At 72.9% G+C, this 56,211-nt stretch carries 54 protein-coding genes (2 of these 54 only partly in view); 21 read left to right on the top strand and 33 right to left on the bottom strand.

Translation table 11 applies throughout. From position 1 onward, the window contains the following. The 5 genes from AC3EN4_RS12100 to AC3EN4_RS12080 form a co-directional block, all read right to left on the bottom strand. Nucleotides 1–325, bottom strand: partial view of a DUF2975 domain-containing protein gene (locus AC3EN4_RS12100; RefSeq protein WP_435206006.1) — the 5' portion only. 134 nt of this gene lie to the left of the window's left edge; the window shows 325 of its 459 coding nt (coding positions 1–325); its start codon is at nt 323–325; its stop codon lies beyond the left edge, outside the window. 106 nt (nt 326–431) lie between these two features. Further along, entirely contained in the window at nt 432–1,169 is a 738-nt protein-coding gene (locus AC3EN4_RS12095) for a VOC family protein (RefSeq protein WP_435206005.1), read from the bottom strand. 58 nt (nt 1,170–1,227) lie between these two features. Next, on the bottom strand, nt 1,228–2,454 hold the full coding sequence (locus AC3EN4_RS12090; RefSeq protein ID WP_435206004.1) for a hypothetical protein: 1,227 nt from the start codon (nt 2,452–2,454) through the stop codon (nt 1,228–1,230). 54 nt (nt 2,455–2,508) lie between these two features. Further along, entirely contained in the window at nt 2,509–3,759 is a 1,251-nt protein-coding gene (locus AC3EN4_RS12085) for an HNH endonuclease signature motif containing protein (RefSeq protein WP_435206003.1), read from the bottom strand. 63 nt (nt 3,760–3,822) lie between these two features. Beyond that, nucleotides 3,823–4,068: a helix-turn-helix transcriptional regulator gene (locus AC3EN4_RS12080; RefSeq protein WP_435206002.1), complete on the bottom strand. Its 246-nt coding sequence runs from the start codon at nt 4,066–4,068 to the stop codon at nt 3,823–3,825. A gap of 10 nt (nt 4,069–4,078) precedes the next feature. Here AC3EN4_RS12080 and AC3EN4_RS12075 point away from each other — a divergent pair, with 10 nt between their 5' ends. Beyond that, the gene (locus AC3EN4_RS12075) at nt 4,079–4,387 is read left to right on the top strand and encodes a hypothetical protein (RefSeq protein WP_435206001.1); all 309 of its coding nucleotides are present in this window, start codon (nt 4,079–4,081) and stop codon (nt 4,385–4,387) included. Here AC3EN4_RS12075 and ligD read toward each other — a convergent pair. After that, nucleotides 4,384–5,403 (bottom strand): non-homologous end-joining DNA ligase, encoded by a 1,020-nt coding sequence (gene ligD / locus AC3EN4_RS12070; RefSeq protein ID WP_435206000.1) that lies wholly within the window; start codon nt 5,401–5,403, stop codon nt 4,384–4,386. The genes AC3EN4_RS12075 and ligD overlap by 4 nt on opposite strands. A 47-nt stretch (nt 5,404–5,450) precedes the next feature. Here ligD and msrB point away from each other — a divergent pair, with 47 nt between their 5' ends. Next, nucleotides 5,451–5,855 carry a peptide-methionine (R)-S-oxide reductase MsrB gene (gene msrB, locus AC3EN4_RS12065; protein ID WP_422738984.1) on the top strand — a complete coding sequence of 135 codons (405 nt, stop codon included), beginning with the start codon at nt 5,451–5,453 and terminating at the stop codon, nt 5,853–5,855. Here msrB and AC3EN4_RS12060 read toward each other — a convergent pair. The 3 genes from AC3EN4_RS12060 to AC3EN4_RS12050 all read right to left on the bottom strand — a co-directional run bounded on the left by AC3EN4_RS12060 (nt 5,821) and on the right by AC3EN4_RS12050 (nt 7,621). Beyond that, nucleotides 5,821–6,429, bottom strand: a complete 609-nt coding sequence (locus AC3EN4_RS12060) for a DUF305 domain-containing protein (RefSeq protein WP_435205999.1) — start codon at nt 6,427–6,429, stop codon at nt 5,821–5,823. The genes msrB and AC3EN4_RS12060 overlap by 35 nt on opposite strands. 60 nt (nt 6,430–6,489) lie before the next feature. Further along, nucleotides 6,490–7,236 carry a lytic polysaccharide monooxygenase gene (locus AC3EN4_RS12055; protein ID WP_435205998.1) on the bottom strand — a complete coding sequence of 249 codons (747 nt, stop codon included), beginning with the start codon at nt 7,234–7,236 and terminating at the stop codon, nt 6,490–6,492. Nucleotides 7,237–7,345: 109 nt separating this feature from the next. Beyond that, the gene (locus tag AC3EN4_RS12050; RefSeq protein ID WP_435205997.1) at nt 7,346–7,621 is read right to left on the bottom strand and encodes an isoamylase early set domain-containing protein; all 276 of its coding nucleotides are present in this window, start codon (nt 7,619–7,621) and stop codon (nt 7,346–7,348) included. A 155-nt stretch (nt 7,622–7,776) separates the two neighbouring features. Between AC3EN4_RS12050 and AC3EN4_RS12045 the strand changes: the two genes are divergently transcribed. From AC3EN4_RS12045 to AC3EN4_RS12025, 5 genes are all read left to right on the top strand, one after another. Continuing rightward, a complete protein-coding gene (locus tag AC3EN4_RS12045) occupies nt 7,777–8,037 on the top strand; it encodes a hypothetical protein (RefSeq protein WP_007456992.1) in 261 nt (86 codons plus the stop codon). A 207-nt stretch (nt 8,038–8,244) separates the two neighbouring features. Next, the gene (locus AC3EN4_RS12040) at nt 8,245–9,186 is read left to right on the top strand and encodes a DMT family transporter (RefSeq protein ID WP_435205996.1); all 942 of its coding nucleotides are present in this window, start codon (nt 8,245–8,247) and stop codon (nt 9,184–9,186) included. A 24-nt stretch (nt 9,187–9,210) separates the two neighbouring features. Continuing rightward, nucleotides 9,211–9,678 carry a GNAT family N-acetyltransferase gene (locus AC3EN4_RS12035; protein ID WP_435205995.1) on the top strand — a complete coding sequence of 156 codons (468 nt, stop codon included), beginning with the start codon at nt 9,211–9,213 and terminating at the stop codon, nt 9,676–9,678. 118 nt (nt 9,679–9,796) lie between these two features. Beyond that, nucleotides 9,797–10,927 (top strand): lytic polysaccharide monooxygenase auxiliary activity family 9 protein, encoded by a 1,131-nt coding sequence (locus tag AC3EN4_RS12030; RefSeq protein ID WP_435205994.1) that lies wholly within the window; start codon nt 9,797–9,799, stop codon nt 10,925–10,927. 92 nt (nt 10,928–11,019) lie between these two features. Next, nucleotides 11,020–11,526, top strand: coding sequence for a GNAT family N-acetyltransferase (locus tag AC3EN4_RS12025; protein ID WP_435205993.1), 507 nt, complete (start codon nt 11,020–11,022; stop codon nt 11,524–11,526). A 316-nt stretch (nt 11,527–11,842) separates the two neighbouring features. On the opposite strand, the gene hemQ is transcribed toward AC3EN4_RS12025, so the two are convergent. From hemQ to hemE, 3 genes are read right to left on the bottom strand one after another with little or no spacing between them, the layout of a single operon-like run. Then, nucleotides 11,843–12,544 carry a hydrogen peroxide-dependent heme synthase gene (hemQ, locus tag AC3EN4_RS12020; RefSeq protein ID WP_421475255.1) on the bottom strand — a complete coding sequence of 234 codons (702 nt, stop codon included), beginning with the start codon at nt 12,542–12,544 and terminating at the stop codon, nt 11,843–11,845. Then, nucleotides 12,541–13,950 carry a protoporphyrinogen oxidase gene (gene hemG / locus AC3EN4_RS12015; protein ID WP_435206039.1) on the bottom strand — a complete coding sequence of 470 codons (1,410 nt, stop codon included), beginning with the start codon at nt 13,948–13,950 and terminating at the stop codon, nt 12,541–12,543. Before hemG ends, hemQ begins: the two co-directional genes overlap by 4 nt. Before the next feature lie 7 nt (nt 13,951–13,957). Further along, nucleotides 13,958–15,055: a uroporphyrinogen decarboxylase gene (hemE, locus tag AC3EN4_RS12010; RefSeq protein ID WP_435205992.1), complete on the bottom strand. Its 1,098-nt coding sequence runs from the start codon at nt 15,053–15,055 to the stop codon at nt 13,958–13,960. A 137-nt stretch (nt 15,056–15,192) separates the two neighbouring features. On the opposite strand from hemE, the gene AC3EN4_RS12005 reads away from it, so the two are divergent. Further along, nucleotides 15,193–15,765: a DUF3000 domain-containing protein gene (locus tag AC3EN4_RS12005; protein WP_435205991.1), complete on the top strand. Its 573-nt coding sequence runs from the start codon at nt 15,193–15,195 to the stop codon at nt 15,763–15,765. A gap of 31 nt (nt 15,766–15,796) precedes the next feature. On the opposite strand, the gene AC3EN4_RS12000 is transcribed toward AC3EN4_RS12005, so the two are convergent. Beyond that, entirely contained in the window at nt 15,797–16,633 is an 837-nt protein-coding gene (locus tag AC3EN4_RS12000) for a hypothetical protein (RefSeq protein WP_435205990.1), read from the bottom strand. 144 nt (nt 16,634–16,777) lie between these two features. Next, complete coding sequence (locus AC3EN4_RS11995) at nt 16,778–17,983, bottom strand: S1C family serine protease (RefSeq protein ID WP_435206038.1); 1,206 nt, start codon at nt 17,981–17,983, stop codon at nt 16,778–16,780. Between the two features lie 211 nt (nt 17,984–18,194). On the opposite strand from AC3EN4_RS11995, the gene AC3EN4_RS11990 reads away from it, so the two are divergent. From AC3EN4_RS11990 to AC3EN4_RS11970, 5 genes are all read left to right on the top strand, one after another. After that, nucleotides 18,195–19,520 (top strand): ribonuclease D, encoded by a 1,326-nt coding sequence (locus AC3EN4_RS11990; protein WP_435205989.1) that lies wholly within the window; start codon nt 18,195–18,197, stop codon nt 19,518–19,520. A gap of 299 nt (nt 19,521–19,819) precedes the next feature. Then, entirely contained in the window at nt 19,820–21,016 is a 1,197-nt protein-coding gene (locus AC3EN4_RS11985; RefSeq protein WP_435205988.1) for a thiolase family protein, read from the top strand. Continuing rightward, the gene (locus AC3EN4_RS11980) at nt 21,013–23,073 is read left to right on the top strand and encodes a 3-hydroxyacyl-CoA dehydrogenase NAD-binding domain-containing protein (RefSeq protein WP_435205987.1); all 2,061 of its coding nucleotides are present in this window, start codon (nt 21,013–21,015) and stop codon (nt 23,071–23,073) included. Before AC3EN4_RS11985 ends, AC3EN4_RS11980 begins: the two co-directional genes overlap by 4 nt. Nucleotides 23,074–23,241: 168 nt before the next feature. Continuing rightward, nucleotides 23,242–24,129: a hypothetical protein gene (locus tag AC3EN4_RS11975; RefSeq protein ID WP_435205986.1), complete on the top strand. Its 888-nt coding sequence runs from the start codon at nt 23,242–23,244 to the stop codon at nt 24,127–24,129. 161 nt (nt 24,130–24,290) lie between these two features. Further along, the gene (locus AC3EN4_RS11970) at nt 24,291–26,270 is read left to right on the top strand and encodes a M36 family metallopeptidase (protein ID WP_435205985.1); all 1,980 of its coding nucleotides are present in this window, start codon (nt 24,291–24,293) and stop codon (nt 26,268–26,270) included. Nucleotides 26,271–26,328: 58 nt separating this feature from the next. Here the strand turns inward: AC3EN4_RS11970 and AC3EN4_RS11965 are convergent, their stop codons facing one another. The 6 genes from AC3EN4_RS11965 to AC3EN4_RS11940 form a co-directional block, all read right to left on the bottom strand. Continuing rightward, nucleotides 26,329–26,730 carry a VOC family protein gene (locus AC3EN4_RS11965; protein WP_435205984.1) on the bottom strand — a complete coding sequence of 134 codons (402 nt, stop codon included), beginning with the start codon at nt 26,728–26,730 and terminating at the stop codon, nt 26,329–26,331. Next, entirely contained in the window at nt 26,727–27,134 is a 408-nt protein-coding gene (locus AC3EN4_RS11960; protein WP_435205983.1) for a VOC family protein, read from the bottom strand. Before AC3EN4_RS11960 ends, AC3EN4_RS11965 begins: the two co-directional genes overlap by 4 nt. Before the next feature lie 171 nt (nt 27,135–27,305). Continuing rightward, a complete protein-coding gene (locus tag AC3EN4_RS11955; protein WP_435205982.1) occupies nt 27,306–28,490 on the bottom strand; it encodes a sensor histidine kinase in 1,185 nt (394 codons plus the stop codon). After that, complete coding sequence (locus tag AC3EN4_RS11950; protein WP_355053305.1) at nt 28,487–29,155, bottom strand: response regulator transcription factor; 669 nt, start codon at nt 29,153–29,155, stop codon at nt 28,487–28,489. The genes AC3EN4_RS11955 and AC3EN4_RS11950 overlap by 4 nt, the downstream gene beginning before the upstream one ends. Before the next feature lie 85 nt (nt 29,156–29,240). Further along, nucleotides 29,241–30,527 (bottom strand): outer membrane protein assembly factor BamB family protein, encoded by a 1,287-nt coding sequence (locus AC3EN4_RS11945; RefSeq protein ID WP_435205981.1) that lies wholly within the window; start codon nt 30,525–30,527, stop codon nt 29,241–29,243. Beyond that, nucleotides 30,524–31,804, bottom strand: coding sequence for an outer membrane protein assembly factor BamB family protein (locus tag AC3EN4_RS11940; protein WP_435205980.1), 1,281 nt, complete (start codon nt 31,802–31,804; stop codon nt 30,524–30,526). The genes AC3EN4_RS11945 and AC3EN4_RS11940 overlap by 4 nt, the downstream gene beginning before the upstream one ends. 147 nt (nt 31,805–31,951) lie before the next feature. On the opposite strand from AC3EN4_RS11940, the gene AC3EN4_RS11935 reads away from it, so the two are divergent. Then, nucleotides 31,952–33,778 carry a DUF6311 domain-containing protein gene (locus AC3EN4_RS11935; protein ID WP_435205978.1) on the top strand — a complete coding sequence of 609 codons (1,827 nt, stop codon included), beginning with the start codon at nt 31,952–31,954 and terminating at the stop codon, nt 33,776–33,778. A gap of 17 nt (nt 33,779–33,795) precedes the next feature. Here AC3EN4_RS11935 and AC3EN4_RS11930 read toward each other — a convergent pair whose 3' ends face one another. Together AC3EN4_RS11930 and AC3EN4_RS11925 are read right to left on the bottom strand one after the other, a co-directional pair. Then, nucleotides 33,796–35,586, bottom strand: coding sequence for a DUF6311 domain-containing protein (locus AC3EN4_RS11930; protein ID WP_435205977.1), 1,791 nt, complete (start codon nt 35,584–35,586; stop codon nt 33,796–33,798). Then, nucleotides 35,586–37,391 carry a DUF6311 domain-containing protein gene (locus AC3EN4_RS11925; protein WP_435206037.1) on the bottom strand — a complete coding sequence of 602 codons (1,806 nt, stop codon included), beginning with the start codon at nt 37,389–37,391 and terminating at the stop codon, nt 35,586–35,588. Before AC3EN4_RS11925 ends, AC3EN4_RS11930 begins: the two co-directional genes overlap by 1 nt. 422 nt (nt 37,392–37,813) lie before the next feature. Here AC3EN4_RS11925 and AC3EN4_RS11920 point away from each other — a divergent pair, with 422 nt between their 5' ends. Then, nucleotides 37,814–39,010 (top strand): hypothetical protein, encoded by a 1,197-nt coding sequence (locus tag AC3EN4_RS11920; RefSeq protein WP_435205976.1) that lies wholly within the window; start codon nt 37,814–37,816, stop codon nt 39,008–39,010. 259 nt (nt 39,011–39,269) lie between these two features. Here AC3EN4_RS11920 and dxs read toward each other — a convergent pair whose 3' ends face one another. From dxs to AC3EN4_RS11905, 3 genes are all read right to left on the bottom strand, one after another. Beyond that, entirely contained in the window at nt 39,270–41,219 is a 1,950-nt protein-coding gene (dxs, locus tag AC3EN4_RS11915; RefSeq protein ID WP_435205975.1) for a 1-deoxy-D-xylulose-5-phosphate synthase, read from the bottom strand. A 106-nt stretch (nt 41,220–41,325) separates the two neighbouring features. After that, nucleotides 41,326–42,522, bottom strand: coding sequence for a class I SAM-dependent RNA methyltransferase (locus AC3EN4_RS11910; protein ID WP_435206036.1), 1,197 nt, complete (start codon nt 42,520–42,522; stop codon nt 41,326–41,328). 94 nt (nt 42,523–42,616) lie between these two features. After that, complete coding sequence (locus AC3EN4_RS11905; RefSeq protein WP_435205974.1) at nt 42,617–44,686, bottom strand: APC family permease; 2,070 nt, start codon at nt 44,684–44,686, stop codon at nt 42,617–42,619. Nucleotides 44,687–44,847: 161 nt separating this feature from the next. Here AC3EN4_RS11905 and AC3EN4_RS11900 point away from each other — a divergent pair, with 161 nt between their 5' ends. Continuing rightward, nucleotides 44,848–45,513, top strand: a complete 666-nt coding sequence (locus tag AC3EN4_RS11900; RefSeq protein WP_422738957.1) for a potassium channel family protein — start codon at nt 44,848–44,850, stop codon at nt 45,511–45,513. Nucleotides 45,514–45,516: 3 nt separating this feature from the next. Next, on the top strand, nt 45,517–46,206 hold the full coding sequence (locus tag AC3EN4_RS11895; RefSeq protein WP_355053285.1) for a potassium channel family protein: 690 nt from the start codon (nt 45,517–45,519) through the stop codon (nt 46,204–46,206). Between the two features lie 28 nt (nt 46,207–46,234). Here AC3EN4_RS11895 and AC3EN4_RS11890 read toward each other — a convergent pair whose 3' ends face one another. From AC3EN4_RS11890 to dut, 4 genes are all read right to left on the bottom strand, one after another. Then, nucleotides 46,235–46,918: a DUF3159 domain-containing protein gene (locus AC3EN4_RS11890; RefSeq protein ID WP_435205973.1), complete on the bottom strand. Its 684-nt coding sequence runs from the start codon at nt 46,916–46,918 to the stop codon at nt 46,235–46,237. Between the two features lie 25 nt (nt 46,919–46,943). Further along, nucleotides 46,944–47,324, bottom strand: a complete 381-nt coding sequence (locus AC3EN4_RS11885) for an OB-fold nucleic acid binding domain-containing protein (RefSeq protein ID WP_422738955.1) — start codon at nt 47,322–47,324, stop codon at nt 46,944–46,946. A gap of 116 nt (nt 47,325–47,440) precedes the next feature. After that, nucleotides 47,441–48,091, bottom strand: a complete 651-nt coding sequence (locus AC3EN4_RS11880; RefSeq protein ID WP_422738954.1) for a DUF3710 domain-containing protein — start codon at nt 48,089–48,091, stop codon at nt 47,441–47,443. Between the two features lie 25 nt (nt 48,092–48,116). Next, a complete protein-coding gene (gene dut / locus AC3EN4_RS11875; protein ID WP_435205972.1) occupies nt 48,117–48,614 on the bottom strand; it encodes a dUTP diphosphatase in 498 nt (165 codons plus the stop codon). A gap of 91 nt (nt 48,615–48,705) precedes the next feature. Here dut and AC3EN4_RS11870 point away from each other — a divergent pair, with 91 nt between their 5' ends. Further along, entirely contained in the window at nt 48,706–49,233 is a 528-nt protein-coding gene (locus AC3EN4_RS11870) for a DUF3093 domain-containing protein (protein ID WP_422738952.1), read from the top strand. Nucleotides 49,234–49,251: 18 nt separating this feature from the next. On the opposite strand, the gene AC3EN4_RS11865 is transcribed toward AC3EN4_RS11870, so the two are convergent. Together AC3EN4_RS11865 and AC3EN4_RS11860 are read right to left on the bottom strand one after the other, a co-directional pair. Then, nucleotides 49,252–50,049, bottom strand: a complete 798-nt coding sequence (locus tag AC3EN4_RS11865) for a hypothetical protein (protein WP_435205970.1) — start codon at nt 50,047–50,049, stop codon at nt 49,252–49,254. 120 nt (nt 50,050–50,169) lie between these two features. Then, nucleotides 50,170–50,466, bottom strand: coding sequence for a DUF4193 domain-containing protein (locus AC3EN4_RS11860; protein WP_007075406.1), 297 nt, complete (start codon nt 50,464–50,466; stop codon nt 50,170–50,172). 435 nt (nt 50,467–50,901) lie between these two features. On the opposite strand from AC3EN4_RS11860, the gene AC3EN4_RS11855 reads away from it, so the two are divergent. Then, a complete protein-coding gene (locus AC3EN4_RS11855) occupies nt 50,902–51,420 on the top strand; it encodes a LytR C-terminal domain-containing protein (RefSeq protein ID WP_422740613.1) in 519 nt (172 codons plus the stop codon). Between the two features lie 28 nt (nt 51,421–51,448). On the opposite strand, the gene AC3EN4_RS11850 is transcribed toward AC3EN4_RS11855, so the two are convergent. After that, on the bottom strand, nt 51,449–52,270 hold the full coding sequence (locus tag AC3EN4_RS11850) for an inositol monophosphatase family protein (RefSeq protein ID WP_435205968.1): 822 nt from the start codon (nt 52,268–52,270) through the stop codon (nt 51,449–51,451). Between the two features lie 290 nt (nt 52,271–52,560). On the opposite strand from AC3EN4_RS11850, the gene AC3EN4_RS11845 reads away from it, so the two are divergent. Next, the gene (locus AC3EN4_RS11845; protein WP_435205967.1) at nt 52,561–54,186 is read left to right on the top strand and encodes an RNA polymerase sigma factor; all 1,626 of its coding nucleotides are present in this window, start codon (nt 52,561–52,563) and stop codon (nt 54,184–54,186) included. A gap of 245 nt (nt 54,187–54,431) precedes the next feature. Then, nucleotides 54,432–54,665, top strand: coding sequence for a DUF7455 domain-containing protein (locus tag AC3EN4_RS11840; protein ID WP_355234582.1), 234 nt, complete (start codon nt 54,432–54,434; stop codon nt 54,663–54,665). Between the two features lie 572 nt (nt 54,666–55,237). On the opposite strand, the gene AC3EN4_RS11835 is transcribed toward AC3EN4_RS11840, so the two are convergent. Beyond that, nucleotides 55,238–56,211, bottom strand: the 3' portion of a protein-coding gene (locus AC3EN4_RS11835) for a DEAD/DEAH box helicase (RefSeq protein WP_422738948.1). Its footprint extends 760 nt past the window's final position; only the last 974 of its 1,734 coding nucleotides appear in the window; its start codon lies off the right edge, out of view — the gene reads right to left on this strand; the stop codon is at nt 55,238–55,240.

The following is a 56,211-nucleotide window of genomic DNA, read 5'->3' as shown; positions in this document are numbered from 1 at the left end:
TCGCGTTGAACCCCACGTAGAGGAAGACGCCCACCAGCACCACCCACGCGGCGGCGATGGCCCAGACGATGGCGTCCACCCACTTCAGCGACGCTTCGGTGAAGATGCGGTCGTTCTTGACCAGGCTGAGGAGCTGCCACGTCGCGACGATCACCACCTGGACGCAGAGCACCCAGAAGATCGTCACGATCGTCGCCGGCCACCGGAGGTACGCGTCCTCCGGCGACTCCTGCGCCATGTGCGCGAACTGCCCTGGCAGCGAGAGGGTCTGGAAGAGGACCAGGACCCCGAACAGCACCACGAGGAACACTCGGAGAGCGGACACCGCTCGACGTTCAACAAACATACATCGAGTTTCGCTCGTTACCTATCGAAAGTCAATCGGTACGGCGATCCTCGTGTGGCGGTGGCGTGCGGCGGTGGCGTGCGGATCACCTCGGCGTCAGGAGACAGAACTCGTTGCCCTCCGGATCGGCGAAGACCTTCCACGGGATGCTGCTGTCGCCGAGGTCGATGTCGGTGGCGCCGAGAGCGCGCAGTCGCGCCGCCTCGGCCTCGAGGTCGTCATCCGGGTACGGGCGCAGGTCGAGGTGGACACGGTTCCACCCGGTCTTCACGTCGGGCGTGCGCAGGAACTGTAGATACGGACCCACGCCCCGGGACGACCGCAGGACCGCGCTGTCGTCGGTCACCCGGTGCACGGTCCAGTCCATCGCCTCGCCCCAGAAACGGGCCATGGCCCTCGGGTCCGCGCAGTCCACCACCACCGAGGCGATCGGGCCGGTGTCCTGGTCCGGGTCGTGCCAGTCCAGCACGCAGAACTCGTTGCCGTCCGGGTCGGCCAGGACGGTCCACGACACGTCCCCCTGGCCCACGTCGACGGGCGTCGCGCCGAGGTCCCGAAGGCGCGCGACGACCTCGGCCTTGTGCGCCGTCGAGGTGGTGGCCAGGTCGAGGTGCACGCCATTCTTGCCCGTCTTGGGCTCGTCGGTCACGACGATGTCGATGCAGACGGCGACGGGATCGGGATAGCTGAAGCCCTTCGGTTCGAGGTTGACCACGCCGGGCCCCTCCCTGGACATCTCCCAGTCGAGCACCTCGGCCCAGAACGCGCCGAGCGCCGCCTCGTCCCGAGCCTTCATGTTGATCTGCACCAGCCGCGTCGCCATGGCGGCGATGCTACCGATCTTGGCGCCCTGCGCCGCTCCATTTCGGCCGGTCGACGGGTCAGGTGCCGGAGACCCGACCCGGGTTGTTCATCTGGCGACGGAACGCGAGGTACGCGGTCAGGTTCGCCAGCAGCATCACGATCCCGATCGCCGAGGCCAGCAGCCCCACGTCGAGGCTCGGCAGCGCCACGAAGGTCAGCGCGGCGAGCACGATGGCGAAGATGTTGAGGAAGGTGAAGGCCAGGACCAGTTCGTTGAGCAGGCGGGACCGCCGGTCCTGGAGGCGGCCGACCAGTTGCTGGTGCAGCGTCCGGACGAAGTCGAGCCGCTCGTCCAGCGTGCTGAGCACCAGCTGGAATTTCCACTGCTGTTCCAGCGCGTTCCACACGGTGCCGCCGGCGGCGTCGAGGTGCGCCTCCACGGACGAGTAGCCGAGCCGGAACAGGCGGATGCGGTGGTAGCCACCGAGAATGCGCTTGGCCTGGTCTTCGAGAGCAGTCATCGACAGGCCGCCGCGCCCGGGATCGATCTGGGACAGCTCCGCCGAGAGCACCGCGTCGTAGCGCAGCGCCGCAGCCCAGCAGACGTGGTGCACCCCGGTCAGCCGCGCCAACAGCAGGGCTGGGCGCGACCCGAAATCACTGACCACGGCCGTGGTGTGCGAGCCGACCCGCAACACGCCATCGGAGATGCCGTCGGGCGTGCAGTCCACACCGTCCGGGGTGAACCGCTCGGCGATGGCGCGTCGGCGCGCCGGATCGCAGTCCGGGTCCACCCGTACGGCGAAGGTGGTGTTGGCCCAGAGGACGAACACCTCGTCCGCGCCGTCCGACGCCGGTAGGACAGCACGCAGGAGCCGCGTCGCCGCGGGCACCATCCGCTGCACCGGCGGGGCGACCTCGGCAACCACGTCGCCGGCGTCACTGACGATGCCGTCCGGCAGTTCGTACGTGACGCACAGCAGTCCACAGTCGACGTTCCAGAGGCTGATCCGGGCGGAGAGCACCTGCCACGCACCGGATTCCGTGGTGGGCACCAGCGCGGGATCGATTTCCTGCCCGTCGGCCCGCAGGATCTCCGCGCCACCGCTGATCTCCTGGGTCGGCCGTGGCATGCTGCCGAGCAGTTCGTCGAGGAGTCGTTGACCGTAGGGCTGCAACGCCAGATCGTCGAGGCCGTCGGTGACGCGCCAACCCGCAGACACGGCACCCTCGGCCCCGGTCGGCACGGAAAGCTGACACGGGAAGTAGGCGAGCACCCGTACCGACCTGACGTCCTCGAGCATCAGCCACCTCTCCCCCGACCAGACCTCGCAGGGTATCGACAATGTCAACTGTCCCTACGTCCGCCGGTGGAACTGGTTGCGGCGCGGAAGCTGGTCGGGGTCGAGCCAGGCCGGCGGCACGAACTCGGGGTGGCCGTCGTCGCCCAGTCGCACGAGCCAGTCGCTCTGATGAACGTGCCGATGATGGTGACCGCAGAGCAGGACGGCGTTGTCGAGGCTGGTCGCGCCGCCGTCGGCCCAGTGCCGGATGTGGTGGGCGGCGCACCAGCGCGGCGGCCGGTCGCAGCCCGGGAAGACGCAGCCCCGGTCGCGCAGCACGAGCGCCCGGCGCAGTGGCCCAGTGACGAGGCGGCGTTGCCGGCCGACGTCGAGGACCTGACCGGTGCCGCCGAGCACGGCCGGCAGAACGGCGGCGTCGCAGGCGACCCGACGCACGGCTTCGGGGGTCAGCCGCAGGCCGACGTCGAGCGCGCCCGCGCCCAACTGCCGGGTCAGACCGTCGTAGCTGGTGGTCACGACGAGCTGCGCGGGGTCGCCACCGGTCTCCGGCAGGTCGCCGGTGCGCAGCGCGAGCCGGCACACGTCCGCGAGGGCGTCGTGGCGGCGCTGCCCGGCGCAGCGGGTGTCGTCCGGCCCGGAGGGCGCGCTCAGCGGGTCGATGACGGCGCGCAGCAGCGTGGCGGTCTCGGCGTCGAGGATGCCGCTGAGCCGGAGCCGCCCGCCGGTCTGCGCGGAGACGGTGACGTGCCGGTCGCGGGCTTCCCGGGCGGCCTCGGCGGCCAGGGCTGCCGCGTCGGCGGCGTCGGCGAGATCGGGGGCGACGTGGTCGAGGATGCGGGTGCCCATCCGCCGCAGCAGCGTCGGGTCGAACTGCCCGGCCCACTCGACGAGCACGCCGACCGCCTTGTCGGCCACCTCCGTACCCGCCACGGCCGACACCGTGGCAACCGTGTCGGCGATGACCCGGGCCTGCTCCACGCTGACCGTGCCGCCCGCCAACGCCTCGCGCACACCTGTTGGCGCGACGTCGACCGAGGCCGCGAGGGCGACCAGCCGGCGCGCGGCCGAGACGTCGAGTCGCAGCCGCTCGCGCAGCCACACCGCCGTCGAGGACGCGCCCTGCGCCACCGCGACGCCGCGCCCGTCCAGCTCGCGTACCAGCGCCAACTGCGTCGCTGCCAGGCGCTGCGCCAGCCGGTGGCTGGCGTCGAGCGCCGCGATCAGGTCGTGGTCGGCGAGGGCCCAAACGGCGGTATCGGCGCACGCCGCCACCGCCCGGTCCGCCCGCGCCAACTCATCGATCACAGACAAATTCTAGAACAGGTGTACGACAGGAATCGGCCGCGCCGGAGCGCTGAACCGAGGCAATCAATCCTCGGCCAACTCCGGGCGGTGCTCCCGAATCCAGGCCCTCACGTCCGACTTGCGCCAGACCTTGCCCTGCACGAGATCAGCCACCGGCTCGGGGAAGTTTCGGTGGCTGGTGATCACGTAGACGCGCTGCTTGCTGATGCCACCAAGCATCGCGCGAATCTCCGCAGCGCCCACCAGATCCATATGGCGGACGGTAAACAGTTGACCTGACTCCTTGACCCGGGTCAACTTACCGGTCACCGTAAAGGGCATGACTACGTCGAGTGGTTCGCCAGCCCAGCACCACCAGCGGAGGGCGATCCGCCCGCACACTCCGATGCGCCCGCTGTGGCTGTGTCGCGTCTGTGCGGCGGCCTGGCCGTGCCCGCCGGCCCGGTTGCTGCTGACCATGCAGTACCGGCGGGATCGGGTGGGGTTGTCGGTCTACCTGGCGAGCCAGCTGTTCGAGGCGACGGCAGACCTGCTGAAGCTGAACCCGGACGCGGTACCGGACCCCCGGGAGCTGTTCGACAGGTTCGTGGCGTGGACGGCCCGGCCGCCCTCGGGCGAACGGAGCTAGGGGGTGCGCTTGGCGCGGCTGGGCTGCACGCGCTTGGGTTCGCCGGGCATCTTGGGGTGGTCCGGCGGGTACGGCAGGTCGCCCTGGCCGGCGGCGGCGTCGCGGTCGGCCCATTCCAGCAGGGGCGTGATGTCCCACGGGGTGTCGTCGATGCCGGCGTGCGGGTCACCGCCATCGGCGAGCCGGGCCGGCACGGTACGCAGGTCGAAGTCGTCCGGGTCGACGTCGGGCAGCTCGTCCCAGGCGACCGGGGTGGAGACGGTGGCCCGGGCGTTGGCGCGCAGCGAGTACGCGCAGGCGATCGTCCGGTCGCGGGCCATCTGGTTGTAGTCGACGAAGACCCGGCTGCCGCGCTCCTCCTTCCACCAGGCGGTGGTCACCAGGTCCGGGGTGCGACGCTCGACCTCCCGGGCCAGGGCGATGGTGGCGCGGCGCACCTCGGTGAACGTCCAGCGGGGTTGGATGCGCAGGTAGACGTGCACGCCGCGACCACCGGAGGTCTTCGGCCAGCCGGTCGCGCCCAGCTCGGCCAGGACCGCGCGCACCTCGGCGGCGGCCCGGGCCGCGTCGGCGAAGTCGGTGCCGGGCTGCGGGTCGAGGTCGATGCGCAGCTCGTCGGGGCGGTCGGTGTCGGCGGCGCGTACCGGCCACGGGTGGAACACGATCGTGCCCATCTGGGCCGCCCAGGCCACGTGCGCCAGGTCGGTCGGGCACAACTCGGCCGCGCCGCGACCGCTCGGGAAGGTGATGTCGGCGGTGGTGATCCAGGGCGGCACGCCCCGGGTGGGCACCCGCTTCTGGAAGAACGCCTCACCCTCGACGCCCTCGGGGAAGCGTTGCAGCGTGGTGGGCCGGTCCCGCAGGGCGCGCATGATCCCGTCGCCGACGGCCAGGTAGTAGTGGAAGACGTCGGCCTTGGTGAAGCCCCGCTCCGGGAAGATCACCCGGTCCGGGCTGCTGAGTCGTACGGTGTGCCCGGCCACCTCGACCTCGGCGACTGCCTTGGTGCCACCCATCCCGCGACCTTATGCCACGCCCCCGACGTTCGACGTACCGTTGACGGGTGAGTCTTGACGACAACAACCTGCCCACCACCGAGGACGAGTGGCGCGTCCGCCTGACCCCGGAGGAGTTCCACGTCCTGCGGGAGCACGGCACCGAGCGCCCGTGGACCGGCGAGTACGTGGACACCAAGACGCCGGGCGTCTACCACTGCCGGGCCTGCGGCCTGGAACTCTTCTCCAGCGACACGAAGTTCGACTCGCACTGCGGGTGGCCGAGCTTCGACGACGCCATCCCGGGTCGGGTCAAGGAGATCGAGGACCGCAGCCTCGGCATGGCCCGCACCGAGATCCGCTGTGCCCGCTGCGACAGCCACCTCGGGCATGTGTTCCACGGCGAGGGTTTCACGCCGAAGGACACCCGGCACTGCGTCAACTCGATCTCGGTGCGCCTGGAACCCCGCTGACCTGATCGTCGTACCCGCTGAGTAGCTGGACCTCGGCGGACCGGGACTTGTCGATCCGCCGGGCCAGGTCGCGGACCCGCTCGTCGCGGCCGACGCCGACCTGGGCCCGGGCCAGGTCGGCCGCGGCCCGCTGGTGGTCGGCGAGTACCTCGCGCAGCACCCGGTCGACGTCGGCGTCCGACGCGGCCCGCAGCCGGTCGAGCGCGGCGTCGTCGCCGTGCCCGGCGTGGTCGTGACCCGCGGCGGCGCTGGCGCCCGGCCCGCTCGTCGGCAGCCAGCCGCGCATCGCCGACAACTCGTCCGCCTCGGTCACCTCGATGGCGGCGGCCAGGGTGCGCAGCGCGTCGTCGCGCAGCCGGTCCCGGGCGAGCCGGACGATCTGCAGGGTGCGTTCGCTGTGCCCGACCATCGTGCTCAGGAACACCACGTCGATGCCGCTGAGGTCGGCGGCTGCCGGCGCGGAGTCGGCCACCACCGGGGACGCGGGGGTCGGTGGGCGCGGGGACGGCCCGGCGCAGCCGGCGGCGAGCAGCGACGCGGCGACCAGCCACGCCAGGTGGGTTGCGCGGGGCATGCCGGGCTCCGATCGGGTGGGGGCGGCGACACGGGTGCGGCCGGGGCCGCACCCGTGCGGTCAGACCTGCTGCCAGAGCGCCGGTACGTTCGGCGGCTCCCAGCCGGCGATCGCCGTGTGGGCCTGCCGGCAGCGGTAGGTCGCCCCGCCGTAGGTGACCTGGTCACCGACCTGGTACGCCCGGCCGGCCGTCCAGCTGCCACCCGCCGGGGGTGGGGTGGTCGGCGCGGCGGTCGGGCTGGTGGTCGGTCGGGGCGTGGGTGAGGTGGTCGGCGCGGGGGTGGGCGTCGACCCGCCGCCGCCGATCTGCACGTCGATGCAGGAGTAGAAGGCGTTCGCGGTGTCGGAGATGTTCCACACGGCGAGGATCTTCTGCCGTCCGGAGAAGCCACCCAGGTTGACGGTGTGCGAGACCGTCGCGCCGGGCTGCTGCCCGTTGCCGTTGACCACGCCGACGCGGGTGTTGCCGATCCAGTACTCCCAGTTGCTGGTGGCGTGCCGGGCGGTGTTCACCCAGGTGAAGGTCAGCGAGCTGCCGACCGACGTGGCCGGCCAGCCCCGGCTGTCGTCGTTGAGGACGGCGAACTGGGTGATGCCGGCGTTGCAGCTCTTGAGGCCCTTGGGACCTTCCACGCTCTGCGGCTCGTACTTGATCTGCCCGCAGTCGGGGACCTTGTTCTGCGCGCAGAGCGCCTGCCGGCTCGGCGGGGCGGAGACGTAGCCGTGCGCCTGGGCGGGCGCGGCGACGGTGAGGGTGGCGGCGACAGCGCCCGCCGCCACCAGCGGGACGGTGATTCTTCGACGCATGGGGGCAGCTCCTTCTGCAGGTGCGGTGAGGTGCCCCTAAGGTAATTTAAACTTTATTAACAGTAAAGAGCGCCATCGATAAATACATCGATGGTGACGACTTGACCTCTCAGAGTCGCAGCAGGCTGCCGCTGCCGTCGACCTCGTCCGCCGTCTCGTCGTCCAGCCAGACGCCACCGGTGGCGAGGTAGCGGAAGCGGTACTCCCCCGGACCGAGCCGCACGGTCACCGTCCGGGTGCCGTCGCGGCGGGCCACCAACTCGTGCCGACCGGGCTCCCAGTCGTTGAACGAACCCACGACGCTCACCGGACCGGGCGGCGCGTCCGGCGGGAGGCAGAAGGTCACCCGGGTCTGGCTGCCGAAGAGCTTGTTACGTTTGATCATGGCGATCCTCCGGGGGTCACGGCGGTTCACCTGGCCTAACGCCCGACACGCCGACGCCGACACGCCGCACAGCCCGGCCGACTGGCGGTAATTCGCCCGTCGCCGCCCGGCCCTGGGGCACTCTGGGGGCACATGTCCTGATACGGGGGGTTCCTATGGCAACCTGCGAGGTCTGCGGCAACGACTACTGGATGGCGTTCGAGGTCCACACGGTCAGCGGCGACGTGCACACCTTCGACTCCTTCGAGTGCGCGATCCACCGCATGGCACCCATCTGCGAACACTGCCAGATCAAGATCGTCGGACACGGCGTCGAGGTCAACGGCCGGTTCTTCTGCTGTGGGCACTGCGCCCGCGCGGTCGAGGGCGCCGAGGGCGCCGAGATCCGCGACGCCGTCGGCGCACGCCCGGCCTGACCGCGTCCGCCCGACCGTGGGCCGACCGGACCGCCACCCTGCGGTACGGTCGTCGCCATGCGGCCATTCCTGGGCGTCCTGCCCCCGCCGCGCTCCTGAGCGGAGCGCGCCTCTCGCCGACCGGGTGACCTGACCCCGCTCGGCCACTTGTCGTACGCGCTCCGTCGACGTCGTCCCCGTCAACGGCTCACCCTTCGGAGCGCTTCCGTGTCCACCACCCGTACCGCGGCGTCGGCCGCCTCGTCCGCCCGCAGCGGCACCCGCCGCGGCCTGATCCAGATCACCGTCACCGGAGTGCTGTGGGGCACCACCGGCGTGGCGGTGCAACTGCTGCGCGAGGACACCGGGCTCAGCCCGGTGAGCATCGGCTTCCACCGCCTCGCCATCGCCGCGCTCGTGCTGCTGGCGTGCGCCGCCGGCCGGCTCCGCGCGATCGCGGCCACCCTGCGCGCCGCACCCGTACCGCTGCTGCTCACCGGCGTCGGTCTCGGCCTGTACCAGGCGCTCTACTTCGCCGCCGTGGCCTGGGCCGGGGTCAGCGTGGCCACCATCGTCAGCCTGGGCCTGGCCCCGGTGCTTGCCGCGGCCTGGGAGTCGGTGCACGCCCGTCGGCTCCCCGGCCCGCTGCGACTCGGCACGCTCGTCGCGGCTGTGGCCGGCCTCGTCCTGATCACCGCCGCCACCGAGCAGCCCGGCGCGGCGGCCCCCGCCCCGCTGCTCGGCCTGCTCGCGGCGGCCGGCTCCGGCCTCGGGTACGCGGTGACCACCCTGATCAGCCGCCAGGTGTCGCAGCACACCGCGCCGATGGCACTCACCACCATCTCCACCGTGGTCGGTGCGCTGACCCTGGCGCCGATGGCCCTGGTCGCCGGGGTCGGCGTGCCGGTACGCCTCGACACCGTGGCGCTGCTGCTGCACCTCGGCGTGGTCACCACCGCCGTGGCGTACGCGTTGTTCTACGCCGGGCTGCGCACCACCCCGGGCAGCGTCGCGGCCGTGCTGACCCTGCTCGAACCGCTGACGGCGGCGGCGCTGGCCGTGGCGCTGCTGCACGAACCGCTCCCTGTGCCGGTGCTCGTCGGCGGAGTCCTGCTGCTCACCGCCGTGGCCGCCACCTACCTCGCACCCGAGCGGGCGCACACCAGGTGAACCAGCCCGACCTAGGATCGGTGCGTGCCCCAGCAGACCACCGAGATCCGGACCGCCCTCTTCGCCGACCTGGACGCCCGCACCCTCCACGACCTGCTCAAGCTGCGCATCGACGTGTTCGTGGTGGAGCAGAACTGCCCGTACCCGGAACTCGACGGGCGGGACGTCGAGCCGGGCACCCGGCACGTCTGGCTGACCGACGGCGACGCGCCCCTGGCGTACCTGCGGATCCTCGCCGACCCGGACGGCGTCGCCCGGATCGGCCGGGTGGTGGTGGCCCCGGCGGCCCGGGGTGGCGGGCACGCCGGCCGGCTGATGGCGGCGGCGCTGGATGTCATCGGCGACCGGCCCAGCGTGCTGGAGGCCCAGTCGCACCTGGTCGCGTTCTACGCCCGACACGGCTTCACGGTCAGCGGCCCGGAGTACGTCGAGGACGGCATCCCGCACACCCCGATGCGCCGCGACGCGCGACCGGCCGCCATTGACGTCTGACGATCAACCTGGCATCGTGCCGGATAGAGCTATCGCGGGAGCCAGCGAGTAGGCACGGGAGCGGGCAACTCCCGGGAGTCCGGGTGTCGTCGTCCGACCTCATCCCCCCGGGGGCTCCATGTCCACAATCGCCCGAACACCACGCGTGCTCCGGCCGCTCGCCGTCGCGGCAGCCGCCACGCTCCTGTTGACCACGGCGCTGAGCGTCTCGCTGGTCCCATCCGCCTCCGCGCACGGCTCGGTCGTCGACCCACCCTCGCGTAGCTACAGCTGCTGGCAGCGCTGGGGCGGTGACTTCCAGAACCCGCGCATGGCCACCGAGGACCCGATGTGCTGGCAGGCATGGCAGGCCGACCCGCAGGCCATGTGGAACTGGAACGGCCTGTTCCGGGAGGGCGTGGCCGGCAACCACCAGGGCGCCATCCCCAACGGTCAACTGTGCAGCGGCGGGCGGACCCAGAACGGCCGTTACAACGCCATGGACACGGTCGGCGCCTGGAAGACCACCTCGGTGGCGAACAACTTCCGGCTGCGCTTCTTCGACCAGGCCAGCCACGGCGCCGACTACATCCGGGTGTACGTGACGAAGCAGGGCTTCAACTCGACCACCCAGCCGCTGGGCTGGAGCGACCTCGAGTTGGCCGGCCAGATCGGCAACACCCCGGCGTCGCAGTGGACCAGGGAGGCCGATGGCGTCTCCATCCAGATCCCGGTCAGCGCGACGGGACGGACCGGACGGCACATCGTCTACACCATCTGGCAGGCAAGCCACCTGGACCAGTCGTACTACCTGTGCAGTGACGTGGACTTCGGTGGCGGCTCGACCCCGCCGCCGCCCACCACCCCGCCGCCGACGACGCCGCCGCCCACCACTCCCCCGCCCACGACCCCGCCGCCCACCACCCCGCCCCCGACGACTCCCCCGCCGAGCACCCCGCCGCCGGCCGGCGCCTGCACGGCGACGTACCAGGTCACGGGCCAGTGGACCGGAGGCTTCCAGGCCGAGGTGAAGGTCACCGCCGGTGGCTCACCCACCAAGGGCTGGTCGGTGAGCTGGAACTACAACAACGGCCAGCAGGTCGCCTCGGTGTGGAGCGCCACCGTCACCACCAACGGCACCCTGGTCACCGCGCGCAACGTCAACTACAACGGCACGCTCGCCGCCGGGCAGAGCACGACATTCGGTCTGCTCGGCTCGGGGAACGCCAGCGGCCAGGTTCCGCTGGTCTCCTGCACGGCGACCAGTTGACCTCCGGCCGGTGCCGCACCCGGGCGGGGGCGCGGCACCGGCCGGCAGGAATGCGGTGGTGCCCGGGCGATCCGTCCGGGCACCATCTCCGCATGATCGACATCTTGGTGCTCATCCCCGACGACTGGCCCATCTGGCGGGAGCTGCGGCTGGCCGCCCTCGCCGAGGCACCGGAAGCGTTCGGCTCACGGCTCGCCGACTGGCAGGGCGACGGCGATCGCGAGCAGCGCTGGCGCGACCGGTTGAGCATCCCCGACTCCCTCAACCTGGTGGCCGTACTGGCCGGGCGTGCGGTCGGGATGTCGAGCGGCGTACCCACGTCGGACCCGCTGACGCGGGAGCTGATCTCGATGTGGGTGCACCCCGACGCTCGCGGCAGCGGTGTCGGCGACCGCCTGGTGAACGAGGTGGCGCACTGGGCTCAGCAGCGCGGCGCCGAGCGGTTACGGCTCTCCGTCAGGGTGGACAACGCGCGCGCCAAGTCCCTCTACCACCGCACCGGCTTCCGCTTGACCGACGAGCCGGGTGACCTGATGCCTGACGGCGTACGCCGAGAACAAATCATGCTCCGCCCCCTCCCCGTCACCCCGTCGCACTGAGCGAAAAGCCCTCCGCCGCCCTCGTCGCGTCGTCACCCCCGTGCCGCGCCGTCGCCCCCGTGCCGCGCCGTCGCCCCTGCACCGCCTCGTCGATCAAGGAGTTGTGGTCGTCGACAAAGCACCCAGGAGCCGACAAACCAGGCACCACAACTCCATGATCGACGGGGTCGGGCAGCCCCGTGCGGCGATCTTGCACTTTCGGTTGCCAAATCGCGGCTTATGTCCCTGTTCGTCGCGACAGAAAGTGCAAGATCGCGGGGACAGAGGGGCGGGGGCGCGGGGGCGCGGGGGCGGGGGCGCGGGGGCGCGGGGTGGGTCAGACCAGGCAGTTGACGATCTCGGCTACCGAGCGGCGGCGGCCCGTGTAGAACGGGACCTCCTCGCGGACGTGGCGGCGGGCCCCGGAGGCGCGCAGGTCCCGCATCAGGTCGACGATCCGGTGCAGCTCGTCGGCCTCGAACGCGAGCATCCACTCGTAGTCGCCCAGCGCGAACGAGGCGACCGTGTTGGCGCGTACGTCCGGGTAGCCGCGCGCCATCTTGCCGTGCTCGGCCAGCAGCTCACGCCGCTCGGCGTCGGGCAGCAGGTACCACTCGTACGAGCGCACGAACGGGTAGACGCACAGGTAGGGGCGGGCCTCCTCGCCGGCCAGGAACGCCGGGATGTGGCTCTTGTTGAACTCCGCCGGCCGGTGCAGCGCCATCTGCGACCACACCGGGGTCAGCGCCCGGCCCAGCGTCGTACGCCGGAACCGCAGGTAGGCGTCCTGGAGGGCGTCGCTCGACGCCGAGTGCCACCAGATCATCACGTCCGCGTCGGCGCGCAGGCCGGCCACGTCGTACACGCCCCGGATCACCACGTCCTTGCCGGCCAGCTCGTCGAAGAGGGACTCGACCTCACCGGTGACGTTGTCCCGCAGCGACGGCAGCGGGCCGCTGGCCCGGAACACCGACCACATGGTGTAGCGGATGCTGTCGTTCAGCTCCCGCAGCCGGGCCGCGTTGGTCTGCTCGGTCATCTCGCCGATCCTCCCAGTGCTGTGATGATCTCGTCGGCCGCCGTCTCGCCGGAGCGGACGCAGACCGGTATGCCGACACCGTCGTAGCCGGCGCCGGCCAGGACCAGGGTGGGGTGCGCGGCCCGCAGCGCCGTCCGCGCGGCGGCGACCCGGTCGGCGTGCCCCGGGGTGTACTGCGGCAGCGCGCCGCCCCACCGCTGCACGTGCCCGTCCACCGGTGCGGGCAGGGTGGCCCCGAGCACCGCCGACAGTTCCCGGTGCACGGTGGCGGCCAGGTCGACGTCCGGGCGCTGGAGTTGCGCCTCCTCGCCGTACCGGCCCACCGAGGCGCGCACCAGCGCCAGCCCGTCCGGCCGCCGCAGGTGCCCCCACTTCGTGGTGAAGAAGGTCGCCGCCTTGACCAGCAGCCCCTCGGTGCTGGGCACCAGGAAGCCGGACAGCTCGGGCAGCGGCGGCTGCGGCAGCGCCAGGGTGACAAGCGCGACGCTCGCGTAGTCCAGCTCGCCGACGGCCGCGGCGGCCTCCGGGGCCGGGCCGGCGAGCAGCCGGGCCGCCGGCCGCGCCGGCACCGCCAGCACCACCGCGTCCACGTCGACGCTCTGCGGATCACGGGTCGGGCCGACGGTGAGCCGCCAGCCGCTCTCGGTCCGGGTCACCTCGCGCACGGCGGCGTCCCGCCGGATCGTCGCCCCGCTGGCCGTCACCGCCGCCTCGACGAGGGTGCCCAGGCCACCGGCCAGGGTGCCGAAGACCGGCGCACCGGGCGCGCGCGGGGCGGCGGCCTGCGCGGCCCGGACCGCGCCGACCAGGGTGTGCTCCACCCGCGCCGCGCGGGCCAGCGCCGGCATCGTGGTCACCAGGGACAGGTCGTCGGCGCGGCCCGCGTACACGCCACCGAGCATCGGGTCGACCAGCCGGTCGACCACCTCGTCCCCGAAGCGGCTACGAACCAGGGCGCCCACCGAGACGTCCGCGTCGGGCCCGACCAGCGGCCGGCCGCCGTCGGTGTCGGCGTCCGCCGCCGGCCGCGCGACCGTCGCCACCCGATCCAGATCCCCGGGTACGCCGACAAGCGTCCCGCCCGGGATGGGGCGCAGCCCGCCGTCGACGACCAACGCGGCCTGCCCGACGGTGGGGTGGACGATCCGCTCGGCCAACCCGAGCCGGCGGGCCAGCGTCACCGCCGCGCTCTCGGCGCCGGTCGGGTCGCGCATCAGGAACGACTCGGCGCCGAACTCCACCGGTCCACCGGCCAGCGAACCGGTGCGCAGCTTCCCGCCCAGCGCGCCGGACTGCTCGTACACCGTGATCTCGGTGCCCTCGGGCGCGTGGTCGCGCAAGCGGACCGCGGCGGCCAACCCGGCGATCCCGCCGCCGACCACCGCCACCCGCCAGGGCTGCCGCATCGGCATGTCAGCCCTGGTCGGCCCGGCGGCTGGACACCTCGTGCACCAGCGCGACCACCCGGGTCAGCACGTCCGGGTCGGTCTCCGGCAGCACACCGTGGCCGAGGTTGAACACGTGCCCGGGGGCGGCCCGGCCCTGCTCGACGATGCGACGCACCTCGGCCTCGACGACCGGCCACGGCGCGAGCAGCACGGCCGGGTCCAGGTTGCCCTGCACCGCCTTGTCCGGGCCGATCCGGTGCGTGGCCACGTCCAGGGGCGTACGCCAGTCGACGCCGACCACGTCCGCGCCGGCCTCGCCCATCGCGCCCAGCAGCTCGGCGGTGCCCACCCCGAAGTGGATGCGCGGCACACCCGCGTCGGCCAACCCGCTGAGCACCTGCGTCGAGTGCGGCAGGACGTAGCGGCGGTAGTCGGCCTCGGAGAGCGCGCCGGCCCACGAGTCGAAGAGCTGCACGGCGGAGACGCCCGCGTCGATCTGTACCCGCAGGAAGGCCAGGGTCACCTCGGCCAGCCGGGCGCAGAGCGCGTGCCACAGCTCGGGGTCGCCGTACATCAGGGCCTTGGTCTTGGCGTGCGTCCGCGACGGGCCGCCCTCGACGAGGTAGCTCGCGAGGGTGAACGGCGCGCCGGCGAAGCCGATCAGCGGGGTGTCGCCCAGCTCGACCACGAGCTGCCGGACGGCCTCGTCCACGTACGGGACGTCGTCGCGGGTGAGCGGGCGGATCCGCTCGACGTCGGCGGCGGTCCGGATCGGCTCGGCGACCACCGGGCCGGTGCCCGGCACGATGTCCAGGTCGATCCCGGCCGCGGCGACGGGCACCACGATGTCGCTGAACAGGATGGCCGCGTCCACCCCGTGCCGGCGTACCGGCTGGAGGGTGATCTCGGTGACCAGTTCCGGGCGGCGGCAGGACTCCAGCATCGGCACGTTGGCCCGGATCTCCCGGTACTCCGGGAGCGAGCGACCGGCCTGGCGCATGAACCAGACCGGGGTGTGCGGTACGGGCCGACGCCGGCACGCCCGGACGAAGGGCGAGTCGGCCGGGCCGCCGGGGCGCGGGTGTCCGTCTCGGGCGGCAGTGCCCGTGGTATCCGTGGTCATCGCCGCAATCGTGCCACGCCGCCCGGCCGCGACCGGGTGGGGGTGAGAGGAAGGGCACGTTCGCCACACCGATGCCCCTCGGCGAGTGTCGGCGCGCCGTCGAAGCGGGCGACCCCACGGCGGCATAGGCTGCCGACATGGCCCCCCCGATCGCGCTCCCGGAGACCTTCGCCCGCGCGGTCGCCGGGCTGCGGTCGCCGGCGCCCCGGCCGGAGATCACCCTCGAGGAGGTCGGCGCGCCGCAACGGCTCGCGCCGTACACGTTCGCGCTCTCCGCGACGGTGCTGCGCGACGGCGACGAGGTGGCCACCGGCCGGCTGATCCTGCTGCACGACCCGGCCGGGCACGAGGCGTGGCAGGGCACCCTGCGGTTGGTCACCTACGTGACGGCCGAGTTGGAGGTCGACCTCGCCGCCGACCCGCTGCTGCCCGGGGTCGGCTGGACCTGGCTGACCGACGCCCTGGACACCCAGGACGCCCGGCACCGTGCGATCGGCGGGACGGTCACCCAGACCATGTCGACCCGGTTCGGTGACCTGGCCGGCCCACCCACGGCCGGCGACATCGAGATCCGCGCCTCCTGGACGCCCCTCGACGACAACCTCGCCCCGCACCTGCTCGGGTGGTGTGCCCTGCTCGCCTCGACGGCCGGACTGCCCCCACCCGGGGTCACCGCGCTCGCTGATCGCCGCCCGGCCGCCACCGCGTGAGAGCTGCGGTGGCGGCGGGCGGCGCGGCGGATCAGAGGTAGTTCTCGGCCTCGTCGCAGACCTTGTCGAGGCCCTTCATGGCCGCGTCGTACTTGCTCTTGTTGCCGGCCGCCGCCGCACCCAGCGCCGTGGTCAGCTTGTCCAGGCAACTGGCGATGACCTTCTTCTGCCGGGCCTGCTCGTCGCGGTCGTTCCGGGTGCCGGTCAGGTCCTGCTCGGTGTTGTCGAGCTTGTCCTGCATGACCTGGAGTTCGGTCTTGAGCCGGCCGATCTCGGTGGTGTTCGCCGCGATGGTGCCGTCCCGCTGGCTGACCTGGGAGTTGAGGCGCTTCTCGGTCCGGTTCAGCTCGTTGCTCTTGGTCACGAACAGTCCGGTCATCACCCCGCTGACGAGGAAGAGCAGGGTGGCGACCAGGGCCAGCACCAGCACCGCGCGGCTGCGCCGGGCAGCCGGCGCGGCACCGTACGGCGCCATACCGGGCGGGCCCGACATGGGCTGCCCGTACGCGGGACCGGAGACCGGCGGCGCCGACATCGGCTGCCCGTACGCCGGGCCGGAGACCGGCGGCGCCGACATGGGCTGTCCGGCGTACGGCGGGGCGCTGGCCGGGTAGGCCGGCTGGCCGGCGTACTGCGGCGCGGCCTGACCCGGGGCGTACTGCTGCGGCGGCACGGGCTGGCCCGGGGCGTACTGCTGCGGGGCGGGCTGACCGACCGGGTACTGCACGGTCGGTTCGGTGCCGATCGGCTGCGGCACCGCCGCGTGCGGCACCGTCGCGTCGGCGTCGGGTGAACCGGCCGGCGGGGCGGCGGGCGGCGTCGGGCCGGTGGGCGGGAGGCCCTCCGGGCCGGTCGGTGGCTGGGACATGTTCTTCCTCCAAATAAGCAGGTCCTCCGCCGGGGGCGCGCGACGGACCGGATGCAGCGACAGGATCGTCGGGGCCGAGGGCCCGGACGGGGGTCGGGGACGGCCGGGAGGGCCGTGGGTGGCGCGGGCGGCCGGGGCCGCGGGTCAGCAGATCTTGAAACCGTCGCAGGCGACCTTGATCGGTACGGCCAGCCCGATGCCCTCGGCGTCGCGCGCCTTGGCCGTGGCGATGCCGACCACCTGCTTGCTGCCGTTGATCACCGGGCCGCCGGAGTTGCCGGGGTTGATCGGCGCGTCGAACTGGATGGCCGGACCGGAGCCACCCTGGGCGGCGCGCAACGCGCTCACCACACCGGTGGTGACGCTGTCCTCCAGGCCGAGCGGAGCGCCGACGACGACGATCTGCTGGCCGGACTTCACGGCGGTGGGCGCGGTGACCAGGCCGGTGAACTTGCCGGTGGTCCGCAGGTGCGCCACGTCGTTGGTCTTGTCGACCTTGACGATGGTGGCCGGGAAACGCTGGTCGGTGCGTTCCAGGAAGACCTCGCGTCCGCCGCCCTCCCACACCGCCTCGACCACGTGGAAGTTGGTGAACAGGTTGGTGCCGCCGCCGGCCGCCGGCTTGCCCACCGCGAACGCGCTGCCGGTGAACTGGCCGGCCCGTACCCGGAACACGCTGGGCAGCACGGCGGTCGCCACCGCCTCCGGATTGAACGCGGCGCCGGCCTGCTTCTCCAGGGCGTCCGCGCGCTTCTCCAGGCCGTCGAGGCGGGCGCCGTCGCCGTCCTGAGCCTGTGCCAGCCGACCGTCGGTCGCGGCGAGCCGGTCACCGAGCCGGTCGAGCTGGTACGCCTGCACGCCGGCCACAGCGGCCAGCGCGACGATGAGCACCGTGGCCAGCACGGCCGGCCAACGGCGTCGGGTCGGTCGGACGGGCGGCGGGGTGGCCCCCGGCCAGCCGGCCTGACCGGCGGGGTACGACGGCGGGGCGGCCAGGTCCCCGGCCGGCGGGTAGCCGCCGCCGTGCGACGCGGGAGCGCCCGGCGCGTAGGGCGCGGCACCGTACGCCGGGTAGGGCGCCGGTCCCGACGGCGGGGCGGGCGGTCCGGCCGGCGCGGCACCCTGGCCCCACTGCCCGCTGTTGGGTGGCGCCGCCCATCCGGTACGCGGTGCCGGGACGGCCGTGGGTTGCTCGGTGCCGCCGGGCGTGCCGGACCAGGTGGCGCCGACCGGTGGCTGCGGTTCGATGCGCGGGGGCAGCGGGCCGGGCCGTTCGGCGGCGGGACCGCTCATGGCGTCCGGGTCGGCGCCCATCGGTCGTCCGTCGCCCGCACCGAAACCAGCCGTCATGATCGTCGTGCCCTTCCCCATGGTCTCCCCGTGCGGCCGTCGTCCCCGGGCGTCACCCGATGGGGGCCGACGGCTCGATGGACCGTACCTGCGCGAACGGGCTTTGTCTCCCCCGATGTCCGGCATCCGAACGGACACCTTGCGGACACCTGACCGACACACGCCGGACCGGCTGCGCACGCGGGATCGGTGCGCGCACTAGGGTTGGCAGGTGACCGACGAACCACCCCTGCGCCGTCGGCCCACCGCAGAACCTCCGGGCACCGCACCCCAGCACCCGCCGTCGGCCCAGCCGCAGCCGGCGGGCGAGGGGCCCGACCCGACCGACGGTGGGCCCGTTCCGCTGACCGCCCCGCGTGACGGCACCCCCGAACCAGTGGCCACCCCGGCCGAACTCGCCGAGGTCGTGGCCCGCTTCGCGGCGGGCACCGGTCCGGTTGCCCTGGACGCCGAACGCGCCTCGGGCTACCGCTACAGCCAGCGGGCGTACCTCGTGCAGCTACGCCGCGCGGGCGCCGGCACGGCGCTGATCGACCCGCTGCCGCTGCCCGACCTCAGCACGCTCGACGCGGTGATCGGCGAGGCCGAGTGGGTGCTCCACGCGGCCAGCCAGGACCTGCCGTGTCTGGCCGAGGTGGGGCTGCGACCCCGCCGGCTGTTCGACACGGAACTGGCCGCTCGGCTGGCCGGGTTCGAGCGGGTCGGCCTGGCCGCGCTGACCGAGCAGCTACTCGGTTTCACCCTGGAGAAGCACCACTCGGCGGCCGACTGGTCGAGTCGTCCGCTGCCCGAGTCGTGGCTGACCTACGCCGCGCTCGACGTGGAGATGCTCACCGATCTGCGGGACGCGCTCGACGCCGAGCTGGCCCGGCAGGGCAAGTCGGCGTGGGCCGCGGAGGAGTTCGCCGCCCTGGTCCGGACCGGCGCCCGGCCGCCCCGGGTACGCGCCGAACCGTGGCGGCGGACGTCCGGCATCCACCGGGTACGCGGTGCGCGGGCACAGGCCCGGGTCCGCTCGCTGTGGTACGCCCGGGACCAGATCGCCGCTCGCCGCGACGCCGCGCCCGGTCGGGTGCTGCCCGACTCGGCCATCGTCGCGGCGGCCGAGCTGGACCCGAAGGACGAGAAGACGCTGCTGACGCTGCCCGGTTTCGGTGGCCGATCGGTCCGCCGGCTGGCCCGCACCTGGCTGGCGGCGCTCGACGACGCCCGGGAGCTGCCGGACGACGCCCTGCCGGTCACCCCGACGGTGGAGGGCCCGCCCCCGCCGCACCGGTGGGCCGAGCGGGACCCGGTGGCGGCCGGCCGGTTGGCCCGCTGCCGGGAGGTGGTGGTCCGGATCGCGGGCGAGCACAACCTGCCCCCGGAAAACCTGATCACCCCGGATTCGGTCCGTCGGCTGGCCTGGAGCCCGCCGGAGGAGATCACCGAGGCCACCGTGGCCGAGGCGCTACGCGGGTTCAACGCCCGGGAGTGGCAGATCGGCCTGCTCAACGCAGAGCTCACCGAGGCACTGGCTCCCAACCCGATCCCCTGACCCCACCCGGCCACCCGGCGTCCCGGCCACCCGCGCCCGGGACGCCGTTGATCATGAAGTTATTGCCACCGACATCGGCGTGTCGTGACAACAACTTCATGATCGACGAACCGAAGGGGTGGACCGGCCGGGGTCAGGGCGGGGCGGGTTGTGGGGTGGGCCACAGTGGGGCGTCGGGACGGGGTTGGTTACTGGCGAGTAGCATTCCGGGTGACGTGCCCCGCCCGGCCGACCCTCATTCGGTCCGGAGCGCCGCCCAGCGGCGCGGAGGCCGAATTGTGGTCGAGAAGGAGGCTCAAGTGCCCCGTGAAGTTCGGGATGTCGTCTTCGTCGACGGCGTCCGTACCCCATTCGGCAAGGCGGGTGGCATGTACGCCAACACCCGCGCCGACGACCTGGTGATCCGCTGCATCCGGGAACTGCTGCGCCGCAACCCGCAGCTACCGCCGGAGCGGGTCGAGGAGGTCGCTATCGCGGCCACCACCCAGATCGGCGACCAGGGCCTCACCATCGGCCGTACCGCCGCTCTGCTGGCCGGGCTGCCGAAGACCGTGCCCGGTTTCGCCATCGACCGGATGTGCGCCGGCGCGATGACCGCCGTGACGACCGTGGCCAGCGGCATCGCCATGGGTGCGTACGACGTCGCCATCGCCGGTGGCGTCGAGCACATGGGCCGCCACCCGATGGGCGAGGGCGTCGACCCCAACCCGCGGATCGTGGCCGAGAAGCTGGTGGACCCGTCGGCGCTGGTCATGGGCGCGACCGCGGAGAACCTGCACGACCTGGTCCCGCACATCACCAAGGAGCGCACCGACGCGTTCGCGCTCGCCTCGCAGCAGAAGACCGCCAAGGCGTACGCCAACGGCAAGCTCCAGGACGACCTGGTGTCGATGTCCGTCCGCGACGCCGACGGCGCCTGGGGTCTGGCCACGGTGGACGAGGCGCCCCGGGACACCTCCCTGGAGAAGCTCGCCACCCTCAAGACCCCGTTCCGTCCGCACGGCAAGGTCACCGCGGGCAACGCGGCCGGCCTGAACGACGGCGCCACGGCGAGCCTGCTCGCCGACGAGGCCACCGCCCGCGAGCTGGGCCTGCCGGTCGCCATGCGGCTGGTGTCGTTCGGCTTCGTCGGCGTCGAGCCGGAGGTGATGGGCGTCGGCCCGATCCCGTCGACGGAGAAGGCCCTGCGCCTGGCCGGGCTGAGCATCGACGACATCGGCCTGTTCGAGCTGAACGAGGCGTTCGCCGTGCAGGTGCTCGCCTTCCTCGACCACTTCGGCATCGCCGACGACGACCCGCGGGTCAACCCGTGGGGCGGCGCGATCGCCATCGGCCACCCGCTCGCCTCGTCCGGCGTACGGCTGATGACCCAGCTGGCCCGCCAGTTCGCCGAGCACCCCGAGGTCCGCTACGGCCTGACCGCCATGTGCATCGGCATCGGCATGGGCGGCACGGTCATCTGGGAGAACCCGCACTGGACGGAGGGCGACAAGTGAAGGCGCCGAACGAGGTCGTCACGAAGGCGCTGCTGCGTCAGGTGAACGTGCCGGGTCTGGACCGGCCCGCCGCGCTGATCACCCTGGACAACGGCTTCGACCACACCAAGCCGAACACCTTCGGTCCGGCCGGCCTGGCGAGCCTCGACGAGGCGATCAGCGCCGCGCTCGCCGCCGACCCGGCGTTCATCGCGGTCACCGGCAAGCCGTACATCTTCTGTGTCGGTGCGGACATCGTCGGGCTGCCGCAGCTCGCCGACCGCGCGCAGGCGCGGGAGATCGGCCGGCTCGGCCACCGGGTCTTCGCCCGGCTCAAGGACAGCACCGTGCCCACGTTCGCGTTCGTCAACGGCGCGGCCATGGGTGGCGGTCTGGAGCTGGCCCTGCACTGCCACTACCGGACGCTCTCCGGCGGTGCGGCGGCGCTGGCGCTGCCGGAGGTCTCCCTCGGTCTGGTGCCCGGCTGGGGCGGCACGCAGCTGCTGCCGAACCTGATCGGCATCCCCGCCGCCACCCAGGTGATCATCCAGAACCCACTGATGCAGAACAAGATGCTCAAGCCGAAGCAGGCCGCCGAGCTGGGCATCGCGGACGTGCTGCTGGAACCGGCCGACTTCCTGGAGCGGTCGCTCGAATGGGCCGCCGGTGTGGTGCGCGGCCAGGTCACGGTTACCCGACCCGAGGTCGACAAGGACATGTGGGCGGGCGTGCTCTACTTCGCCCGGGAGACGCTGAACCAGCGGCTGCACGGCGCGGTCCCGGCCGCGTACAAGGCGTTGGACCTGCTGGAGACGGCCAAGGACGCCGACTTCGCCACCGGCACCGCCGCCGAGGACGAGGCCCTGGCGGACCTGGTCTTCTCTGAGGAGCTGCGCAGCGGCCTGTACGCGTTCGACCTGGTGCAGCGGCGGGCCAAGCGGCCGGCCGGCGCGCCGGACAAGGGCCTGGCCCGCCCGGTCACCAAGGTCGGCATCGTCGGGGCCGGCCTGATGGCCAGCCAGTTGGCGCTGCTGTTCGCCCGCCGCCTCCAGGTGCCGGTCGTCATGACCGACCTCGACCAGGCCCGGGTGGACAAGGGCGTCGGTTACGTGCACACCCAGATCGAGAAGGCCGTCACCAAGGGCCGGATGGACAAGGGCACGGCCGCCAAGCTGTACGGCCTGGTCAGCGGCACCGTCGACAAGAGCACGTTCGCCGACGCGGACTTCGTCATCGAGGCGGTCTTCGAGGACCTGGGCGTCAAGAAGCAGGTGTGGGCCGAGCTGGAGAAGATCGTCTCGCCGGAGGCGGTGCTCGCCACCAACACCAGCTCGCTGTCGATCACCGAGATGGCGGCGGAGTTGGAGCACCCGGAGCGGGTGGTCGGCTTCCACTTCTTCAACCCGGTGGCCGTGCTGCCGCTGCTGGAGATCGTCCGGGGCGAGCGCACCGACGACGCCACCCTGGCCACCGCGTTCGCGGTCGGCAAGCAGCTCAAGAAGTCGAGCGTGCTGGTCAAGGACGCCCCGGCGTTCGTGGTGAACCGGCTGCTCACCCGCTTCCTGGGTACCGTCTTCGCGGCCGTGGACGCCGGCACCCCGCTGGACGTCGCGGACAGCGCCCTGGACCCGCTGGGCCTGCCGATGCGGCCGCTCGCCCTGCTCCAGCTCGTCGGGCCGGCCGTGGCGTACCACGTCGGAGGCACCCTGCACGCCGCCTACCCGGACCGGTACGGCGTCAGCGAGAACCTCAAGCGGATCGCCGACTCGGGTCAGCCGCTCGTCGTCGACGACCAGGTCAACGCCGAGGTCGCCAAGCTGCTGGTGGTCGGCGACCAACCGCTGACCGCCGAGCAGGTACGGCAGAACGCCCTCGACGCGCTCGCGCAGGAGATCCGGCTGATGCTGGACGAGGGTGTGGTCGCCGAGGCGCAGGACATCGACCTGTGCATGATCCTGGGCGCCGGCTGGCCGTTCCACCTGGGCGGCGTCACGCCGTACCTGGACCGCACCGGCACCTCCGAGCGGGTCACCGGCCGGCGGTTCCTGCCGCGCGGGGCGGCGAGCCTGCCCGCCTGACCGATCAGCTCCACCGTCGCGGTGGTCGGACCGTCCCTCGTGGACCGGACCGGCCACCGCGACGGTTTTCGGGCGGAAGTGGCGGCCGGCGGCATCTGGGCGGGTACCCGGTCGGGATGCGCGCCGGGTTACGATCACGCGCTTCGCACCCCATCCTGGAGCTGACTGATGTCCCAGCCGCCGGCCAATCCCTTCGGCCCGCCGCACGACTCCCCCACCCCGCCGCAGCAGCCGGGTCAGCCGGCAGCGCCGTACCAGCCGGGACCGCCGCAGCAGCCGGGCCAGCCGGCAGCGCCGTACCAGCCGGGACCGCCGGCAGCGGAGCAGCAACCCGGCGCGCCGCAGCCCGGTTGGCCGCAGCAGCAGGGCTTCCCGCCCCCGCAGCAGCAGCCCGGTGGCCGGCCGCAGCAGCCGGGCTTCCCGCCGCAGCCGGGCCAGCCGTACGGCGGCCCGCACCTGGCCGGTCCGCCGCCGAAGAAGTCGAACGTCGGCAAGATCATTCTGATCGCGCTCGCCGTGCTGCTCGTGCTCTGCCTCGGCGGGGCGGCGGCCATCTGGTTCACGGTCAAGGACGAGTTCGGCGACGTCGTCGACGCCACCAAGACCCGGGTCGTCGCGCCGGCCACGCTCGCCGGCCGGGCGAAGAACACCGACCCGCAGTTGCAGACGGTCGCCGACCAGATGGTCACCGACATGAAGTCCGAGGTGCAGAACGAGACCAGCGCGGTCGGCGGGTTCTACGGCGACCCGACCAAGCAGGACCTGCTGCTCATCGCGGCGGTGTCCGGCGTGATGGCCGACCCGAAGAAGGAGCTGGACGAGGCGGTCACCGGGCTCAGCAGCGAGCTGACGGTGACCAACATGACGGCGGTCGAGGCGGGACCGCTGGGCGGTGACGCGCGCTGCGGTGACGGCAAGGCCGAGAGCGTGCCGCTCGGTGTCTGCGTCTGGGCCGACCGGGGCAGTGTGGGCCTGGTGGTCATGTACTTCAAGACGGCAGAAGAGGCCAAGGCGGAGTTCGTCGGCATCCGGGGTCAGATCGAGCAGCGTTCCTGACCCGTACGCGAACGGGCCCCGGTCACCCTCGGGCGGCCGGGGCCCCGCCGTACCTACCGCGCACCCCGCCGTCGTGGTGATCGCCGATCAAGTGGATGTCCATTACGGACGTTTAGCGTCTGTCGCGTCATTGATGCCTGCATGAGTATTGGAGTACGACAGTGGGCTCAACCATCATCCGGCGCGGTGTCGCCGCGGCGACGGGCGTCCTGCTCGCGTCCGCGCTGCTGCCGATCAACGCGCAGGCCGCGTCCCCGGACGCCAGGGTCGCCGAGGCGGCGAACTCGCTGCGGGCGAGTCTCGGCGCGGCGGGCGTCGTCGAGATCGACCGCGACACCGCGACGCTGCGGCGGCTGGCCCGGCTCGACGGTTTCCTGACCGGGCCGAGCGGCGCCGCTCCCGAACGGATCGCCCGCGACTATCTGGCGGCCCACCGCTCGGTCGTCGGCCTGACCCTCGGCGAGATCGCCGCCCTGCGGCTCCGCAAGGACTACGTCGACATCGAAGGCACCCACCACCTGAGCTTCGTGCAGCGCGTGAACGGGGTGGACGTCGTCGGCAACGGCCTCAAGGCGCACGTCACCAGGGACGGCCGACTGGTCGCGGTCGACGGCGCGCCGCTGGCCGGGCTGCCCGCCACGCTCGGCACGCCGACCGTGGACGCGGTCGCCGCCCGCCGGGCCGCGACACCCGCCGGCTCCGGGGCTACGGCGACCGTACGCTCCCGGACCGCGTCGTCCACCACCTTCTCCGACGGCGGTCGCGCCCGCCAGGTCGTCTTCAACACGAAGGCCGGCCCGCGACTGGCGTGGGAGGTGGTCGACATGGACGAGGGCTACCTCAGCGTGGTGGACGCGGCCGACAGCGCCGTCCTCTTTCAGCGGAGCATGGTCGCCAACCACCACGCGACGACGTGGCAGAACTACCCGGGCGCCCCGGTCGGCGGAACCCAGCGCCCGGTCGACCTGAACAGGTGGTTGCCGCCGAACGCGACCAGGCTGGAGGGGAACGTCGGGCACGTCTACTCCGACGTGAACGCCGACAACGTCGCGCAGGCGTCGGAGGAGGTGACGCCGAACGCCGCCAGCAGCTTCGACTTCCCGTTCACGAACTTCTCCGACCAGGTGGGTACCCCGTGTTCGGCGCAACGGCAGTGCTCGTGGGACCCGACGGTGCCGTACTCCTGGCAGACCAACCGTTCGCAGAACGCGGCGCAGCTCTTCGCCTTCCTGGGCACCTGGCACGACCACCTCGCGGCCGCACCGATCGGCTTCACCCGGGCGGCGGGCAACTTCGAGGCGGTCGACGGCGACGCGGTGGTCGCCGAGGCGATGGACGGCGCGGACACCGCCAACGGTCTGCCGGACAGCAAACACGCCAACAACGCCAACATGACCACCCCGCCGGACGGCATGGCCCCGCGCATGCAGATGTACCTGTTCAACAAGTCCGCGAGCGTGCTCGCCGGCAACTCCGGCGACACCGCGGACATCCTCTACCACGAGTACACCCACGGACTGTCCGATCGCCTGGTGGTCGACGCCAACGGCAACTCGACCCTGATCAGCGCCCAGGCCCAGGCGATGTACGAGGCGTGGAGCGACTGGTACGGCCTGGACTACCTGGTCGACAGCGGTCTCGAGCGGGACGACGCCGTCGACGGTGACGTCCGCGAGGGCGACTACATCCTGAACGGCCGTTCGGTGCGCAGCGAGGCGATGGACTGCCCGGTGGGCAGCACCGAGCCGGTCTGTGCCGGCAACCCCGCCGCAGGCTCGGGCGGCTACACCTACGGCGACTACGGCAAGATCCGCAACTCGACGACCGTACCGGGCACCACCGAGCCGGAGATCCACGCCGACGGTGAGATCTGGGCGCAGACCCTCTGGGACCTGCGGGCCGCGATCGGCAGCCGGCTGGCCCGCTCGCTGATCACCCGGGCGATGGAACTCTCCCCGACGGACCCGTCCTACCTGGACATGCGCGACGCGATCCTGCTGGCCGACCGGGTGGTCAACCACGGCCGCGGTCAGCGGGAGATCTGGCGGGTCTTCGCCGCCCGTGGCATGGGCGTGTACGCGAGCACCGACGGCGCCGGTGACACCACTCCGACCGAGGACTTCTCGGTGCCCCGGCGCTGACGGGCCGGGCTGGGTACGGCGGGACGTCGCGGTCGCGGCGTCCCGCCGTACACCGGCACTACTCGCCCACCGGCCCCGTCGGTGTCGCGGCCCGCTCGGCGGCGCTGCGCAGCACGCAGAACTCGTTGCCCTCCGGGTCGGCAAGCACCACCCAGCCGGAACCGTCCGGCCGGATCTGGTCGGCGACGTGCACCGCGCCGATGCCGAGCAGCCGCTCGACCTCCTCGGCCCGGGTCCGGTCGGCGGGCTCCAGGTCCAGGTGCAGGCGGTTCTTCACCGTCTTGCCCTCGGGCACGGCGATGAACAGCACCTCCGGGCCGCCCGGTGGCAGCAGCATCGCCTCCGGGTCGCCGGGGAAGTCGTCCGGCTGCATCGGGCAGTCGAAGACCTGCGACCAGAAGCTGGCCAGGGCGTACGTGTCGGAACAGTCGACACTGATGTTGTGGATCCGAGCACTCACTGTGGGGTCTCCTCACTGGCTGCGCGCGTCCGCTCGGCGGCGCTGCGCAGCACGCAGAACTCGTTGCCCTCCGGGTCGGCAAGCACGACCCAGCCGGTGCCGTCGGCGTGCCGACGGTCGACGATCAGGGTCGCGCCGAGCCGGAGCACCCGCTCGACCTCCTCGTCCCGGCTGCGACCGGCCGGTTCCAGGCAGATGTGCAGCCGGTTCTTGACCACCTTGGGCTCCGGCACCTGCTGGAAGAACAGGTTGGGGGCGGCGGGGTCGACGGCCGGCAGGACAGCCTCGGGATCGCCGGGACGGTCGTCCGGATGACGGTCGGCGCCCAGCACGGCGGACCAGAAGCCGGACAGGGCGTACGTGTCGTGGCAGTCGAAACTGACGTTGTGGATCCGCGGATACACGGGTCCCTCCGTTATCGGTGGAGGCGCCCCGCGTCGATCTGGGTCAGCCGGCGGTGCGGGGCGCGGTTGTCATGACGATGGACATCGGTCGCACCCCCTTCCTCGCCTTCGAGCTGACGTCGTGATCTTCGCACCGGGCCGCGGGTGTGGCAACCCCGGGCCGGGCGGCGGTCAGCGCACCGGGTCCCGGGCGTCGGTCACCGCCGGCACCGCGTCGGCCGAGGGCAGCGTGACGGTCACCTCCAGGCCACCGCCGGGCTGGGCGACCACCCGGACCGTCCCGCCGTGCGCCTGACAGACCGCGCGGACGATGGACAGCCCCAGGCCGGAACCGCGTGCCCCGGTACGCTCCCGACCGCCGCGCCGGAACGGCTCGAACAGCCCCGGTACGTCGGCCTGGTCCACCTCGAAACCGGTGTTGCCCACCACCAGCCAGGAACGGTCGCCGTCGGTGCCCGTACGCACCCAGAGCCGCCCGTGCAGGTGGTTGTAGCGGACGGCGTTCTCGATCAGGTTGCCGGCCAGCCGGTCGAGCAACCCCGGATCGCCGACCACCGGCGCGGTCTGCAGTGACGTCTGCACCCGCAGGCCGATCCGCTCGACCTCGCGGCGCATCGCGGACAGCGCGTTGGCGGTGCCCGTCGCCAGGTCGCACTCGCTGCGCCGGCCCAGCCGCCCACCGGCCTGCGCCTCGCTGCGGGCCAGCACCAGCAGCGCGTCCACCAGGCCGTTCGCCCGCTCCGAGGCGTCCCGGACCACGGTCGCCATCCGGCGGTACTCGGCGGCATCCGCGTCGTCGTCGCTGAGCGTCACGTCGATCTCGGTCCGCATGACGGCGAGCGGGGTACGCAGCTCGTGCGAGGCGTTCGCCACGAACCGCTTCTGCGCCTCGAACGCGGACGCGATCCGGTCCAGCATCGCGTCGAACGTCTTCGCCAGCTCGGCCACCTCGTCGTCCGCGCCCGAGTAGCCGATGCGCTGGTCCAGGGTCGCCTCGCCGAGCCGCTGGGCGGTCGCGGTGACCTGGTGCAGGGGTCGCAGCGCCCGGCCGGCCACCGCGTACGCGCCGGCCACCCCCACCACGCTGATCGCCAGGAGCGCGCCCAGGCCCTTGGCCAGCAGCTCCCCGGAGGCGGCGTCGACCAGTTCGCTTTGCCACTGGGCCGCGTCCATCCTGCCGCCGTCGGCGAGCACCACGGTCGTGCCGGGCAGCAGCTCGTCGGTGGGCCGCAGCGCGTCACGGACCAGCAGCCAGGCCAGCACCACCAGGATCGTGCCCGCGCCGACCAGCAGCACGCCGTTGAGCAGGGTCAACCGCAGCCGCAGGGTGGGCCGCAGCCGTCCCGGCCGGCTCACGGCAGCACCTCGGCGGTGCGGTAACCCGCCCCCACCACCGTCTCGATCAACGGCGGATCACCGAGCTTCTTGCGCAGGGTCATGACGGTCACCCGGACGATGGTGGTGAACGGGTCGGTGTTGGCGTCCCAGACCCGCTCCAACAGCTCCTCGCTGGACACCACCGCGCCGCGTGCCTTGAGCAGCTCGCTGAGCACGCCGAACTCCTTGTTGGTCAGGTCCACCGGGACACCGGCGCGGGTGGCGACCCGGCGGGCCGGGTCCAGCACCAGGTCGGCCAGTTCGAGCACCGGTGGCGCGGCCGGGGTGGCCCGCCGGCCCAGCGCCTGCACGCGGGCGACCAGCTCGTCGAACGCGAACGGCTTGGGCAGGTAGTCGTCCGCACCGAGTTGCAGTCCCTCCACCCGGTCCGCCACGGTGCCGCTCGCGGTCAACATGAGCACCCGGGTCAACGCCCCGGAGGCGGCGAGGTCGGCGCAGATCTGGTCGCCGTGCACGCCGGGCAGGTCGCGGTCGAGCACCACCACGTCGTACCGGGTGACGAAGGCCGCCTCGTGGCCGGCGTCGCCGTCGTACGCCACGTCGACCGCCATGCCCCGCTTACGCAAGCCGCGCGCGATCGCGTCGGCGAGGTTGCGTTCGTCCTCGACCACCAGTACCCGCATGCCGGCCTCCTCGCTGCTGACCACCGACAACCTAGTGCCGGTGGGCAACCATCCTCCCTCGCCGGCGCGCCGGACCCGCCGCTGGTCAGGTCGGCAGTCGCCACAGCCCGAAGTCGCCGTCCCGCCGGCGACAGAGCAGCACGCCGGTGGCGGCCCGGCAGTCGCCCGAGGCGTCCCGCAGCACGTCCAGCACGCGTACCGTGCCGTCCCGGACGTCCAACTCGGCCACGAGCAGACCGCCGTCGGGATGTGGGCGTACGCCGATCAGCGGAACGTCGGCGTCGTACCGGACGATCTCCCAGCGACCCAGCTTCGCCAGCACCCTGCCGGTCGGCGGGTCGAGCACGACGAGATCCTGCGTCCCCGGCCCGGCGCTGCCCTGCGTGGTGGCCAGCAACCGGTCGGCGTGCGGCCAGACCCATCCCCAGTGGTCGTCCTCCCACCGTGGCTCACCGGTCGCGGCATCGATCGTCCGCCGCCCGCCGGAGGCGCTCTCCAGGCAGAAGACGACGCCGCACTCGGACACGTACGTCGCTCCGGTGGCGGGGGTACGCCAACGCTGGTCCAGGCGGTCCAGCCCGTACGCCGTGATGACGGAGGGAGCGCCGTCGACGGTCACCAGCAGGTCGGCCACCACCTGCATGACGCGAGGCGTTCCGCCGTGCGGCGCGGGCAGGTTGGCGCGGGTCAGCACCGCTCCGGTGGCCGCGTCGCGGACCTCGACCTCTCCGTTGCCACGGACGAGCACCACCCGGTCCACCCCGTGATCGCCGTCGCGCAGGGTCAGGTCGGCGCCGGCCGCGACGGACGCCTGCCAGCGCACGGTGCCGCAGCACGCGTCCACGGCGCGCAGAGCACCCACGGCCTGGTTATCGGCGGACCACAGCAGGATCCCGCCGTCGGGCAGAACAGCCGGCCGGCCCGGCTGCTGCCAGCGGTACGCGCCGGTCCGCGGGTCCAGGGCGACGGTGAGCGTCCCGGCGCCGTCCGGGCCGGTCTCGTACCCGATGGCCAGCAGCGTCTCGTCCCGCCGGGCGACTCCCCAGTACCGGCCCTCGGCCGGCAGCGACGTGCGCCAGAGCGGCTCGCCGTCGGGCAGCCGGGTGGCGGTCAGTCTCCGCTGCCGCGTCGCCCCGAGCGGCTCGACGAGGAAGACGACGTCGTCGAAGAGGACCGCGTCGGCGCCGGCGGAGGCCGAGAGGGTCACCGCCGCGCGCCGCGGATCCGGCGTCGAGGCGGCCAGGCCGACGAGCACCAGCAGCGCGACGAGCGCGGCGCGGGTCCGGCGTCCCCTCCCCGACGGTGGGCGGGGCAGCGGATCGGGGTCCGGTCCGTGCCGCAGTTCCCCGAGGTCGATCACCGCATCGGTCATCGCGACAACCTCCACAGGGCGGTCGAGCCGTCGAGCCGGCGGCAGAGCAGGACGGGTCGCGCCGCCTGACACCCGCCCACCACGCCCGGCAGGACGTCCAGGATCCGCGTCCGGCCGGCGGCGAGGTCCAGTTCGGCGACGACGAGCCGGCCGTCGGGCGTCGGGCGTACGCCGAGCAGCGGGTCCTCGCGGCGTACCTGGTCCACGAGCTGCCACCGACCCAGCTCGGCGCGGTCCCGGCCGGTCCGCGCGTCGCGCACCGCGTACCGCTGCTCGGCCGCGGCCACCAGCAGCCGGTCCCCCCGAACGTCGACGAGCGTGTCCGGTCCCGGGTCCGACCAGCGGACGACGCCGGTGGCGGGGTCGATGGTCTGGATGCCACCGGTCTGCTGGACCGTACACAGCAGGTCCGCGCACGGAACCGCCCAGGCCACCAGCGACGCCGGGGACGTCCAGACCCGCTGCATCGCGGGCAGCCGGAAGGCGACCAGCTCGGTGCTGCCGGGCGGAACCAGCAGCACCAGATCGTCCACCACCTGCACCCGCTGGAACGCCGAGCGGTCACCGGGCAACGTGTCGACGCTGTGCCGCAGGTCTCCGGTGCCGGCGTCGTACACCTGCACCTCGCCGGTCGGCTGGACGAACACCACCTGGTCGACCTGCCCGTCCCGGCGGTGAAATTCGGTGCCGCCGAAGGGCACGGACACCGACCACAGGAGCCGGCCGGTGTCGGGCGCCACCCGACTCACCGTGCCCAGCCGGTCGCCGGTGTCGTTGGCGAGGAGCATGCCCCCGTCGGTCGCCCGCTGGGCGATCCCCGGGTGCCGCCAGCGCCGCTGGCCCGTCGCGGCGTCGAAGGCGGTGGTCTCCAACACACCGCTCGCGACGTTGACGCCCACCGCCAGCAGCAGTCCGCGTTGGAGCCAGACGGTCACGAAGTCACCGCTGCGATCCAGCGGTGCGCGCCACCGACGCCGCACGGCGTCCCCGCCCGTGCGCCCGGGCTGGTCGTAGACGCTCAGGTACCGGTCGCCGGTGGGCGTGGACGCGTCGACCACCACGACGCCGTCCTCGGTGAGGTACGCCGAGGCGCCCGGCGCGGTCGGCACCGACGTGACGACGCGGTGCCGGACCGGTGCCGCGCCGGCGAGGGTGATCAGGGCCAGCACCAGCACGACCACGGTACGCAGGGGGCGGCCGACGGCGCGTGGCGGGCGGGCCGGTGTCGGCGCCGACGAGGACTCGTCCCGGATCTCGCCCAGCTCGATGATCGACAACGACCGTCCCTTCATCGCCGGTGCCACCCGACCAGGTACGGTCCGGCTTACCGGCCGTGGGCGTACCGGCCCGGCAAAAGCGACGCATCCTCGCCTGTACGATGGCGCGTCGTGGCTGTGCCGGTGGTAGACCCCTTGCTGAATCCCGTGACCGACGCCGAGCCGGCCGAGGTCGAGCCGACACGGCGGCCTCGACGCCGCCCGGCCCGAGCCGACCTGTTGGCCCTCGGAGCCTATGTGCTGCTGGGCGTCTTCGTCTGCCTCAACTACTGGGGAGACGTGACCGGCCGGGTCTCGTCGCACCTGCCCACCGACCACAGCTGGTTCGAGTGGCTGTTCGCGCACGGCGCGTACTCGGTGCGGCACCTGGAGAACCCGCTGTTCACGGCGCGGCAGAACGCCCCGGACGGGGTGAACATGATGGCCAACACCTCGCTGCTCGGGGTGACCCTGCCGCTGGCCCCGCTGACCATGCTGCTCGGCCCGCAGGTGATGTACGCCCTTTACCTGGGTGGGGCGCTGGCCGCCACCGCCGGCACCGCGTACTGGATGCTGTCGCGGCACCTGGTGCGCTCCCGGGCGGCGGCCTTCGTGGGCGGGGCCTTCCTCGGCTTCGCGCCGGGCGTCATCCACCACGCCAACGGCCAGCCCAACTTCGTCTCCAACTTCCTGCTCCCGCTGATCGTGGTGCGGGTGCTGCGCCTGGGCGAGCCGGGCCGGTGGCGGCGCAACGGGCTGGTGCTCGGCGCGCTGGTGGCGTACCAGATCTTCATCAACGAGGAGATGCTGCTGCTCACCGCGCTGGGCTGCCTCGTCGTCGTGCTGGCGTACGCGGTGCAGCGGCCCCGGGCGACCCGCGCCATGGCCGGCACGTTCCTGGCCGGGCTGGGCGTGGCCGGTGGGCTGGCCCTGGCGCTCACCGCGTACCCGATCTGGTTCCAGTTCGACGGCCCCCAGTCCTACCGGGGCCTGCAGGGTGGCGTCTTCCACAACTGGGGCGAGGATCTGGTCGCGTTCGTGACCTTCGCCCGGGACACCTGGGCGGGTACCCCGGAGGTGGAGAAGACGATCGGGCTGACCGAGCAGAACACCTGGTTCGGCTGGCCGCTGGTGCTGCTCTCGCTGGTGGCTCTGGTGCTGCTCGTACGCCGCTCGCTGGCCGCCCGGATCGTCGCGGTGCTCGTCGTGGTGTTCACCGTGGCGTCGATCGGGCCGTGGGTGCGCTTCGACGGCGTGGAGACCGACATCCCCGGCCCGTGGTCGTACGTCTCGGACGACCTGCCGCTGGTCGAGATGATGATGCCGACCCGGCTGGCCCTGGTGGTCGCCGCCGCGGTGGGCGTACTGCTGGCGCTGTTCTGGGACGCGGCGGCCCGCCAGGCCCGCGCGGGCGTCGCGCCGGCCCCGCGCGCCGGGGAGCCGGCCGCCGCGCCGGTCGCGCCGCGCCGACGGTGGCTGCGCCCGCTGGGGTACGCGGCGGTCGCGCTCGCCCTGCTGCCGCTGTTCCCCCGGCCGCTCCCCGCACAGCAGATCGACCCGCCGCCGCACTTCATCACGGCGGGTGGCTGGCGGCCGTACGTGCCGGCCGGCCGGACCCTGGTGCCGGTGCCCATCCCGAGCAACGTGCACGGTCTGCCGACGCTGCGCTGGAGTGCCCTGACCGGGCAGGAGTTCCCCGTTCCGGGCGGCTACTTCATCGGCCCGAACGAGCTGGGCGAGGGTGTCTTCGGCGCGCCGAACCGGCCGACCAGCAGCCTCATCTACTCCACCATGGACGCCGGGGTCCTGCCCGCGCTCACCGACGAGAACCGGCGGCAGGCCGTCGAGGATCTGCGGTTCTGGCGGGCATCGGTGGTGGTGCTCGGCGCCCACCCGCGCGAGGCGGTGCTGCGTGAGCTGGTCACCGCGCTGCTCGGGCCGCCGCAGCGGGTCGACGACGTCTGGGTCTGGGACGTCCGCGCCCTGGTCGGCTGATCAACCGACTGCGCTGATCAACCGACGAGGGGCCGCACGTCCCACAGCCACCCGCCGTCGACCGGACGGCCCGCGCCGAGCAGGTCGTCGACGGTCCGCCGGACGGCGTCGCCGTTCGGCAGCCGGCCGAGCACCACGACCGCCGCTCGCCAGTGCCGCAGATCCTCGACGGCCTGGCGGCGGTCGGCCTCGCCGAGCACCGGTGTCACGCCGGTCTCGGCGACCCGGCGCAGCAGCACGGCGGTGGGCCGGTCCGGGGCGCCCCAGCGGGCCGCCGGGTCGGCCGGCCCGCTGGGCCCGATGAAGTACCCGCCCGGTGCGTCGAACGCCAGCCCGGTACGCGCCGACCAGAGCATCACCGGGCTCAGCGCGGCCCCGGTTACCGGGGGCACCGCCACCACGGTCCGCCCGGGTGGCACCAGCGGTCGCCAGCCACCCTCGGCGACGAAGGCCGGCACCGGCGCGACCGGAACCACCCGGATCGGTGTCGGCGTCAGCGGCAGCAACGCGGCGGCCACCGCCGGCACCCACACCAGTCGGACCGGCAGTCCCGGCACGGCCGTCCGGCGGGACCCGGCGACGCGGTCCACGAACAGCGCCACCAGGATGCCGAGCACCGGCACGCAGACCAGCGCGAACCGGGCCGGCACCGCGAGGTCGAGCAGCGGCAGCCCGGCGACGAGCCGGTACGGGCCCGGAATGCCGGTGGCGGTGCCGTCCACCCGCAGGTCGGTGCCGAGCGACAGCAGGGCGAAGACCACACCGCAGCCGGCCAACGCGCGGACCAGCGGTCGCCGCCACAGCCAGAGGACGACCACGACGGCGAGGACCAGGAGTCCGGGGCCGAAGAACGAGTTCTCCTCGGTCGGGTTCGGCGAGAGCAGACCCGGCAACCAGTCGTCCCCGAGCACGGTCTGCCGGGCCGACGCGGTGAACGACGCCGCGTCGAGCTGGAAGCCGTGCGCGGCGAACGCCATCCCGGTGTAGTGCTGCGGTCCGCGGAACTGGAACCACAGCGGGTACGCCAGCAGCACCGCGCCCACCCCGGCCGCCACCGCGAGCCGACCGAACAGGGCCGGCGCGAGACGACGGGCCGCGGCCCGGTCGGCGAGGGCGTAGCCGAGCGCGAACACCCCGGCGGCGAGCGCCAGGAAGACCAGCACCTCCTCGCCGATGAAGACCTGCCAGACGAGCAACAGCCCGAGGCCGACACCGGACCGCCACACCACCGCGGGACGCGCCTCCGGCCGGAACACCAGGGCGAGGATCGCCGGCAGCAGGAACTGGGCGGCCACGTGCAGGTGCGCGGAAGCCTGGGCGACCATCCCGGGGGCGAACCCACAGACCAGCCCGCCGAGCGCCGCCGCGACGCGGGCGGAGACCAGCCGACGGCGCAGCAGCGCGTACCAGGCGGTGGCGGTGCCGGCGAGACAGCCGACCACCGCCACGCAGAACGCCACCTGCGCGCCGAACAGCAGCGTGACCGGGGTCAGCGGGACACCCAGGCCGAGCACCGAGGTGTTCGCCATCAGGTTGACGCCGTACGGCGCGTTCAGGGCGGCGCTGAACAGCGGGTTCTCCCCGGCGACCACGGCGTGCGCCGCGTGAGCCAGCATCCACTCGAAGAGCACCTGGTCACCGGCCTGGTGAAAGAGCCGCTCAGGACGACCCCACTGCCGGCTGGTCAGCACCACGGCCAGCGCCAGGTAGCCGGCGACCACCAGCGCGTCCGGCAGCCACGCCGCCCGTGGCGGGCGACCGGTCGGGGAATCGGTCGGCGTCGTCGACGGCGCCGTTCCCGTGGTCATCAGACCGAGCGGTCGGTCAGCGTCCGGACGTCCCACACCCAGACGTCCAGCTCCTGGCGACCGGGACCGACCAGCTCCTCGACGGTACGCCGCAGCGGCTCGGCGTTCTGCTGGCGGACCGGGAGCACCAGGATCGCCGCCCGCCAGTGTCGCAACTCGTCCGTGAAGCGCCGCCGCTGCCGGTCGTCCAGTTTGGAGGTACGACCGGTGGTCGCCACCTCCTCCAGCAGCTGGCCCACCCCGCTGGGTCGGCCGCCGAACCGACCCGGGTCACCGGTGTTGCCGTTGCGCGGGGCGAGGAAGTAGCCGCCCGGGATCTTGAAGTCGAGGTTGGTGGCCGCCGCCCAGCGCATGCCGTGCGTGTTGCCCATGCTGGGCACCGGGATCGGCACGAGCGTCTGGTCCGGGCCGACGTACGCCCGCCACCGGTCGGCGGTGATGAACTCCGGCACCGGCGGCCGGGAGACCATCCGCAGCGGCATCGGGGCGATCGGCAGCAGCGCGAACGCGAGGCCGGCGGCGGTGAGCGTCCGCACGGTACGCCGGTCCGCCGGCCGCAGCACCCAGGCCCGCTCCACGGCGATCGCGAGCAGCAGACCGATGACCACCGTGGTGATCAGACCGAACCGGGTCGGCACCACCGCGTCCAGCAGGGGCAGGTGCACCAGCAGCTCCCACGGCCCGGTGATCAGGTCCCGGTCCCACCAGGAGATCTGCTCGCCGAGCGAGAGCAGGGCGAAGAACGCGCCGGTCGCGGCGAGCGCCCGGACGAGCATCTCCCGACGCAGCCAGACCACGACGCCGACGGCGAGCATCGACAGGCTCCAGCCGAAGAAGGCGTTCTCCTCCGAATAGTTCGGTGCCAGGTTGACGTTGGCCCGCTGGTTGCCGCCGAGGGTGGCCGAGCCGGGCGCGAAGAAGGCGGCGATGTCGTTGCCGTAGTCCTGCACCGCGTCGCTGAGCCCGTGGTACGCCATCGGCCCGGCGAACTGCACGTACAGGGGGTACGCCAGCAGCGCCCCGGCCAGCAGCGCGCAGGCGGCGAGACCGGCGGCCAGCGGTCGCCACGCCGCCCGCCAGCGGGCCGGCTCCTGGACCACCACCGCAAGAAGGAAGATCCCGCAGGCCAGCGCCGTGAAGAGCAGGATCTCCTCGTTGATGAACGCCTGCGCGGTGACCAGCAGGGCCAGCAGCACGCCGTCGCGGACCGGCCGGCGGGAGCGGGTCAGCACCAGGACCCGCCACACTATGAACGGCAGCAGGAACTGGCTGATGATGTTCGGGTGCCAACTCGCGTGCGAGAGCATCGCCGGGGAGAAGCCGCAGAACCAGCCACCGACGGCCGCCGCGAGCGGCGTACGCACGATGTGCCGGCGCAGCACGAGGTACCAGGCCATGGCGGTGCCCGCGAGGCCGAGCGTCACCAGCACCACGAAGGACACCGCCGGGCCGAACAGCAGGGTCACCGGCACCATCGGGATGCCCAGCGCCAGTACCGCCGTGTTGGCCATCAGGTTGACGCCGTCGGGGTAGTTGAACTGCTCGGTGTAGAACGGGTACTCGCCGTGCAGCACCACCCGTACCGAGTGGGCGAGGAAGAACTGCACCTGGGCCGGGTCACCGGTGTAGAGCGACGCCACCCGACCGGCCGGGTCCAGCCAGATCCGACTGGTCACCCAGACCGCGGCGAGCAGGAACAGCGCGCCGACCGCCAGGTGCTGCCGCCGTCGGGTCCAGCGGCCCCACCGGCTCCGCCTCGACCCGGACGCCGGGACCGTCCCGTCCAGCACGGTGGTCTCCGACACAGTCCCGTCCGGAGCAACCTCCTGCGGCACGTCCTGGTCCGGAGCTGCCCGGTCCGGCACGTCCTGGTCCGGCACGGCCTCGTGCGGCGTACCCCGGGTCGGGTCGGCCTCATTCGGCGCGGTCGGTGCCGGCGCGGTCGTTTCGGGTGCGCTCGAGGTCGGGATGGCCGGGGCGGTGTCGACCAGGTCGGCCGGAGCGGCGGAGTCGCCGGGCGCCCCGACGGACCTGGCCCGGGAAGCGAGGGCGCGGGACTCGGCAGGCGTCACAGTCGGCGGAGTCTACCCGAGCGGCGAAAAGGCACTAAAGCCCCGGTGATGTCCATTGTGGCGGACGAGGGACCGGCCAGCGGCGGCGTCGCGTCGGACATCTCGTACTATGGCGCTTTCCGACAGCGACGGCGAGGCGATCGGGGGCGGATCAGGTGACTCCGGGCCGCCGGCACGGCAGGACGGTCGCCGTCCTGCTGGCGGCGTTGTTGGTCGGTTCCGCGTGCGGTCCCGTCGCGGACCGCGCGCCCCGCGACCTGCGGGTGGGGTACGACAGCCTCGACGGCACGCTGGCCGTGTGGCCGCCCCGGGGCGATCTGTCCGGCGACGCCGCGGCGACGACGGCGGTCACCGAGGCGGTGCGCGCCTGGCGGTCACCGGACGACGACCGGGCGCACCTGCCGTCGTCCGGCATCCTCTTCTCCGGACGTGTCGACGGGGCCCCGGTGGCCCTGGTGGCCGCCGACGTGCCCGGTGAGAGTGCGTCCTGGCTGCTGCAACTCACCCGTGCCGGCGACCGCTACACGATCAGCCGCGCCACCGAGTACACCGACCCCGGCTACCTGGTCTACTCCGACGTGCTGCCGGTGCAGACGGCGGGCGGTCGGCGCTACCTGGTCTCGGCCCGGGTGCAGCAGTTGCTCGGGCCGCAGGGACGGGCGGTGGCCGTCGCCGACGGTCTCAGCGCGCCGGTCGACGTGCCGGCCTGCACGGCGGTCGGCGTGACGGCGACCCTGCGTGCCACCGAGTCGCTGCCCCGTGGACGGGCCGCCGACCGCCTGCTCGATCTGGGCACCGGCACGACCGACCCGCGCTATCCGCTGGTCCGCGACGAGTCCGGCGCGGGCAAGCGGGCGCTCGCCGGCCTGGACACCTGCGTGCTGGCCGGCGAGCGGGGCCCCTTCGGCAGCATCCCGCGCCGGATCGGTGACCGGGACGCGCCGAAGTCGGTACCGACGTCCTGGCCGATGGCGAAGCTCTCGGTCCGGTCGCTCGGCGAGGTGGCGCTCGGCGGTGGCGAGCCGGCCGAGTTGCAGCAGCTCAGTTGGGACACCGACGCCGGCACGATGACCGCCGTCGTCTACCGGCCGGCGGACGGGAGCGCGCCGGTGGTCTCGCCGGCCGACCGGGCCACCCCGCTGCAGACGTACCAGCTTCCGGTCCCCGACCAGCCGCTGCTGGTGCTCAGTTGGCGGGCCACCCGGGACAGCTCGCTCTCCGTGCCGCCCGGCACCCCGCTGCTGGTGGAACGCCCCGGCCTGGTGGTCGTGCCCGAGCCCACCCGCACCCAGACCTTCAGCCTCGCCAACACCGACAAAACCCACTACCGCTCCGTAAGCCCCCACCGCTAACCCGGGCCGCCCCCCACCCCCTCCCCGCCCCACCCCACCCGCTCTCGCTCCGCCCCGCCCCGCCCCGCCCCGCCCCGCCCCGCCCCGCCCCGGCGATCTTGCACTTTCTGCTGCGACATAAGGCGTGAAAAGGCGCGTTACGACAACTGAAAGTGCAAGATCGGCGCGGACAGGGGCCGGCGCCGCGCGGGCGAGGCAGGACGGCGGGCGCGGCCCCGCAGGGGGCGCGCCCGCCGTCGTGGCGTTGCGGGGGGGGGGGTTAGTTCTGGGCTGCGGTTTTGCTGTCGGGGGTCAGGTGGTCCGGGGTGGCGTCCAGGCGGGAGATCCAGCCGGTGACGTCACGGGCCACGTCCTGCGCGGTCAGGCCGAGGTCGGCGAGGATCTGCGCGCGGGTGCCGTGCGGGTGCCAGTCGGCCGGTACGCCCAGGTCCTTGAGCGGCACCCGGACGTCGGCGTCGCGCATCGCCTGGCCGAGAGCGTCGCCGACACCGCCGACGCGGACGCCGTCCTCGACGGTGACCACGAGCCGGTGGCGGGCGGCCATGTCGACCAGCTCGGCCGGGACCGGGCGGACCCAGCGCGGGTCGACGACGGTCACGCCGTAACCGTGCTCGGCGACCCGGGCGGCGACCTCCATGCCCAGCTGGCCGAAGGAACCGACGGCGACGAGCAGAATGTCGGTACGCGTCGACTCGGCCAGCACGTCGACGGTGCCGACCCGGCGCAGCGCCGGCAGGTCGGCGGCGACCGCACCGGTCGGGAAACGCAGCACGGTCGGGCCGTCGTCGGTGGCCACCGCCTCGCGCAGCTCCTCGCGGAGCGTGGCGGCGTCACGGGGAGCGGCGATCCGCAGACCGGGCACCACCCCGAAGACCGACATGTCCCAGATGCCGTAGTGGCTGGGGCCGTCCGGGCCGGTGATGCCCGCCCGGTCCAGCACGAAGGTCACCGGCAGCTTGTGCATCGCCACGTCCAGCAGAACCTGGTCGAAGGCACGGTTGAGGAAGGTGGCGTACACGGCGACCACGGGGTGCAGGCCACCGAGCGCCAGGCCGGCCGCCGAGGTGGCGGCGTGCTGCTCGGCGATGCCCACGTCGTACACCCGCTCGGGGTACTTGCGGGCCAGCTTGGCGATGCCGGTCGGCTCGGCCATCGCGGCGGTGATACCCACCACGTCGGGCCGCTCGTCGGCGACGGCCAGCAGCTCGTCGGCGAAGACGTGCGTCCACTTCACCGAGGGAGCGGCCAGCAGGGTGCCGGTCTCCACGTCGAAGGCGCTGCTCGGGCCGTGCAGGCAGTCCGCCTCGTCCTCCTCGGCCGGGCGGTAGCCGTACCCCTTGCGGGTGACGGCGTGCACGATCACCGGGCCACCGAAGTTCTTCGCGGCGCGCAGCGCCGACTCGACGGCCGCCACGTCGTGCCCGTCCACCGGGCCGACGTACTTGATGCCCAGGTCCTCGAACATGGCCTGCGGGGCGACCGCGTCCTTGATGCCCTTCTTGACCGCGTGCAGCACCTCGTACATCGGCTTGCCGACCAGCGGGGTGGAGCCGAGGGCGTCCTTGACCGTGTCGAGGACCTTCTCGTAGCCCGGGTTCAGCCGCAGCGAGGAGAGGTGGTCGGCCAGCCCGCCGATGGTGGGCGAGTACGACCGGCCGTTGTCGTTGACCACGATGACCAGCGAGTTGCCGGCGGTGGCGATGTTGTTCAGCGCCTCCCAGCACATGCCGCCGGTGAGCGCGCCGTCGCCGACCACGGCCACGACGCTGCGCTGCTCACCGCGCAGGGCGTACGCCTTGGCGAGGCCGTCGGCGTAGGAGAGCGCGGTGGAGGCGTGCGAGTTCTCGATGAGGTCGTGCTCGCTCTCCGCCTGGCTGGGGTAGCCGGAGAGGCCGCCGCGCTGGCGGAGCTTGTCGAAGCCGGCCTGCCGCCCGGTGAGGATCTTGTGCACGTACGCCTGGTGGCCCGTGTCGAACAGGAGCCGGTCCCGGGGGGAGTCGAAGACGCGGTGCATGGCCAGCGTCAGCTCGACCACACCGAGGTTGGGCCCGACGTGCCCGCCGGTGCGGGAGACCTTGGCGATCAGGAAGTCCCGGATCTCGGCGGCGAGCACGTCCAGCTCCTCGGCCGACATCCGCTTGACGTCCTGCGGACCGCGTACCGTCTCCAGCAACCGGCCGTGGTTGGCCGTGTCCTCTTCAACGCTCATGACCGGAGAGTCTATCGGCCGCCCGGTACTCCGCAGCCTGGCCCGAGCCGCCCGCCCCGGACCGGCCGGCTGAGCGCCTGGTCAGGGGCGGATCCGCGCCCGGTCGCTACCCGGCGGCCGGCGGCAGCAGCAGTCCGACGCACTCGACGTGCTGGGTCATCGGGAACAGGTCGAAGCCACGCAGCGCCGCCAGCCGCCAGCCCAACTCGGCGAAGGTGCGCACGTCCCGGGCGAAGGCCGCCGGGTCGCACGCCACGTACGCGACCGCCCGCGGGCCGGCGGCGGCCAGCGCGCGCACCACCGGGGCGCCGGCGCCGGAGCGCGGCGGGTCGAGCACCACCACGTCGACCGGGCCGGTGATCCGTCGGCGGGCCAGCGCGGTCTCCACCCGCGCCGACACCACCTCGACGCGGGGCAGGTCGGCCAGGTTCTCCCGGGCGGCGGCGACACCCTGCGCGGAGGCCTCCACCAGCGTCACCCGACCGGACGCGCCGACGCGGGCGGCCAGCCCGGCGGCGAACAGCCCGGCGCCGCCGTAGAGGTCCCAGGCGACCTCGCCCGGCCGCGGGTCGAGCAGCTCCAGCACGGCCGTGTTCAGCGTGTCGGCCGCCGCCGGGTGCACCTGCCAGAAGGCGGACGCGGGCAGCGCCCAGTCCCGTCCGGCGGCCACCTCACGGACCTCGGTGGGCCCGCTCACCGGCGTGACAGCCCCGTCGCGGACCTCGGCGACGCTCACGTCCCCGCCGCTGCTGGCGACGGTCTCCACCGCCTCGGCCGCCGGCCAGCGCGCGCCGGTCGGGGTGAGCACCGCGAGCTGCTGGACGGCCGGGTGGGCGATCCGGCACCGGTCGATCGGCACGACCTCGTGCGAGCGGTGCTTGAGCAGGCCGGCCCGGTCGGCGGCGTCGACCGCGTAGCGGACCCGGGTACGCCAGCCGAGCAGCCCACCCGGTAGCGCCTCGACCCGGACGCCGAGCCGGTCCAGCTCGGCGTCGGTGAGCCCGCCCAGGCGGGCCAACTGCTCCCGCACCACGGCGGTCTTCCAGGCCAGCTGCGCGTCCGGGGCGACGTGTTGCAGGTCGCACCCGCCGCAGGCACCCGGCCTCGCGTACGGGCAGGGCGGCTCCACCCGGTCCGGCGACGGGTCCAGCACGGTCACCGCGTCGGCCCGGACGAACCCCCGGTGCACCTCGGTGACCTCGGCGATCACCCGCTCGCCGGGCAGCGCGTGGCGGACGAACACCACCTGCCCGTCCACCCGCGCGACACAGTGCCCGCCGGGGGCCACCGCGTCGACGGTCAACTCGACCCGCTCCGCCTCGCCGAGGCCCCGCTCGGCCGTCGAAGCCGAGGCCGTGGCCGATGCCGAGGCCCCAGTCGCACCCGCGGTCGTACGCTCAGTCACGGCCGTCTCCCACCGTCTCGCCGCCCGTCGGTACGGCCTCGCCGGGCGCCGGCGCGGTCACCTCCGCCGGCACGGTGCCCCGGGGTCCGCGCGCCGGCGTGTTGGACAGCGTGGCGTCCAGCCGGTCCAGGTTCTTGCTGGCGGTCGAGGCGAGCTGCCACGGCACGCTGACCACCATCACCCCCGGCTCGAAGAGCAGCCGGCCCTTGAGGCGCAGCGCGCTCTGGTTGTGCAGCAGGTTCTCCCACCAGCGCCCCACCACGTACTCGGGGATGAAGACGGTGACCACGTCGCGCGGCGACGTACGGCGGGTGGAGGCGACGAAGTCGAGGATGGGCCGGGTGATCTCCCGGTACGGCGAGTCGACCACGGTGAGCGGGATCGCCATCTCCCGCCGTTCCCACTCGGCCTGCAGGTCGCGGGTGTCCTTCTCGTCCACGTTCACGGTCACCGCGGTCAGCGTGTCCGGGCGGGTGGCCCGGGCGTACGCGACGGCCCGCAGCGTCGGCTGGTGCAGCTTGCTGACCAGCACGATCGCGTGGTTGCGGGCGGGCAGCACGGCCCGGCCCTCGTCCGGCGGGGTCAGCTCGGCGGCGACCCGGTCGTAGTGCCGGTGGATGGCCAGCATCAGCGCGTAGATCACCGCCATCGCCGCGATCGCGATCCAGGCCCCGAGCAGGAACTTGGTGATCAGGACGATCACCAGCACCGTGCCGGTCAGGCCCATGCCGAACGTGTTGATGGCCCGGGAGCGGTGCATCCGCTTGCGGGCCTCCGGGTCCCGCTCGGTACGCAGCCGCCGGTTCCAGTGCCGGATCATGCCGGCCTGGGAGACGGTGAACGAGACGAACACGCCGACGATGTAGAGCTGGATGAGCCGGGTCACCTCGGCCTGGAACCCGACGATCAACACGATCGCGAAGAGGGCCAGGAAGGTGATGCCGTTGGAGAAGGCCAGCCGGTCACCCCGGGTGTGGAACTGGCGGGGCAGGTAGCGGTCCTGGGCGAGAATCGAGCCGAGCACCGGGAAGCCGTTGAACGCGGTGTTCGCGGCCAGGAAGAGGATGAGCGCGGTCATCCCGGCCACCACGTAGAGCAGGATCGAGCCGGAGCCGAAGACCGTCTCGCCGAGCTGGGTGGTGACCGTCTTCTGCACGTACCCCTCGGGGCCCGAGACGATCTGCAGGGCCGGGTCCTCGACGAACTGCAGGTGGGTCAGCCGGGCCAGCCAGATGATCCCGACGAGCAGGCTGACCGCGATCGCGCCCAGCAGCAGCAGCGTGGTGGCGGCGTTGCGGCTCTTCGGCGCCTTGAACGCGGGCACGCCGTTGGAGATCGCCTCGACGCCGGTGAGCGCGGCGGCACCCGAGCTGAACGTCCGCAGCAGCAGGAAGACCAGCGCGAAGCCGGTCACGCTGTGCTCGGCCTGGATGACCAGGTCTGCGCTGGGCGCGCGGAGGTCGTCGCCCAGCACGAAGACGCGGAACAGCCCGGTGAGCAGCATTCCGCCCATCACGATCACGAAGCCGTAGGTGGGGATCGCGAACGCGGTACCGGACTCGCGCAGCCCGCGCAGGTTGACCGCGGTCAGCAGGATCACCGCGAGGACGGCGATCATGACCTTGTGGGTGGCCACGAACGGGACCACCGAGCCGAGGTTGGCCACCCCGGAGGAGACGGACACGGCCACCGTGAGCACGTAGTCGACCAGCAGGGCGCTGGCCACCCCGATGCCGAACTTGGGGCCGAGGTTGACCGTGGCCACCTCGTAGTCGCCGCCGCCGGAGGGGTAGGCGTGCACGTTCTGCCGGTAGCTGGCCACCACCGTGAGCATCACCACGACGACCGCGAAGGCGATCCACGGGGAGAACACGAACGCCGACGCCCCGGCGATCGACAGGGTCAGCAGGATCTCGTCGGGCGCGTACGCGACGCTGGACAGCGCGTCGGAGGCGAACACGGGCAGCGCGATGCGCTTCGGCAGGAGGGTGTGCTGCAGGCGGTCGGACCGGAACGGTCGACCGAGGAGCAGCCGCTTCAGCAGCGAGGTGGGACTGGCCACGAACGCCAAGAGTACGACCACCACGGTGCGAACGCCGGGGTGGGCGATCACCACCGGTCGAACCGACGGGGTACGGTCGGTCCCGCTGTGGAGCCGGACGTGGCAGGCTCGGACCCGGAGCAACCGGCAGCGGCAGCGGTACGCACCTTGGGAGGGACAGCGTGCACGTCGTGATCATGGGGTGTGGTCGGGTCGGATCGACCCTCGCCCACAGCCTGGAGTCCCGGGGGCACTCGGTGGCGGTGATCGACCAGGACGCCGACGCCTTCCGCCGGCTCGGCCCCGACTTCGCCGGCATCACCGTGACCGGGGCGGGCTTCGACGGCGAGGTGCTGCGCCAGGCCGGTATCGAGCGGGCGGACGCCTTCGCGGCCGTCTCCAGCGGCGACAACTCCAACATCATCTCGGCGCGGTTGGCCCGCGAGACGTTCGGCGTGTCCCGGGTCGCGGCCCGGATCTACGACCAGCGCCGGGCGCAGGTGTACGAACGTCTCGGCATCCCCACCGTGGCGACGGTGCGCTGGACGGCCGACCGGATGCTCCGACACCTCGTACCCGAGGGCAACGTGGAGATCTTCCGTGACCCGACCAGCACCGTGTCGATCGTCGAGGTCCCGGTGCACCGGGAGTGGATCGGTCGCCCGGTGCACGCGCTGGAGGAGGCGTCGGGCGCGCGGGTGGCCTACCTGATCCGCTTCGGCATCGGCACGCTGCCCACCGCGTCCACCCTCGTACAGGAGGGTGACCAGGTGTTCATGCTGGTCAGCGACGACATCGTGGCGACGGTCACGGCGGTGGCGGCGACGCCACCGGAAGGAGGGCACTGAGCCATGCGGATCGCCATCGCCGGCGCCGGCAACGTGGGCCGTTCGATCGCCCAGGAGCTGATCGAGAACGGCCACCAGGTGATGCTGATCGAGCGTCAACCGAAGATGCTCCGACCGGACCGGGTGCCCGCCGCCGAGTGGGTGCTCGCGGACGCGTGTGAGGTGGCCAGCCTGGAGGAGGCCAACGTCGCCGGTTGCGACGTGGTGGTCGCCGCCACCGGCGACGACAAGACCAACCTGGTGTTGTCGCTGCTGGCCAAGACCGAGTTCGCGGTGCCCCGCGTGGTCGCCCGGGTGAACCGGGCGGAGAACGAGTGGCTCTTCACCGAGCAGTGGGGCGTCGACGTCGCGGTGAGCAAGCCCCGGGTGATGGCGGCCCTGGTCGAGGAGGCGGTCACCGTCGGCGACCTGGTCCGGTTGATGACCTTCCGGCAGGGCGAGGCCAACCTGGTCGAGATCACCCTGCCGCCGACCGCCCCGTACGTCGGTCAGCCGCTGCACGCGGTGCCGCTGCCCCGCGACTCCGCGCTGGTGGCGATCCTGCGCGGCAAGCGGGTCCTGGTGCCCAGCCCGGACGACCCCATCGAGGCCGGCGACGAGCTGATCTTCGTCTGCACGGCCGAGGTGGAGGACGACGTGCGCGCGGTCATCCTCGGTCCCGACAGCGTCGAGCGGACCCGCGGCTCCCGCTGAACCCCTTCGGTGCGCCCGGCGCGGGCGGTCAGGCGCCGGGCAGCGGGGTGGGCTGCGGCTCCCGGGTGACCCGGCGCACCGTCCAGACGGTGATCAACAGCAGCAGCGCGTACGGCGGGTAGCCCAGGGCCAGCCGGGCCACGCCCAGCGCGGTGTCCTGGTGGGCTAAGTAAAGCCCGGCCTGCACGCCCACCTTGGCCAGCCACACCACGCCCCAGAGCACGGTCAGCTGGGTGAAGGTACGCACCAGCTTCGGGTCGGCCCGCCACTCGGAGCGGCCCTTGGCGACCAGCACCGACCAGATCCACCCGACGAGGGGCTGCCGGACGGCCGCCGAGATCAGCAGTGCCACGCCGTAGCCGATGCCGTAGAGGATGCCGGGCAGGTAGAAATCCCGCTCGTTGCCGGTACGCCACGCGATGGCGGCGCCGATGCCGACGCCGAACAGCCCGTTGACCGCGTGCCGCACCGGCCGACGCTGGGCCAGCCGCAACCCGGCGATCAGCAGCGCGACGGCCACCGACGCGATCACGGCGGGCCGCAGGTCACCGATGATGTTGGCGAGCACGAAGACGACCACCGGGATGCTGGACTCGACCAGCCCGCGCCAGCCGCCGAGCTGGTCGGCCATCTGCTCGGCGATCGTCGGCAGCGCCTCGTCGTCGCCCGGCGGAGTCTCCGGCTGTGCCGCCCGGTCCTGTCCCGTCGTCATGACCGGCCTTCCGTTTCCGGCGCCGTCACTTCGGCGAGTCCAGCTCGTAGTAAGGGTTGTAGATGACCTTGCGGTCGTCGCGCATCGCCACCCGGCCACGCGCGGTCAGGTGCCGCCCCGGCTCGATCCCGGAGATGTGCCGCCGGCCCAGCCAGACCAGGGTGACCACGTCGCTGCCGTCGTACAGGTCGGCTTCGAGGGTGGGCAGGTTGGTGCGCGGCGTGTAGACGACGGTGCGCAGCCGACCGGCGACCGAGACCAGTTGGCCCCGGGAGCACTGCTGGGCCAGCACGCCACCGCACTCGGCGCTCTCCTGCCGCAACTCCTGCGCGTCGATTTCGGCCTCGCTGGCGGTGAACCGGTGCAGGATGCGCCGCAGCGACACCTTGCTCTCGTCGGTCGTCATGACCTCCGCGTCACCCTCTCCACGCTCGCCGGGACCGGCCCGGCTCCGGCAACGCCGGAACCGTCCCGCCAGCGTACGCCGACGGGGCCGGTTCCGGCGGGCCGGGACGCGGTCGGTCAGACCTGGCGGGGGGCCTCGGAGGAGTCCCCGGCCTGGTCGGCGATCTCGCGGGGCAGGCGCAGCGGCAGCGGTTCCCGGACCGGCTTCGCCTCCTGGCCACGGTCGACCACCAGGCCCTCCAGGCACTCGGCGAGCGGGCCCGAGCTGGCCGGGTCGAGGGCCGCCGGGCCCTGGAAGACGCCGCGGACCATCCAGCGCGGCCCGTCGACGCCGACGAACCGCAGGTTGGTCGGGCCGTCCGGGGTCCGCACCTGGGCGTGCAGCTCCGGGCCGTACTCGCCGGCGACCTCCTGCGCGGAGGCGCCGTCGCGCAGCAGCGACTGCCGGATCTCCTCGCGCACCTCGTCCCAGATCCCCTCGGACCGGGGGGCCGCGAAGACGCCGAGCTGCAACGCGTTGTCCCCGTGCACCAGCACAACCTGCTGGATCACACCCTGCGGGTCGGCCTGCACCCGCACCTCCACCTCGGCGATCGCCGGGATGTGCAGGCTGCCCAGGTCGAGCCGCTGTACCTCGTCGTCGACCTCGGAGATGTCGTACGGCCCGCGCACCAGCGCCGGCGCCGCGGCGCCCTCGTCGAGGACCTCGGTGGCCCGCTCGTCGCGGGTGTGCCGCCCGGCATCGGCCCGCTTTCGGGAGAAGATCACTGCGCCCACCCTCCGCTGTTCACGATCACCCTGCCACTTCTTCCGTCTGCCCGCCGACCGGTGACGGCACCAGCTGAGCGTGCCCGCCGGTCGAGCCGTGCCCGCCGGCGCCCCGCGCGGACCCGGGCAGCTCGGCCACCGGCTCGAACCGCGCCCGCGCCACCCGTTGGACCACGAGCTGGGCGATCCGGTCGCCGCGAGAGATCTTCGCGGGCGTGTCCCGATCATGGTTGATCAGGTTGACCATGATCTCACCCCGGTAGCCGGCGTCGACCGTACCGGGCGCGTTGAGCACCGTCACGCCGAGCCTGGCTGCCAGGCCGGAGCGGGGATGGACCAGACCCACGTAACCGTCCGGCAGGGCGATGGCCACGCCGGTGGGCACCAGGGCCCGACCGCCGGGCGGCAGCTCCACGTCCGCGGCGGCCACCAGGTCGGCCCCGGCATCGCCGGGATGGGCGTACGTGGGCAGCGGCAGCTCGGCATCGAGCAGCCGCACGGGCACGGGTACGACGTCGGTCACGGGTCCCCTCTTCGGTCCGGTTGTCTCCGGTGACCCTGCCATCCTGCCGGTTGGCCGGCCTGTCGTGCGCCGTACCCTCGCAGGAGTGAGCATGTCGCCCTCCCCGTCCGCCGATCGGTCGGCGGTTCCGGCCCGCCCGGCGTACGCCGAACGGCTGGACCTGCCCTGGTGGCTGTGGCTGACCAGCCTGGTGGCCGCCGGGCTGCTGGCCGTCGAGATCTGGATGGGTGGCTCCGGCGCCCGGGCTTGGGTGCCCTTCGCGGTGCTGTTGCCGGTCACCGCCGCCGGGCTGTGGTGGCTGGGCCGGATCCGGGTGGCGGTCGTCGACGGTGAGCTGCGGGTGGACGACGCCCGGCTGCCGGCGCGCTTCGTGGCCGACGTGGTCCCGTTGGACGCCGCCGGTCGTCGTGAGGTGCTGGGTGTCGGCGCGGACCCGCTCGCCTTCGTGGTGCAGCGGCCCTGGATCGGCGGTGCCGTGCAGGTGGTGCTCGACGACCCGGCCGACCCGACCCCGTTCTGGGTGGTGAGCAGCAGGCGTCCGGTCGAGCTGGCCGAGGCGCTGCTGGCCGCGCGGGACGCCGCCCGGCCCGCCGACTCCACGGCCGGCGAACCGGGCTGACCGGCGCTCGGCGCCCGCTCAGGTGCCCGTGGGCGGGCCAGGGAGTGCCGGCGGTGGCGCCGGCCGGGCGATGCCGCGCCGGCGCAGGTCCGCCTGGAGCTGGTCGGCCATCTGGCGGGTGGCCCGGCGGTTCAGGAAACTGGCCACCGCCGCGCCGGTGAGGAACGGCCCGAGGGTGGTGAGGTTGCGCCCGAAGCGGCGCAGCAGCATGTCCCGCATCTCCTTGCGGGCGGCGGTGCCGAGCACCGCGCCGACGCCAACGCCGGGCACCATCGGGTTGACCCCGCGCTGGGTGGCCCAGGAGTGCACCAGGGCCACCGCCCGCTGGCCGCCGGCGCCGGGCAGCGACACGCCGTGGATCTCGTGCAGCTCACCGATCAGTTTCAGCTCCACCGCCACGACGGCGACGGTCTCGGCGGCGAGCAGCACCGGCGCGGAGAGCAGTGTGGGCGCGACCGTCCACTCGACGGCGGCGACTCCGCCACCGGCCGCGCCGATCCCGGCCGTGGTGCGGGAGGCGTTGCGGATCAGACGCTCGGCCAGTGCGGCGTCGTCCAGGCCGGGAAAGTGCCGACGCAGGGTGGCCAGGTCGCGCACCGGCACGTGCGGGGCGATCTCGGCCACCGTGTCGACCATCCAGCGCACGGCGGCACGGGGCTTGAACAGGTCGGCGACGCCCCGGCTGCGGGCCTGGGACACCATCCGGGTGAGTAGTTGGCGTCGCCGGGCCGGCGCGATGTCGTCCTCGGTCAACGCCGCGACGGTGGCACCGAGGTCGTCCGCGCCGCCGTCGGTGGTGTCGCCTCGATCGCTCATGGGTGGAACCTCCCGGTGCTGTGGCTACCCGCTACGAGTCAAGCAGGTACCCACCGGCGTCGCACGCCTACACCGGTAGCGGCGGCCCCGATCAGGAGGCCGCCGCCGGTGTCGTGCGTGTCAGACGCACTCTCGGCAGATCAGCTCGCCGTTGCGCTCGACCGCCAGCTGGCTGCGATGGTGGACCAGGAAGCAGCGGGCACACCGGAACTCGTCCTGCTGCATCGGTAGCACCTTGACAGTGAGCTCCTCGTCGGCCAGGTCGGCACCGGGCAGCTCGAAGCTCTCGGCGACCTCGGCCTCGTCGACGTCCACCGCGCCCGACTGTGAGTCGACGCGTCGGGCCTTGAGCTCTTCCAGGCTGTCCTCGCCGAGGTCGACCTCGTCGCGACGCGGGGCGTCGTAGTCGGTGGCCATCGGATGTCACTCTCCCATATCGATGTTGTCGCTTCCGGTTGTAACGCCGGACGACGCTGTTTCGGTTCCGCTGGCCGGCAACCACTTGTGTCGGGCACCCGACCCACGGGACCGTACGGGTCGGGACCGCTGGGGCCACTCCCCTGCGAGCGCGGAACCTTACCCCCCCTTGGGCGAGGCATGTATACCGCCCTTGCGGCTGAGTTGTACGCCCCCGCACGCGAAGTTGTTCCCAATGTGATTCAGGCGACACGAAGATAGGGGTAGTAGTACCCGGTTCACGGTCGGCGCGCCGGCATGTCGGACTGTTTCCACGCGACGGCCGGACAACCGTTAACCTCAGCGGCGTATTCGACGGCCGGCGGTCAGTGCGATCGTTGGCGGCCGCCACCACCCACCTCAGGTCCGGGGAGCACCCAGATGAGTTTTGCGCGAGTGCGAGCACTCGTCGTCGTCGGCCTGCTGGGGGTCCTGGCGCTGGCGTTCGTGATCACCGCGATCGTCCGGGACAGCCAGGGCGAGGCCGGCGCGGCGGGCGGCTGCCCGGACGGTTGGCCGCTGGCCGACGTCACGCTGCACGAGCCCAAGGACGTCAAGATCAACGTCTTGAACGGGACCGACGAGCCGGGCCGGGCGGGCACCGTCGCCGACGACTTCCGCAACCGGAAGTTCCAGGTCAAGAAGGTCGGCAACGCGCCCAAGGGCATCGACGACGTCGCCGTGCTGAAGTTCGGCCCCAAGGGTGTCAGCTCCGCCCACCTGCTGAAGGCGTACTTCCTGAACAACGCCGAGCCGGTCTACGACGAGAAGCGCACCGACGACACGGTGGACGTGGTGCTGGGCAACGGCTTCCAGCAGCTCGCCACCACCACCGAGGTCAACCAGTCCCTCGGCGACCTGGGTCCGCCGGTCGCGCCGGCCGGCTCCTGCCCGTCCCCCGCCCCCAAGAAGTGACGGCCTGACCGGCGGCCCCCGACCGAAGTCAGGGGCCGCCGGAGGCATCCAGGGCGGCCAGCCGGTCGTGCAGCCCGGCGAAGAGCGCCGGCGGGGCCGCGATGACCAGGTCCGGGCCGGCCGGGTGACCGGCCAGGCCGGCGACCCGGGCGCCCGCCTCGGCGGCGATCAGGCCGCCGGCGGCCTGGTCCCAGGCCGACAGCCCCTTCTCGAAGTACGCGTCCAGTCGCCCCTCCGCGACCAGGCAGAGGTCCAGCGCGGCGGCGCCGAGGCGGCGGATGTCGCGTACCGAGGCGATCAGCCCGGCCACCACCGACGCCTGGTGCGCCCGTCGGCCGGCGTCGTAGCCGAAGCCGGTGCCGACCAGCGCCTGCCCCAGGTCGGTCTCGCCCGAACAGCGCAGCCGGACGCCGTCCCGCCACGCCCCGCCGCCGGCCGTGGCGGTCCACTCCTCACCGGTGTGCACGTTGCGCACCACGCCGGCCACCACCACCCCGTCGACCTCGGCGGCCAGCGACACCGCGCAGTACGGCAACCCGTAGAGGTAGTTCACGGTGCCGTCGATCGGGTCGACGATCCACCGCACCCCGCCCGGCGCCACCGGACCGGCCTGGGTCGTGCCGTACTCCTCGCCCAGGACCGCGTCCCCCGGTCGCAGCCGGCGCAGCGCGTCGAGAACCTGGCGCTCGACGGCCCGGTCCGCGGCCGTGACCACGTCGGTGACCGTGCTCTTGGTGGCCGCCACGGAGACGCCCTCGACCCGCATCCGGTACGCGGTCGCCGCGGCGTCCCGCGCCACCTCGATCGCGATGGTCAACAATTCCCGCGGTGGCGGTGCCGAACGGTCCATTCCAGGGTCCCCTTCCGGCACGACCGGGGCGTTGCGGGCCGTGCGCGAGTATCATCCTTACAAAGTCCACATCTGCGCCGAATCGGCGGTCCCGCCGCCGTTACGCCGTGCGGCGCAGGATGATCGCCGCAGACGGCGTTACAATTCACCCCTGCCCACGCGCCACGGACCGCCGAGACCCCGGCCGGTCCGGGACACGGGGGTCCCTCAACCACATCGCCCGGCCCGGTTGACCCACGCCGTGCCGGACGACCCGGCCGTGCCCGCTCTTCGCCTCCGGAAGGTCATTCGTGACAGAACCCCGCCAGCCCGGCGCCGACGTTCGCTCGCTCACCGACACTCTGATCGCCCACGCGCAGAGCGCTGGCGGTCAGCTCACGTCGGCTCAGCTCGCGCGCACCGTCGAGACCGCCGAGGTGACTCCGGCCCAGGCCAAGAAGATCCTGCGGGCGCTCTCCGAGGCGGGAGTGACCGTGGTGGTGGACGGCTCGGCGAGTACCCGCCGCCGGGTCGCCGCGGCTCGCTCGACGACCCCCGCGTCCCGAGCCACCACCGCCAAGACGACCAAGAAGGCCGCCGCGCCCGCCCCGAAGCAGGCGCCCGCCTCCGACGAGGCGCAGCCGGCGCCGGCCCCGCGCAAGGTGGCCGCCCGCAAGGCCGCCGGCAGCACCGCCGGAGTCGCCGCCGCCGCGGCCGCCCCGGCCAAGGCGACCAAGTCCACCCGCGCCACCAAGGCGACGGTGGCCGCGGCGGCCGGCGCCAAGCCGGTCAAGGCCGCCGGCAAGGCCAAGGGCGAGGGGGCCGACGGCGCCGAGGGTGAGATCGACCCGGAGGAGCTGGCCGCCACCATCGAGGACGTGGTGGTCGAGGAGCCGGCCGAGCTGGCCCAGGCCGCCGAGACCGACGCCGCCGCGTCGGCCACCGACAATGACTTCGAGTGGGACGACGAGGAGTCCGAGGCGCTCAAGCAGGCCCGGCGCGACGCCGAGCTGACCGCCTCCGCCGACTCCGTCCGGGCGTACCTGAAGCAGATCGGCAAGGTCCCGCTGCTCAACGCCGAGCAGGAGGTGGAGCTGGCCAAGCGGATCGAGGCCGGGCTCTACGCCGCCGAGCAGCTGCGCGCGGCCGACGAGGGCGAGGAGAAGCTCGCCCGGGAGATGGTCCGCGACCTGGGCTGGATCTCCCGCGACGGCGAGCGCGCCAAGAACCACCTGCTCGAGGCGAACCTCCGTCTCGTCGTGTCCCTCGCCAAGCGGTACACGGGGCGCGGGATGGCCTTCCTCGACCTGATCCAGGAGGGCAACCTCGGTCTCATCCGGGCGGTCGAGAAGTTCGACTACACCAAGGGTTACAAGTTCTCCACGTACGCCACCTGGTGGATCCGGCAGGCCATCACCCGCGCCATGGCCGACCAGGCCCGCACCATCCGCATCCCGGTGCACATGGTCGAGGTCATCAACAAGCTCGGCCGCATACAGCGCGAGCTGCTCCAGGACCTGGGCCGCGAGCCCACCCCGGAGGAGCTGGCCAAGGAGATGGACATCACACCCGAGAAGGTGCTGGAGATCCAGCAGTACGCTCGGGAGCCCATCTCGCTGGACCAGACCATCGGCGACGAGGGCGACAGCCAGCTCGGTGACTTCATCGAGGATTCCGAGGCCGTGGTCGCCGTCGACGCCGTCTCGTTCTCGCTCCTGCAGGACCAGCTCCAGCAGGTGCTGCAGACGCTCTCCGAGCGGGAGGCGGGCGTCGTACGGCTGCGCTTCGGCCTGACCGACGGTCAGCCGCGGACGCTTGACGAGATCGGTCAGGTCTACGGGGTGACCCGGGAGCGGATCCGGCAGATCGAGTCCAAGACGATGTCCAAGCTGCGGCACCCGTCCCGGTCGCAGGTTCTTCGGGATTACCTGGACTGAGCCTGTTTCGTCAACCGAACGTGTCGTTTTGACCACCTGGCGTGCAACGCCAGTTGGTGATCGTCCGGATGCACGAATGTGATCGTTGACGTGGCACCCTGGGTTCACGGCACACTGTCCCTGCCATGTGTGACCTCGGTCCCCCGCGGGCACACAGGGAAGGCAAGGCCCAGCACGGGTGTTGCACGATAGGTGAGCAACGACCGAAGAGATTGTTCATCGGTGACGACCAGAGGAGGAAGGCGATGACCCCGACCCTCACGCCGCCGCCCGAGACGGTGGCTCCCCCAGCCGCCGATGAACGGTGCGACCGCTGCAATGCTGCCGGCAAGCTCCGGATCACTCTCTCGGGTGGGAGCGAGCTGGTGTTCTGTGGGCACCACGCGAACAAGTACGCGGAGGATCTCGTGAAGATCACCGTTCGGTTCGCGACGGACCCCGAGTTCAGCTGGCGTGGCGCCGATCTGATGGCGAACTGAGTCCGCAACCCGACATAGCCGGCCGGAGGTACCCGAGAGGGTGCCTCCGGTCGGCTTTTTCCTGTCTGGCCCCGCCGAGCGCCCGGCAAGATCTGCGCAACTTCAGGGATGTTGTCGGTTCCGACGCGCGAGAGGCAGCAACATCCCCGAAGTTGCCCAGATCTTGAGCGCCCCGCGCCCTTCCGCGTCCCTCGGTGCCGTCCGTGTCCCCCTGCACCGCCCTGCGCCCTCCGCGCCGCGCAGCCCCGCACCCGCACCCGCACCCGCACCCGCACCCGCACCCGCAAGATCGTGCTCGAACCAGGATTTAGTGGCCTCATAGACGCGCTGACACCACTAAATCAATGATCGAGCGTGATCTTGGTGCGGCGCGCAACACGAGCAGAGCCGCTCGGCACCGACATGGGTGCTTGTGGTGCTCACGTTGCCGAGGGTGCCCAGGGCGCTCGGCGGTCCGGTGGCGGAGGGACGCCCCGGGTCATCGGGTCCGTGTGCCTGGAGTGCGGCTGGTGCCCGGGTACGTCGGGGCCTGAGTGCTGAGGTCGTTCGTCCCGTGCCTGGGGTACGTGGGGTCAGAGGGTCTGCACGGTGGCGATGCGTTCCTCTAGCTGCTCGATGGTGGCCTGGGCGCTCGGCGGCCCGCCGCAGAGCCGGCGCAGCTCGGCGTGGATCTTGCCGTGCGGCTGGCCGGTGCGGTGGTGCCGGGCGGCCACCAGGGCGTTGAGTTGGCGGCGGAGCGCCACACGGCGCTGGGCGGCACTCATGGGTACCGGCGGCGCCGCTGAGGGCGCAGCGGCCGGCTGAGCGGCCCGCTCGGCGGTACGGCGGCGCTGGGCGGCGAGTTGGTCGGCCTGCCGCTTGGTGAGCAGCAGGGAGACCTGGTCGGCGGTGAGCAGACCGGGCAGGCCGAGGTACTCCTCCTCCTCGGGCGTACCGGCCTGGGCGGCGGTCCCGAAGGACGCGCCGTCGAAGATCACCTGGTCCAGTTCGGCGGTCGCCGAGAGCGCGGCGAACCGCTTCTCCAACTCCCCACTGGCCTGGTCGTCGCGCTGGGCGCGCTCCAGCAGGTCGTCGTCGAACCCGTCGGCCTCCTTGGGTTTGCCCAGGACGTGGTCCCGCTCGTTCTCCATCTCACTGGCCAGCCCGAGCAGGTGCGGCACGCTGGGCAGGAAGACCGAGGCGGTCTCGCCGGGGCGACGGGCCCGCACGAACCGGCCGATCGCCTGGGCGAAGTAGAGCGGCGTGCTGGCGCTGGTGGCGTAGACGCCGACGGCGAGCCGGGGGATGTCGACACCCTCGGACACCATCCGCACCGCGACCAGCCACCGCTGGTCGGACGCCGCGAACGTCGCGATCCGCGCGGACGCGCCCTGGTCGTCGGAGAGGACCACGGCGGCCTTCTCACCGGTCACCTGCTCGATCAGCTTGGCGTACGAGCGGGCGGTCTGCTGGTCGGTGGCGATGATCAGGCCACCGGCGTCGGGCATCCCCGCGTTGCGCAGCACGGTGAGCCGGGCGTCGGCGGCCCGCAGCACCTGCGGCATCC

The sequence above is a fragment of the Micromonospora sp. bgisy143 genome (assembly GCF_057708145.1).
This window is presented reverse-complemented; position numbering and strand designations above follow the sequence as displayed.

What these genes read in the sequence shown, in the direction of transcription:
- AC3EN4_RS12095 (WP_435206005.1), bottom strand. Translation starts at nt 1,169, where the DNA reads ATGGCGACGCGGCTGGTGCAGATCAACATGAAGGCTCGGGACGAGGCG.
- AC3EN4_RS12090 (WP_435206004.1), bottom strand. Translation starts at nt 2,454, where the DNA reads ATGCTCGAGGACGTCAGGTCGGTACGGGTGCTCGCCTACTTCCCGTGT.
- AC3EN4_RS12075 (WP_435206001.1), top strand. Translation starts at nt 4,079, where the DNA reads ATGACTACGTCGAGTGGTTCGCCAGCCCAGCACCACCAGCGGAGGGCG.
- ligD (WP_435206000.1), bottom strand. Translation starts at nt 5,403, where the DNA reads ATGGGTGGCACCAAGGCAGTCGCCGAGGTCGAGGTGGCCGGGCACACC.
- AC3EN4_RS12060 (WP_435205999.1), bottom strand. Translation starts at nt 6,429, where the DNA reads ATGCCCCGCGCAACCCACCTGGCGTGGCTGGTCGCCGCGTCGCTGCTC.
- AC3EN4_RS12055 (WP_435205998.1), bottom strand. Translation starts at nt 7,236, where the DNA reads ATGCGTCGAAGAATCACCGTCCCGCTGGTGGCGGCGGGCGCTGTCGCC.
- AC3EN4_RS12050 (WP_435205997.1), bottom strand. Translation starts at nt 7,621, where the DNA reads ATGATCAAACGTAACAAGCTCTTCGGCAGCCAGACCCGGGTGACCTTC.
- AC3EN4_RS12045 (WP_007456992.1), top strand. Translation starts at nt 7,777, where the DNA reads ATGGCAACCTGCGAGGTCTGCGGCAACGACTACTGGATGGCGTTCGAG.
- AC3EN4_RS12030 (WP_435205994.1), top strand. Translation starts at nt 9,797, where the DNA reads ATGTCCACAATCGCCCGAACACCACGCGTGCTCCGGCCGCTCGCCGTC.
- AC3EN4_RS12025 (WP_435205993.1), top strand. Translation starts at nt 11,020, where the DNA reads ATGATCGACATCTTGGTGCTCATCCCCGACGACTGGCCCATCTGGCGG.
- hemQ (WP_421475255.1), bottom strand. Translation starts at nt 12,544, where the DNA reads ATGACCGAGCAGACCAACGCGGCCCGGCTGCGGGAGCTGAACGACAGC.
- hemG (WP_435206039.1), bottom strand. Translation starts at nt 13,950, where the DNA reads ATGCGGCAGCCCTGGCGGGTGGCGGTGGTCGGCGGCGGGATCGCCGGG.
- hemE (WP_435205992.1), bottom strand. Translation starts at nt 15,055, where the DNA reads ATGACCACGGATACCACGGGCACTGCCGCCCGAGACGGACACCCGCGC.
- AC3EN4_RS12005 (WP_435205991.1), top strand. Translation starts at nt 15,193, where the DNA reads ATGGCCCCCCCGATCGCGCTCCCGGAGACCTTCGCCCGCGCGGTCGCC.
- AC3EN4_RS12000 (WP_435205990.1), bottom strand. Translation starts at nt 16,633, where the DNA reads ATGTCCCAGCCACCGACCGGCCCGGAGGGCCTCCCGCCCACCGGCCCG.
- AC3EN4_RS11995 (WP_435206038.1), bottom strand. Translation starts at nt 17,983, where the DNA reads ATGACGGCTGGTTTCGGTGCGGGCGACGGACGACCGATGGGCGCCGAC.
- AC3EN4_RS11975 (WP_435205986.1), top strand. Translation starts at nt 23,242, where the DNA reads ATGTCCCAGCCGCCGGCCAATCCCTTCGGCCCGCCGCACGACTCCCCC.
- AC3EN4_RS11950 (WP_355053305.1), bottom strand. Translation starts at nt 29,155, where the DNA reads ATGCGGGTACTGGTGGTCGAGGACGAACGCAACCTCGCCGACGCGATC.
- AC3EN4_RS11945 (WP_435205981.1), bottom strand. Translation starts at nt 30,527, where the DNA reads ATGACCGATGCGGTGATCGACCTCGGGGAACTGCGGCACGGACCGGAC.
- AC3EN4_RS11930 (WP_435205977.1), bottom strand. Translation starts at nt 35,586, where the DNA reads ATGACCACGGGAACGGCGCCGTCGACGACGCCGACCGATTCCCCGACC.
- dxs (WP_435205975.1), bottom strand. Translation starts at nt 41,219, where the DNA reads ATGAGCGTTGAAGAGGACACGGCCAACCACGGCCGGTTGCTGGAGACG.
- AC3EN4_RS11895 (WP_355053285.1), top strand. Translation starts at nt 45,517, where the DNA reads ATGCGGATCGCCATCGCCGGCGCCGGCAACGTGGGCCGTTCGATCGCC.
- AC3EN4_RS11890 (WP_435205973.1), bottom strand. Translation starts at nt 46,918, where the DNA reads ATGACGACGGGACAGGACCGGGCGGCACAGCCGGAGACTCCGCCGGGC.
- AC3EN4_RS11885 (WP_422738955.1), bottom strand. Translation starts at nt 47,324, where the DNA reads ATGACGACCGACGAGAGCAAGGTGTCGCTGCGGCGCATCCTGCACCGG.
- AC3EN4_RS11870 (WP_422738952.1), top strand. Translation starts at nt 48,706, where the DNA reads ATGTCGCCCTCCCCGTCCGCCGATCGGTCGGCGGTTCCGGCCCGCCCG.
- AC3EN4_RS11865 (WP_435205970.1), bottom strand. Translation starts at nt 50,049, where the DNA reads ATGAGCGATCGAGGCGACACCACCGACGGCGGCGCGGACGACCTCGGT.
- AC3EN4_RS11860 (WP_007075406.1), bottom strand. Translation starts at nt 50,466, where the DNA reads ATGGCCACCGACTACGACGCCCCGCGTCGCGACGAGGTCGACCTCGGC.
- AC3EN4_RS11850 (WP_435205968.1), bottom strand. Translation starts at nt 52,270, where the DNA reads ATGGACCGTTCGGCACCGCCACCGCGGGAATTGTTGACCATCGCGATC.
- AC3EN4_RS11840 (WP_355234582.1), top strand. Translation starts at nt 54,432, where the DNA reads ATGACCCCGACCCTCACGCCGCCGCCCGAGACGGTGGCTCCCCCAGCC.